Raw genomic sequence first — 57671 nt, 5'->3', positions numbered from 1 at the left:
AAATGGTTCTTCGTTTGCTCCACATCGTGTAAGGGACCACATAAAAAAACAGCCCCAAAAATCCTAGCAGCCCCGCTAACGGAGTCGTGAAGGCAAGAGCGAGAATTCCAAACACAGACATGAGGCTAGCAAGCCACAATACCTGCTTTGGCTTGATTTCCCCTGTAACAGTTGGTCTGCTTTGAGTCCGCTTCATGATCGAATCGATATCACGGTCATATAAATTATTAAAAGCCCCTGCTGCTCCCATTACAAGGCTTGAACCTATAAAGGCCAGCAGAATTTCGGGCAGCTTCTCCAGAAGGCCGAAGTCATACGTATATAAGGCCAGTGTTAATCCTGCAAACATCGGGATTAGATTGGATTTAATAATCCCTGTTTTGACTGTCAGTGCGAGGATCTTTGATAAAGGCCGTCCCTGCGTCTTCAGGGTTGCTTCCTCTTTCATGATCAATTCTTCCCCTTTTAATTATTCTCTCTTTCTCTATACACCAATACTCATTATACACCTATTATAACAGGAGTTGATGCTCAATGATTTCTGAAAAATCCCAATGCTGGTAAACTCTCTGCAAAAAGAAAAGAGAACCTTGCCTGCCGCTTAGTCCTCCCTGTTGATTCTAACATTATTTGCATGGTAATGGGGCTTATAATCGTGACATCTTTGTTTCATTTCAATCAGAAAATTATTCCCCCAGGACCTGACCCAATTTCTTCACGTTTTACCTTATGGATATAGGATTCCTTTTCAAAAGTATGGATGTACCGGTTTAATTTGTAATAGCCGATATCATTAATCGTATAAAAAATGATTACCGGTTTTCCATTTTTATAGAAAAAATGAGGATTTAGGATATCCGGAATTTCCTTCAGTTCATCCCACGGGTGAATAAAATTTAAGTAGTCTTCTATTTGCGGATTCCGCTCGTCTATATCTGAACGCATCTCTTCTCTGTAATCATCCGTATAAGGCAAAATCCGATCCTGTCCCCATGAACAGCCATGCCATATCGCCCCAAATTCATAAAGCTCATGCAAAGCAATCGCTGCCTGCAGATAAGATAAAGGTGACCTGTCCCCATCAATCGCACCCATAAAGTCATCCAATGCGAACTGAGGCTTAGGCGGACTGAGGAAAAAGTCATCCAACCGGCCGCAAAGATCAGGATCAGGAAGCTCCGCTGCAGCTGGAATCGCCCACACCACCCCATTTCCGTTTCTGCCGCTGAAATATTGATAGCCTCTTAGCTTGTATTCTTTCATGATCTTTAATTGAGAGAATCCATGGATGATATCTTCAGGGTTCTCGGCTGAAATGCTCCAGTCTGCCGGTGGTTCATTTCGGTCTGCATCATCAGCAGAATTCACGATGATATTTGGCTTTGCAGCTGAGGCTGTGAAAATGGTCAGGTTTTTCATGTATGATTTCTCCCTTTGAGTTATGTCATCATCTTTCTACATTGATTGTACGACGCAGCCCTGTTAAATTTTCATATAGGTAGATCAAAAAAATGAAAACACCTGTCCTCTTTGTCCAATGCATGAGGTCAGGTGCCTGATTTGGAACAATTGTTGTAGATGAAGATAGTACGAAGTGTTCTTCTGGAGGATTACTGATTGTTCAGCTTATAGATCTGCCGGGAGTGCTCTGAAATCTTCTGATCATAATAAGCAAGATCATGCTTAGATGCCGCAGATTCTCTTAGCTCGGCAATTTGTTCAATAGCCTGATCTGCTTTCACATCAATAACAGACAATTTTTCATTCATTTCATTTATTTTAACATTAGAGTTAGCAACACTATAAATCAATTGCTGGATAAGATCCTCATGCCGTTTTAAGTCCGCTGTCAGCCTCTTGTCCATAGAGTTGACTTTATGGTCCAGCGTGTTCAGTCTTTTATCCATCGAGCTGACCTTTTGGTCCAAAGCGTCCAGCCTTTTATCCATCGAGCTGACTTTTTGGTCCAAAGCGTCCAGCCTTTTATCCATGGAACCCACTTTATGATCTAATGATTCAAGCTTGTTCAGGATTAAATTCAGTACTTTTTCCACCATTCTCACCTCCTTCTCTAATCATTATATCAGGAACTATGTCGAATTAGACAACATCTAAGAGAACTTAGCATGGATATTATTAGCTTTTCAATCTACCGTATTAGAAAGTGCCTATCCCCATTACTGCTATGCTGGACACGCACTCCTAAGCTGACAAAAGACGCTCTCTGATGCTACTTTTTCTTCCTTTCAATGATATAGTTGCGCTTCCCTTTTTTAACCGAGTATGTATCGGTGGTTCTTTCCATAACAAAGCTGAAGTTATTTACCTTGCGCTTGGATATTCTTGATGCAAGCTTCTCTGTCCGGTCATATCGCATAGAAACATCTTTTTCAGCAGCGTTCAGTTTAAAACAATGCCCGCCGCTCACATAAACGTTTGAGGTATCATGGCTCTCAGGCATGATGGCATCTACATGATGAAGCGCAAACCACACACACTCATCGTGCCCAGGCGATGTATGAGGAAACCAATACATGTCCATTCCACCCGGAATTCTTACTGGTGCAGCTCTGCAGGGTCCAAGTATAGTTTTCGAACCGCTCGATGCACCATTCAGATCAAAGCCATAATAGTTTATGCTTTCATCTATGATCTCAATCGGCCTCTTCTTTACCATAAACGTATAATTCCCTTCCAAAACCAAACTGCAGCATTCGCCTTCTTCGTTATAATGGGCCCTAATTGATTTCGTTTCCGGTATGATGATATACTCCCGTATTAGTAATGCATTCATTGTAATTAATATCCTCCCTTATATTTCACTATTTAAAAAATGTAAATTAAGGAGTATACTAACTTATGAGCTGGTATACTCCATCTCAACTAGACTCTCAGGCTATCGTCTTCCCGGACTCGCCTGAGGGTTTTTTTATGCTGTTACATCATGCTCACCTCCTTTGCGTCTCCAGCCAATTGGCAATCGCCTCTATATTTTTCTTGCTTTTATCAAGGTAAAAGAATTCTCCTCTTGCATTTCCGTCAAATCTTCTCCACTCCGGATTCGTGCTTCTCCAGTTCACTTCTTTTAGGCTATCCATTCGTTCACTCAGACTTTGTTTTTTGACTGACAGTGATTGATATCCCCAGTCTTTCATAGCGTATAAGGATATGGCCTGAATAAGCGGAAAGCTCGCCAGCATGGTTTCGTGATAGTTTCCGATTCTTTTAGGAGATTCTAAGGAGAAAAGTTTATCAAACCAGGAATTTACGACATCCATATAAGCTTCATCCTCTCCCCCGGCATTCTCCTTCCATTCATCCGATCTGTTTAACAGCTTGCCTGCCAGAAAAGTGGCCACAAGCAAGCGCAGCTGGGAAAGTGAGAGAAATTTTTTATTAGCTGGCCGAATAATGGCTCTTTTTTCGGTTTCCACACCTGCTTCTATCAGCTTGGCATTGGATTGGAGAATCCGGTTCGTCATCCCGTTTAAACGGTCTCTCGAATCATAGGCGATTCGCTTGGACAATGCCACCTGTTTCCCTTTTGTGTTTAAATCAATAAAAAGCTGGTTTTCCTCATCTTTGGAAAGTCCTTCAAGGACCTGAATGGAGATCTCTGTCTTCTCCAGCAGATATTGAAGATGATAAGCATTCCGGATTTCTTCATCCTTCTCACTTTTCATGCTCATGAAAATTTGATCCTCGAGCTGAAGCAGGGCTTTCAGCCGGTGTGATCCATCTACTATTTTTAATCTGCCTGGAGTTTGTCCATCCAGCATCCCCTCTTCTGCTGCGGCAACCAGCGGCGGCAGATATATTTCTCCCCCTGCAGCATTCGAGAAGATATACTTTTTAATCCGCCTGACCTGAAGCTGATTCGTGTCTCTCAGAATAAGCCTTTCTTCTTTATGCATATTGACCAGTTCGGAAACAGGCAGCGCTATAAATGTCTGCCGCTTAGTAAAAATGTCATGTACAATCACGGCTTCAGCCCTCCCTGTTCGATTTTCTTTTTGAATTCCAATGAGGTCTGCTGGATTTTTCTCGTGGCAGAATGGCCTTTAATTTTGGAAGACACCGGGTCAAACAAATGCCGGAACATCGGATCATCGTGCTTCCAGCTGCACTCGAATTTTAAGTGTTTGAGTTCGTGTATAGCTTCTTTGCAGGATAAGTTATGAGTCCTGGTCAGCTGGTTGGCACAATAAGCAAGAGCAATTTGCACACCGGAGTAACCGCTAACAAATTTAAATCTGTTAGCGCTTCTCTTCGGGAAAATCTGCTGCCATACTTGAAAAAATTCGACTGCAATCTCTTCTGCTTCCTTCGGATTGCATCTGTAATATGGGGGACCTTTTTTTACAGTCAAAATACCTTCAAACAAGGCAATGATGCATCTCTTCATGGTGGCTAATGATGTAAGTGCGGAGTTGTGAATGGAAATTCTGGAAAGGCTTTGTTCTATTTCAAAGATTGACTGAAGCTTCGCTGCAACAGTTCTCGTCAGCTCAGTATATGGGTCACGCTGATCATAAAGCATGATCTGCCCGATGTGAGCTTCTCTTCTTTCAGTATTTATGTCTGTGAAAAGCTGTTTCTCCTCAGAGGCTGTCAAATCCAGGAATACCTGCATGGCAACTGGATATTCTTTCAATCTTTCAATATAGGTCTGCAGTTTGATTGCTTCATCCAGCCTGCCTGTTTCTTCCGCTGATTCTTTTCTGGATTTAAGATGGCTTATGGCGGATGAAAAACTCGCGCTTCTGTGCTGTCCATCAATGATGTAAAGCTTGCTTCCGGGAGTCAGTTCCCATCCATCCTCCGTTTGGCGAATCGCGCCTCTGGCCGAAAACACAAATGGGGAAAAGTAAAAATCCCTGCCTTCTTCAAGCGATTGGATGATAAACTCTCTAATCTCCACCCGCCTTTTTGGATCCAGCTTTCTCTGAACTTCCTCATCCACTTCAAAAACAGCTTCCAAAGTCGCATACCGCAGCTGAGTAGCCAGTACTTTTTTACCGAATTGATTGTAAGCTGATCCCATAATTCTGGTTAATACGCCAATATCTGTCATATTTCTCACCCCGAGATTTATTATAGGCATGTTGTCTGATTATTGTAAATTCATTTTTCACCATCACACTCGCTCCGTTCTTTCTAAGGCCTGATTTTAATAAGTCAGCCTGCTTTCATACTATTGACGGAAGCGGAAAGACAAGATAAAATATGCAGCTAAATTTTCGAACCTAGCGTGAGACTTTTATTTGTGATTTATGTCACAAACACCTTCTTGAAACACTCTTTTCAACCTTTCTAAAAAAAAACAGATATAAAAGAAAACAAATTTTCCTCTAATTTCGAACATTTTGTGACAGCATGAATGGATGTTTCCTTCTGCTTAGAAATGCTTTACTTTCATAATCAAAAAAGCATAATCTCCTCATACGGAAATTATGCTTCATTGCATCTTCTTTTAATATCAACATGGGGTGTCATCTTTCCTGTTCTTTTATAAGAGCCAGCACCTTTTCCTTAACAGGCAGTGCCGGTATAGCCCCCTTGCCTGCAGCGGTTAAGGCCCCGCTTGCATTAGCAAACAGCAAAAAGTCTGCATGCTTTTCTCTTAATATACTTAACACATTTTCAGGGTTTGCACTAGCTTCCAGAAGCTTGAATAAAAATCCGCCAATAAATGCATCTCCTGCACCAGTGGTATCCTGGGCATCTACTGTGAATCCAGAAGAGTCCCATTTATCAGCTTGTGTATATAATTCGGCTCCATCAGCGCCCTTTGTATAGACCACAGCCTGAACATCTCCCTTGAAGAGTGAAGCAATCGCTTCATCCTCATCACTGATTCCGGTGATGAATTCCAGTTCTTCATCCGAAACCTTCAAAATATGAGCATGGGGCACAAATTCAAGAATGGCAGCCCGGCAATCCTCTGGATTCTCCCATAACGGCAGTCTGACATTCGGATCAAAACTGACAAGACCGCCCTTTTTCTTCATTACTTCCACAGCTCTCTTATGGGCTATTTTCATTGGGCTATTGACCAGGTCCACCGAGCAGAAGTGCAGGATATCCCCTTCACCAAACCACTCTTCCTGCAGCTCCGATTCTTCAAACAGCAAATCTGCAGAGGGTTTCCGGTAGAAAGAAAAATCCCGCTCACCGTTTTCTTTCAGAGAAACAAACGCAAGTCCTGTGTTCGCTTCGCTGGTGCGGAGAATCTTGTCTGTCTCCACCCCAGCGTTTTGAAGCTGTTCAATCAGAAAATCGCCAAATGCATCATAACCGAGCTTTGTAATCATCGATGCATTGTGTCCAAACTTTGCCACAGCCGCAGCAACATTAGCCGGCGCACCGCCCGGGGCCCGCTCAAAAGCAGTGACATCCTTTAATGCAGCCCCCTTCTCGAGCGGGATAAAATCTATTAATACTTCACCAATCGAGTATAATTTCGTCATGTTCTCACCCTTAACGTGTAATGCCTTGCTTTAACTCATGCTTCGTATAAGTGCAGCTGATTTTTTTGTCGCTGAACAATCTGATTCCGTTAGACCCTTTTCCAGGAAAGACTCTTGCCGTGAACACTGCTTCCCCATCATTGATAAAAATCTCAGCAATACTGTGGTCAACAAATACTTGAACTCTTACAGAAGAATCGATTTTCAGTTCTGAGCTCCTTACAAAACCGTATTCCCCGCCAAATGAGGATGCAAATTTTTCCCGGTTCAGACTCACAGCTTGTGAGCTGCGGTCAAACTCAAGCACTAAACCCTCTTTTTCAGAAGCAAAAAGCTCAATCCCAAATACATCAGCATCTAGTGTATCAAAATTAAATTCGAGCTCGTGCTGCCCGATTCCTTCATCAATTATCAGGCTTCCCGACTCAATGGTCACGCTGCTCGTTTCCGACTTTACGCGAAGCTGCTTCAGCATATCTGCCGGTCTTTGAGCAAGCTTCCCATCGACAAGACACAGCTCACGCGGAATTGACAGGCAATGCGCCCAGTCTTCCTTATCACTCGGATAATCGATTTCACCCATTCCGGCCCATGAAAATAACAGGCGCTCATTATGTTTGCCGGCAAAAGTTTGCGGAGCGTAAAAATCAAATCCTTTTTCAAGCTCCTGGAAATGCTCAGGCTCAAATGAAAGAGCTTCTATATCCAAATGGCCCACTGCATACATGACATTATACAGATTATGGTAATCATACCCTTCAGGCTTTAACCCTTGAGGTGAGAAAATCAGCACATCTTTGCCGTCGAGCTCGAAATAATCCGGACACTCCAGCATATACACCGAATCAGGAAAAACAATCTGCAGATTCAGCTCCCCTTTAAATGACCAATCAATGGCATTTTCAGATTCATAGACAATGATGGCACCAGTCAGGTTTTCACACTGTGCACCAAGCAGCATATAGTAGCGACCGTTCTTTTCAAACACCTTTGGATCGCGGACATGCCCGGTATAGCCCTGCGGAACCCCTTCAATAATCGGGTTGTTTTCATATTTTTGAATCTTCCCTTCCTGATCCATGATTGCCAGGCACTGATTCGCCGATCTTTCCTCTGCACTGTATTTGATATTGCCTGTGTAATACAAATAGAGCATTCCGTCCACCTCAAGGGAAGCTCCGGAATAGGCACCATGGGACTCATAATCCTCCACCGGAACCAGTGCAGCCGGGAGACGCTCCCAGTTCACAAGGTCCGCTGATTTTACATGGGCCCAATGCTTCATGCCGTGCATAGCACCGAACGGGTACCACTGATAAAACACGTGGAATTCACCGTTGTAATAGGCAAGCCCATTAGGGTCATTAATTAAACCGTACTGCGGGTGGATATGGTAGGCCGGCTTCCATACGGATTCTGCGGATTTTTCCCGGAGCCTCTCCAGTTCATTCTCTTTTGCGTCATATAACGATCTATACTTCTCTTCTGTATATCTCTCCATACTAAGTCCTCTCCTGTAAAAATAGAGAAGAGAGGAATTTCTCCCTCCAATTCTATTAATCTAAGTTTGGTTTTTTCACTTTAAAGTACACAACCGTCAAAATCGCTCCTACCGCCAGTGCAAGCACATTGGCGATAATATAGTTGATATGTCCGTTTCCTTGTGCCGCCACAATCGCGAAACCAGGCAGTGCAGTCGCACCAAAGCCTAATGCCTTGATTCCTGTCATATATACATACGCTCCTCCGATGGCACCGCCAATACAGCCCATAACGAGCGGAAATCTATATTTCACGTTAACCCCAAACAGTGCAGGCTCAGAGATTCCGAACAATGTCGAACCAAACGCTGAAATGCCAATCTGTTTGGCTTTATCATTTTTCCATAGAGCCAAAGTATACCCAAGCACTGCTCCACCCTGTCCCATTAAAGCAACCGACATCAGCGGCATAATAAAGTTCGATCCTGTGTCAGCAATCAGCTGTGCTTCAACTGCTCCAATGACGTGATGAAGGCCGGTAATAACAATCACCTGCTGGATTCCGGCAAACAGCATGAACCCGACAATGCCTAAGTTATCGACACTCCACATCAGACCCGCGGTAATGCCATCGGATAAGAGACGGCCAAATGGGCCAATAGCCGAGAATAATAGAAAACCAGAAACGACAATCGTTAGAAAAGGCGCAAGGAAAAGCTTGATAATATCCGGCACTTTTCTGCTGAAAAATTGGTCAAGCTTAGCCACAACAAGTCCCATTAACAATGCAATGATAATCCCGCCCTGGAAGGCAACAAGTGAAATCTTTAAGCCGAATAAACTGATGACTTCCGGCTCGACCGTTCCGTTTCCAACTAAATAAGCGTTTGCAAGATCGGGGTGAAGCATAATCGCACCAAGCACTAACCCTAGAACCGGGTTGCCGCCAAAACGCTTTGTTGCTGAATACACAACAAGCAATGGCAGAATCGTAAAGATACCGGTTGACATGATACTGATAAAGCGATTAAAGCCAGCAATGGCCGGATACATTTCAACCACCGGCTGTTCACCGAAAATCCCTTCCTGACTGAGAAGTCCTGTAACCCCCATCAAAAGTGCAGCAGCCAATAAGCCTGGAATAATTTCAACAAACACATCGGATAAAGCCTTAATCCCTTTTTGGAAAGCATTCTGTTTCTGGGCAGATTGCTCTTTTACGTCACCAAGTGACATTCCTGAGATGCCTGCTTCTTCTGTGAAGACAGCATACACATCATTAACTGTACCTGCCCCAAAGATAATCTGCAGCTGATCTCCAGCTACGAACGAACCTTTCACAAAATCGAGCTCTCCAATCGCCTTCGTGTCTGCCAGTGAATTATCTTTCAGAACCAGCCGCAGCCTTGTGGCACAGTGGGCTGCACCTTGAAGGTTTTCCTTCCCTCCAATTAACTTTAGTAATTCTTGGACTGTAGGCAGGTATTTGGATTTTATGTTTGCCATTTGTCTATTTCCTCCCCTTTATTCAGAAACGGAACCGGTTCCATTTCTGGATAAAAAAATAGTCATGTTTGTTTATTGTCTCTTTGGAACCGGTTCCTTTTCAGTTCAAAAAACAACCCGCCTCTTAACCCTTATATGGATTCGTCGCGCGGGAACCGGTTCCATTAATTTGATTATAGTACAGTTTTCAGTTTTCAACAACCTATTTTTGAAAACGTTATCAGCTTTTTACACTTTTCACGCTCTCACCTTCAATAAAATCAAAACCGGAGACTTGCAAGTTCGGGACCTCTTCGCCATAAGTCAATTTAATAATCGTTTCGGCAGCCATGACACCTGTCTCTTCATTTTTAAAGCGAATGGTCGTTAGGGCAGGATGAATGACTCCTGAGATATTGTATCCGCCAAACCCAGCGATTGAAAAATCCTTCGGCACTTTTTTCCCCAGTTTCGTGATAGTCTTCATCGCCCCAAACGCAATTGTGTCAGTAGCACAAATAATGGCTGTCAGCGAACTCTCCTCGAGCACTTCCTGTGTAACTCTGGCTGCATCCTGCAAATCAAACTGGGACACAAAGGTTTTAACATCAGAGACTCCAGCAGACTTTAAACCCTCCATTATTCCCTGCTTCCGGCGCTGCCCTACGGCTATATCACTTTCCGCCACTCCGATATATGCCACAGCGCGATGCCCTTTTTGTGCAACATACTGGCCCATTTTAAACCCTGCCTGATAATCGTCATTAATAATGCAGGTGACATGACCGACCTCCTGGGCGACGATTAAAACTGGAATTTGTATGGAGTTAATCGTCTCGATGTGCTTTTCCGTTACCCCTGTCGCAATCAGAATAATGCCATCCACTTTTTGGCGTGACAAGCTGATCAGGCTTTCGATTTCACGGTCAACATGCTTGCTTGTGCTAATGATCAAGGTGGTGTAATCCCGCTTTCTCAGCTCTTCATCAATGGCCATAAGCACCGTCGATGTAACATAAGAATCAAGCGTTGGGGCAATTACTCCAATAAAGTTTGTTTTCTTTGCCTTCAGGCTTTGCGCAAACGAATTAGGTTCATACTTCGTTTCCTCAACCACCTTTCTGATTTTGGCTTTTGTCTGTTCGCTTACATGGCCGCCATTCAAATACCTGGAAACCGTACTCTTGGCAACTCCGGCAAGCTTTGCTATATCTTTGATCGTTGTATTCATGGAATGTTCACCTTTTGGATTTAGAATTGCTTATATTATATATGAATAGTTGAAGTAATTATAGAGAGGTGCGTGTGGGAACTATCGTACAGCTGGTAAGATTAGATTTATTCTACGATATTTCAGCTTTCATTACAGTCTTACCGGGATCACTGTTACGACTAACTATCTCACCTGCCGCTGTACCTTACCAAAATCTTTTTTACTTGCAAGATGGCTGGTTTTCAAACGGAAAATTATGCTGTAGTGGATGGTTATTTTATAATTCTATGCCTTGCTTAACTATCCTGTCCTGTTGAAGAAGTGAAAATTAACTAAAACTTTATCAAAAAGTCAAGAAAAAGGACAAGATATTGACATTGCAATATTGCTGCACCTAGTAGATTTCTGAAGGATCCTTATACCCGTCTGGCTAATGCAGTGGACGCTCTACCGGGATTCCACGTAAATCTCAGTAGTTTTTTCTAACTAGATCCTGGATGTAATCTGCCCTGCTTTTTAAAAGGCTAGAAAATTGACGTTAGTCTTTTCTAGCCTTTTTATTTATTAACTTATTCTTAATACCATTTTCCCATAAATTTTTTCCAAATACAATTTCGGCTTCAGCTATTTCTTCTAATGGATATATTAATAGTCTTTTTCCCAATTACCTTCACTCTTCATTCTGCTCTGATCTCAGAGGATTTCATTTTGAATAACTTTAATTGAAGGGAAAAAGACATCATTATCGTCAAGAATTCTTCAATTTGCAGATTTCCGGTAAGTGGCTAAATTCTGTAAATCTTTATACAGAAACATTCTCGGCATATACAGGTTCCCGCCTTAACACTTGACCAGCGGTTACCCCTAAGTACTTCCCTTTTTCTGCAGCCAGCTGTCCGTTAACAATTACATAGTTAATACCTGAGGGCTCTTGTAACGGATCCTCGTAAGTAGCATTGTCACGAATGGTTAGTGGATCAAAAATAACAATATCAGCCGCAAATCCTTCTTTTAATAACCCTCTTTTCTTTAGACGTAACAATTGAGCAGGAGCACCGGTCATTTTACGTATTGCCTGTTCAAGCGTAAGGGCATTATTGTCTCTTACAAAGTGCCCCAATACTCTCGGATACGTACCATATAAGCGAGGATGAGGTTTTCCTCCAAAAATGCCATCAGATCCTACAATTTGTAATGGATGCTGTATTCCACCAGTAATTACTTCTTCATCACCCCAGTGTACAAGCATAGTAATTCCCGCACTTTCTTCAAGAAGAAGTTTGAATGCTGCATCGGCAGGTTCAACATTTAAGAGATTGGCAATTTCCACCATATCCTTTCCTTCAGCCCACCGATTTTTATCCGTTGAGACGGATGTAAGCGTGATATTCTCCCAGCCGCAATTCAATACCCAATTTTCATAATCGGAATTATGTTTTAAGTCCTCTTTTATACGGGCTTGTACGCTAGAATCCTTTAGCTTTTCCAACAATTCTGCTGTACCGCCAGAATGCATCCAAGGTGGTAATATAGCATGAAAAACAGTAGACCCTGCTGTATATGGATATTGATCAAATGTTACTTCTATCCCTTCTGACCTCGCTTCATCCATTCTTACTAGAGCCTGTTCATACTTTGATCGATTAATTTTCCCAGCAACCTTAAAGTGGGAAACATGCAGCCGTACCCCCGATTGTCTTGCTACATCAATAACTTCATCTAGCGCCTCTAGTGATTTGTTGCTTTCATTGCGAATATGAACCACAAAGCAACCATCGTACTTCGCTGCACCTTTGCAAATTTCAATTAATTCGTCTTTGCAGGAAAATACATTAGGAGGATAAACCAGGCCTGAAGACAACCCCACAGCTCCCTGTTTCATGCCTTCCTCGACAAGATCCCTCATTTTCTCCATTTCTTCTTTAGTAGCTTGCCGGCCATCAAATCCCATTACCAATGTACGTACAGCTCCATGAGGAACTAGATAAGCTGCATTGCCGGAAATTTTAGATTGATCCAAAAATTCAAGGTACTCTTCAATCGTATTCCATGGCCAATCTCCAATATCGCCGTTTAGCCCCTTTAATTGCTTTTGCCAAAGGGGTTTTGTTTGTTCAGATACAGGCGCTACAGATATCCCGTCCTGCCCAAATAATTCTGTTGTTACCCCTTGCAAAACCTTAATTTTATGAATCTCTGGTTTGGTACATAGAAGGTCCGAGTGTACATGTGTATCGATAAACCCTGGAGTGACAGCCATTTTTTCTGCATCGATAACTCGATTTGCACTTTCATTCTTCAAATCGCCAATTTTACGGATAATACCATCTTTAATCCCAATATCAGATTTTGTCCAAGGATTTTCTGTTCCGTCATAAATACGTCCATTTTTAATGATTAAATCAAACATAATTTTCCTCCTAAAATAATAGATTGATTTTTCTTATATGGATGGAATAAATGCTTACCCTATAGAAGTTTTCTTAATGTGAGGGTTTTCAACTTTTTTGTTTCCCCACATTTTGATGATAATTTGTTCAGATGGCCGAGGAGTTAAACAGCTGACAGCGATCATCAAAATTACGGATAGAGCTGTTGCAGTTACAATGGTTTGCATTCCAAAGGGATTCGGAAAAAGCTCACCAAGAATGATATAGCTGATTAACCCTGTATACATTGAGACAATAGCTCCCCATGCATTAGCTCTTTTCCAATAAAGACCGAATACAATGGGTGCAAAAAAGGTAGCTTCCAGTCCACCTATCGCATAAATTACTAAAAATTGCAGATAGTCTGGTGGTGTTAGAGCAAACAATACCACTCCTAGTCCAATAATCAGGGTAGAGAAATAAGATAACTTAGCTACTTTTCTTTCACTTGCTTTAGGATTGATGTAATTTAAATATATATCTTTTACAACAGAAGCACTCGTCACAAGTAGCATTGAGTTGACCGTTGACATAATAGCAGCTAGCGGAGCCGAAAGTACGAGTCCAGCAACCCATCCCGGCATTATATCTAATATTAATGTCGGCAATGCCATATCTGGTGCTGATAAATCCGGATATAAAACCCTTACAAACGGACCAAGAGTTGCAAAAAATATGGAAAACAACGCCATAATCATTCCACTATAGATTATGGACTTATGCATTGAATCAGTATTTTTGAAGGTCATTCCCCTAACTGAAGCATGTGGTAAACCAATGGCTGCGATGCCAAAAAGCATAAAGTAGGAAAAAAGCATTAATGGTGTTGCTCCTGACGGTCCTGGTAATTCTACCATTTCCGGGTGTTCAGCAACTAGCTTTCCTATTAGGCCACTAAATCCGTCCGTTTTAATTAAAAAGAAAATCCAAAGCAGCACTCCACCAAAAATCATAATGATGCCCTGAATAGCATCTGTTAATGCAACTGCTCTAAAACCACCGTATACAGTATACAGAACAACAGCTAGCCCAAAAATAAGTAATCCAGTTTTATAGGGTAAACCCGTTATTGATTCTAAAATGCGGGCTCCTCCTACAAATTGAGCTACCATATAGGCACTGATAAAAAGGATAACCCCGATAGAACTTCCCAGCACTACCGCTTTACTTTCATATCTTTCCTTGAAAAAATCCGTTAAAGTGACAGCATTAATTTTCCTTGCCACTATCGCAAACTTTTTCCCAAGAATCCCTAATATATATACACCCATTCCAACTTGTGTAAGGAGAATAAGCACCCAGCTAAATCCTGATGTATATGCCACCCCTGGAGAACCGATAAAAGTGCCGGCGCTTGCTGCCGAAGCTAAAATAGTGAAGGTCAATACAAATGGTCCAAGAGATCGGCCTCCAATAAAATAATCCTCCTGAAAGTTTGCATTTTTAACCTTCATTTTCTTGTGAAGAACAATCCCGATTGCAAACGTAGCAATTAAAGTAAGAAATATCGGTATAAGAACATCCCATTTCATTGAGTGAGCACCTACCTTTCATCCTCAGCTTCAATCGACATATCCTTATAAAAGAACTTAATCATGAAATAAGGAAGGATACAAAAAATCGCTGTGCCCATAATCCCTCCCCAAAAGAACCAAGCAGGAAAACCAAGAATATAAGTCATTGAATCTGCGGTTTTGTTAAGCCCAAGCCATAACGATACACCCCCGACAAGAAGAATGTTTATTACAAATAAGCCTACCGTAGCCCACATTTCTCTCGTACATTGGGAATACCTGCTGTCCTCAATAAAATCATCTTGATCACTCACTAAACAATACCTCCTTTTGATGTTTTTACTTCATTTCAATATAAAAATTGACGTTACAACTTCATTTATCAGTATAAATACTCAATATATCATTAGTCAACATAATAATCTTAATCTTTTGATTATTATTAATAAATTGATTGTTAAGAAATATTTCCATGAATCTCATTTTTTCAACTGTAAAGTAGGCAATAAAAAACTTTTGTTGCTGATTTTTGCTTGACGATTTCCACCAATCCAAGGGTATAAACTTTAATCACAGTGTTCTTTTGCCCTCCTCATTAGCACTCATCACAATCGGAGTGTTACGAAAGACATTCTTATCAATAAAACCTTCAAATACAGATATGTTCTCGCTAATTTAACAGCTATTTGCTCCATTAAAATAATGTAAAATAAAAAGAAAAAATTGAAAGTATGATAAAATTTATAAAAATTCAGAAATATATTTCGCACAAAAAATCAGGAGGATAAAAAAGATGAAAGACATTGAAAGAATAGAAATAAAAGCATGGAAAGACAAATATCCTTTACTGAATAAGCTCATATCGACAGAAGAGGTTTTTTGGATCAATCCTAATCTGGAAACGTTTCAAACTGGAATTAAAAAATCTCCCCTTACTCTAGAAGATGTAAAAGATGCAGAGGAAAGGCTGCAACGTTTTGCACCATTTATCTCTAAAGCTTTTCCTGAAACAAAAGAATCCAATGGTATCATAGAATCTCCTTTAGTGAGAATACCTTCAATGAAAAAATCCTTAGAGCAGAATTATCAGCAGCCTATTCCAGGAGAATTATTATTAAAATGCGATAGTCACCTTCCTATATCCGGATCTATTAAAGCAAGAGGCGGGATTTATGAAATTCTCAAGCATGCAGAAAAATTAGCGTTTCAACATCAATTGTTAACCATTCAAGATGATTATTCGATTTTAGATAGTGAAAAATTTCGAACATTTTTTTCACAATACTCAGTCGCAGTAGGCTCGACTGGAAACTTAGGACTTAGTATTGGCATCATAAGTGTAAAATTAGGTTTTAATGTTTCTGTTCATATGTCAGCTGATGCAAAACAGTGGAAAAAAGAATTGCTCAGAAGCAAAAATGTCAAAGTTATTGAATATGAAGCTGACTACAGTAAAGCGGTAGAAGAAGGCCGATCCCAGGCATATAGTGACCCAGCATGTTATTTTGTGGATGATGAAAATTCTCAAGACCTATTTTTAGGTTATGCAGTGGCTGCATCTCGATTGAAGCAGCAATTGGAAGAGTCAGGGATCATAATAGATAAAAATCACCCTTTATTTGTTTACCTTCCATGCGGAGTAGGCGGCGGTCCTGGAGGCGTAGCCTTTGGTTTAAAATTATTGTTTCAAGACAATGTTCACTGTTTTTTTGCAGAACCCACCCACTCGCCATGTATGCTGCTCGGCTTAATGACTGGCCTTCATGATAAAATTTCTGTACAAGATATTGGCATTGATAATCTTACAGACGCTGATGGGCTTGCTGTAGGGAGGCCATCGGGATTTGTTGGTAAAACTATAGAGCCGTTTCTAGGTGGAACTTATACTGTCAGCGATGAACTGCTTTATAAGTTATTAAAGGAACTAGTTGATACAGAGGGCATCCAGTTAGAACCTTCTGCACTAGCAGGACTGATTGGACCAAGTAAATTATGCAGTGAAGGTAAAGATTATTTACACATGCACGGTTTAACGGAAGCAATGAATAAGGGTACACATATTGTGTGGGCGACAGGCGGAAGCATGGTTCCTGAAAAAATGATGGCACAATATTATCAAAAAGGGCTGGAATTAGCATCGGGAAATAGAAGCAGATAACTTGACAATAATATAGGAAAACACCCCTTAGTCTGAAATCAAGCTAAGGGGTTAACTAATTAGTTTTAAAATAAATAGGTCCTGCTTTACTGTTAATGCATCATCATCCTTTTAAAATAGGCATCACTTTATCAATTGCTTTTTGCAGTTTTTCACTATTTTCACTATACATCTGCTTAGCTTCTTTTACTTCGGTTCCAAGAGCAAACAGCTCTAAGTCTGCTTGGCATTTTTTCAGGGTCGAAAGAATTAGGGCTCGATCCTGAGGTGATGGGACTTGTAATTGATCGTCAAACAGGTCTACTGTTAACTCTCCATAGGAGTTAACTTGTCCCAGAAACACATTTTCGACCGTTACACCAAACTTATCTAATTCAGTGTATAACCAGGCCCGGCTTCGTCCGATCGTGGCAAGCGGTTCATCCATTATAACACCATCCATAATGACAGTCTGAGGCTCTTTGATTGGAGCAATCGCCAAGTTTAGATCCTTTGGTGTTAATGGCTGATTTTCTTTCTTTAGCATGACGGACAAATCTCCAGTCGGCTCTAATACGGCGAATTCTACATCCGCCACTTGATAAACATCCTTCCTGCGAAGCAGCTCCAGTAACTCATCTGTCGTGTATCTTTCCTTTTTCATGTTATCTTCCATGATTTTTCCGTCTTTTATAAAGATAGTTCCTGTACCTTCTACAAAATCACGAAACTTTTTACTTTTTAAGGAAAGTACACCAGAGATAAAGGGTATCGCTGCAAAGATAATAACTCCGATGATCCCGTGAAAAATGCTCCGTTCAAGCCCCATAGCAACCTCAGCACCTATACTCCCAATAGAAATACCAGTGACATATTCAAAGAAAGATAACTCTGATATTTGTTTCTTTCCTAACCATTTCGTAATAAAGAATAAAATTACAACAAATAAAATTGACCGTACGGCAATATCTAACCATGCAGGCACTGATTAACACCCCCAGCAAAAATAATATCTCTTAAAAACCTTTATACTGAAATTCTTCCCGTTCCATTTCACCTATTCGCTTTTTTAAATCCGTTACTACCTCATGGACACTCATCATGGTTTCATGGAGTGTACGCTTTGATTCAAAGTCTTGAGTCCTAAGTGCTAAGCTGGATAAATCGGCTTCTGCACCTTTAAGGCTGGCAAGAGTCTGTTTTACATTTGATGCAATCGTCATTTAACATCCTCCTTATCCTTTTGGCTTAAAAATAAGGGCTCCCAGCATTCCAAAAATAATGGCAGCTGAAATACCTGAACTCGTTACTTCAAACATTCCCGTGAGTACACCAACTATCCCGTGTTTTTCTGCTTCCTGCATAGCCCCATGCACAAGGGAATTGCCAAAGCTTGTAATAGGTACGGTAGCGCCTGCACCAGCAAAATCAATCAAGGGTTCATATAATCCAAATCCATCTAAAATAGCCCCTGCTACGACAAGAGAACTTAATGTATGTCCGGGTGTCAATTTAAACACATCAAACATAATCTGCCCAATGACACAAATCAAACCGCCTACGGTAAAAGCCCAAAAATAGGTCATATGGATGATTGCCCCCCATATTCAATGGATACTGCATGGGCGATACAAGGGATCGATTCGCTTTGCTGAAAAGAAAGTGGAGATAATAAGGCACCTGTGGCCACGACTAACATTCTTTTAAATTCTCCTTTCTTCATGCGATTTAATAAATGCCCATAAACGACGGTTGCTGAACAACCTGGACCACTTGCACCTGCCAGGACTGGCTGACCCTCCCGATAAATCATAAGACCGCAATCCTGGTATCGCTCTTCACTGATGGAAATTCCATGCTTTTTAAATAAATCAAGGGAAACTTCACGCCCTATTTGGCCAAGATCCCCGGTGACGATTAAATCATAATAAGATGGATCAATGTTTCTTTCCGTTAAATGCGCCTCAATGGTATCTACCGCAGCAGGAGCCATGGCCCCTCCCATATTAAATGGATCTGTTAAGCCCATATCAATTACACGGCCAATTGTTGCAGATGTAACACTTGGTCCTTCACCAGAATCACTTAAAAGGGCCGCGCCAGCACCTGTGACTGTCCATTGGGCAGTAGGAGGCTTTTGTCCGCCATATTCAGTTGGATAACGAAATTGCTTTTCAACTGCTGTATCATGACTGGAGGCTCCAGTCAGTATATATTTAGCTCCATTGGTATTAACGATATAAGCAGCTAATGCAAGCCCCTCCATTGAAGTAGAACAGGCACCAAACAAACCAAAATACGGTGCTCCAATTGTCCGGCTAGCGAAACTGGTTGGCGTTATTTGATTAATTAAATCACCGGCAAAGATAAATTGTACTTGATCCTTTTGGATTCCGCCTTTTTCCATCGCTTTCTGACAAGCTTCTTCAAAAAGGACTTTATGTGCTTTTTCATAGGAATCTTGTCCAAGCCATAAATCAGCATGAAGAGTATCAAAGTCATCCGGTATAGCTCCATTGGCTTCAAAGGGTCCCCCAATAGTTCCAGTCGAAATAATGACGGGCTTTTGTTCGAATATCCATGTACGATGGCCTGCAAGCATTATAAACCCCCCCATCTGATTAAAATTGTCTTAATTAAGGCAATGACAAAGGCAGAAAAAACACCGAATAAAATAACCGAACCCGCCAATTTAAATATATTACCGCCTACGCCCAAGACAAATCCTTCGGTTCGATGTTCCACGGCAGGTGATATGACTGCATTGCCAAAACCAGTTACGGGTACCGCTGTCCCAGCCCCCCCAAATTGGGCAATTCGGTCATATACACCAAAACCAGTAAAAAGCATTGTAATAAAAATTAACGTTCCAACCGTCGGGTTGCCGGCCGTTTGCTCTGTAAAATCAAAATAATAAATGTAAAAATCCTGAATAAACTGGCCAATAAGACAGATGAGACCGCCTATTAGAAAGGCTTTTATACAATTTTTCACAACCGGCCTTTTGATTTCGCGCTGTTTTTGCAGTTCCTGGTATTCCTGCTGGACTGGTGAAAGCTGTTTCTTTTGATTATTTGACATGGCTTCATCCCCCACTTTACGTCTGTTCCTTAATAAGATTTTTAAGTTTTTTCAAATCCTTTTTTAGGTTTTTCTTATTAGTTTTGTTTTTTTGCAGTCTTTCTTCAATTTTTTGGAGTTCCCATAACATTTTTTTATCGGACGAAACGACAACCATGTGATTCGGATACATTTTTTCCAAGTCGGATGTTACGGTCTTCTCGATACTTTTTAAGCGAAAACGGTCGAAATTTTCTACCTTTATCGCCGCTAGAAGCTCCTTATCCGTATTCACAGCCCTAACATCCGTAATTTCGTCCTTAGTTATAATCTTTTCTTTAGCGTGGTTAGCGATAGATTGATCGAATGGCTTCCCTGTATGTACTTGCGAAACACTAGACTTTTTATTGTTATTATCCAATTGATTTTCATTACATCCAGAGCTTAGTCCGATAATGATTAGCAATAATATAAGAATTTTAAAATTAGCTATGTTGACTTTCATGAAAATCACCTCATTTTATCCATTCAAAATCGGGAAAAAGGTTGGCCGATATCCAACCAACCTTTTGTATCGTGTTAATGATTATTGTTTGTATTGAGGTTCTTCTTGTTCAATTTGCTGAACACGCGGTGAAATACTGTCCACTACGGCTTGAGTTTGTTTAGCGGCATCTTGATACAGCTGCTTCGCTTGTTCATTATCTGTACTAAGAGCAAATGTTTCAAAGCTCGCCTGAGTACTTTTTAGTCCTGCCAGAGCTGTTTTAACGTCATTGATGACTGTCATGAATGGCACCTCCTTTGTTTTTTTAGGACCTTTTTAGAATGCTTTAAAAAACGATTTTTATGCTTAAAATTTTCCGGATAAAACCTGCTTTGGCTAACCAAGCGAGAATTTATGTCAATTCTTTATTAGGGGTACTTTACGGAGAATCGATACGTTTTGTAAGAGATCCACTTTTCACCCTTATGCATTCTTGATGAGATACTATGTCATAGCGAATTTTGTAGTTTTCGATTTTTCAAAGAACAAAAAACAGGATACATCAAAAACCCAGGGAAATTTTAAAGGGAAAATTGTCCGGCATTCGATCCCTGCTTCCACCATCTGAAGAATTTTTTGTCGCGGAAATTTTTTACTCCCCCAAGCATCTCTAAAATATGGAGGAATTGGTCAGGCAGACTTTTACTCATGAGTTATGAGATTCTAAACGAGGAAAGTGTGCGGTTAAAGAAATTAACAAAGACTTATTCCAAAAAGTAACATACCTATGAAGGGTGTGTATAATTATAAAAATAATTAAATATTTATGCATTTTTGTATTTAAATTATATTTTGAATCCGTTATAATAATATTGGTCGAACTATTCAAACAGTTGACCCCCTATATTTTGAGCTTAGAGTATTCTAAGCTCACTTTTTTTACAGATAAAAATAAAAAAGAGCTGAACTCAAATTTAATGAGTCAGCCTCAAGAAACAAGATTAAACTTCAATTTATAGTAAAAAGGATTTGTTTCGGCGAATAACCATTCCACAGGTGCGTTTCAAAAAATGGTTATCTTTTACCGTTATTTCTCCGTTCACTAGAACGTGACGAACTCCAACGGGCAGTCTGGAGGGTTTTACGTCCATAATCCCTGGGGCAACTAGAAGCCCCTCAGCGTCAATTACGTTACTCCATCAGATTCTATAAGATGGCCTATTTCTTCAATTTTACCATTTTTTATACCTATATCTAATGAGGTCCATGGGTTCCCCGTTCCATCAATACATCAAATATATAATTACCCTCTCAATTACATTTTTGTAAATGGAGAAAATTCATCACTTGTCTGATCGTATTCTTCCAACCGCTTTTGGACTTTAGTTTCCTGTGAAGCGGCTATACTTGTAACAAGTAAATTAAGTAAAGCAAAGGTGGGGGTAATCCCTTTTAAAGGAATAGGAGAAGGTGCAACAACCTTGAACAAAATATCGGAAAGCAGTCCTAAAGGGGACAGCTCATCATCTGTTATTGCAAGTACCTTTGCTCCTTTTTTCTTTGCTGCTTTAACAAACGAATTGGTTTCTTTAGTATATCGAGGAAAAGAGATGGCAACCACTAATGTTCTCTCATCGATTAATGATAAGAAATAATTAGCATCCTCTATTTCTCCCCGATATAAAAGTGTATTTCCAACTACAATATTCAGGCTGAATGTCAGCCAATTTGCAGGACCATATGATGAACGGAAGCCGATAACTATCCGCATTTCTGAGTTTATCAATAAATCCACAGCTTTTTTATACTGGCTGTAATCTAATTGCTCTAAAGTTGATCGAACATAAGCGCTATCCTGCTCAATAACGTGTTGAATTAAGTTAATATCTTTTAGAGACTTGGATGTAGATCGAAAATCTTCTATAGGATCTGTCTTATGTAATGAATCTTCTATTAGGGAAGATTGAATTTCTTTTTGCAGTTCGCTATATCCTGAATATCCAAGTGCATATGATAATCTAATTACGGTTGTATCGCTTGTTTGACTAGCGATACCTACCTCTTTTGCTGTTTGAAATGCAACTTCCTTAGGGAAGTCAACGATATATTTTGCTACTAATTTCTGTCTTTTTGTTAGTTTATTAAATAGTTTTCTTATTCTCTCATTATAATTATCCATAAAGTGAACCCTTCCTGATGAGTTAATCTTGGTAAGTTACATCTGAATTGCCTTAGTCACCTTTGAGAAAAAAGAACGTTACACGCTGTAACGCCCTCAGACAATATATTAAAAAATATAAAGGTACCTTCTTATCATATATGGTTTTATTATCAAAATAAAGAAATTTTATAATCTTACATCTTTTCTAAGAGTAAAGCATTTACACGGTTACTTCGGTTCGAAAATAACCATAAGCTGCTCTGGATAATTCAGCAATTTTTCTTGCACCCTCAGCTTCTGATTTGTTGCCAATTGAAAATGCGGAAATGATAAACCTTCCTTTGTTATCTGGCAGCTCCACGATTCCTGCGTCATTTACAACACTTGCAACGGTGCCTGTTTTATGAGCGACAACTGTAGTCGCAGGTAATAAGTAAGGTATCCTATTTCGGAATTGCTGCTTTTCAAGAATTTCAAACATATCATCACAAGCTTTTTCCGAAATTAATTGTTTATTTGCAATCTTTTCTAATAACAACGCCATATCAAATGCAGTTGTTACATTATTATCTATACTTTCTTGGAACACAATCGAATTATAATCAATTTCACCATTTTTAAATCGACGGTTTATTTCATGATAAAGTTCAAGTGAAAATCCTTGTGGCGGAAGTCCAACACATGAACAAAGAAGTTCCCAGCAGCTAAAACGAATGTAAGTATTGTTTAGCCCGACTTCTTTCATATATTGATTTACATTTTCTTTACCTATAATACGCAATATCTTATCTGTTCCAACATTATCACTTACAATGATCATCATTGTTGCTAAATTTTTTATGGTAACATCGATTCCTGGAATTAACTCTTTAAATATACCGGATCCATTTACTAAGTCTGCTTCTTCAAGCCGGATACGCTCTTGCAAATTGACCTTCCCTAAATGAACATCACGGTATAAAGCGGCCAAAATGGGAATCTTAAAGACACTGGCAGCCTGGAAAAAACGGTTCTCATTGATTGCAGCAGTCTCTCCGGTTTCCAAATGTTTAACATATACACCAAAAGTACCACTGGCATCCCGTAAAACTTCTTCTAGACGATCCTGTAAACTCATAGCAAACACCCCTCCATCTTTTGTATATACGGTTTCATTTATTTAACAACTTGTTTTGTTGAAACTTTAGGGAATTGTCTAAAGTGATAAGAAATACCCCATGGTTCATTGTTATCATCTACTAAAATTTCAGCTATTTCTGTAGAGTCGTTAACATACGCAATAAAAGCATTTTCTTTTACAAACATGATAGGTATCTCAGCTTTTTGTGAAATAAGAACCGGCTTTCCATCTTTTATTACAATCGATACTTTCATTCCTTCATTTGACTCATATTCTCCTTGGTACTGTTCCAGCCGCTCTTCACCAATCTCGTATTCTTCAAAGGAAATGTGAGATGCCTCTACTTCCCTTCCTGCATAGGCATTAAATGCAAGCTGCATAACACGTGCAGCAGGAACACCTGCCAAATTTGTCAGGACCACACCTGAAACTCCTTTTTCAGGTAAAATACTTAATTGTGCAGAAATTGCCTTTAACCCTCCACCATGTTCAACCAGAGTAGTACCAAAATAGTCAGGGGTAATCATTAACCCATAGCCATAAAACCTTCCTGGCTGTGTTTGAATATGAGGTTTAACCATTTCTTTTACACTTTCCTCAGATAAGATTCGCTTACCGTTTACTACACCAGCATTACGGAAAATTTCGGCGTACCTTAACATGTCCCCAGCAGTCGATTTTAGAAAGCCTGCAGCTCGCATAGATGGAGCGTCCCACCAAATCGGAGCAGGAATAATACGCTTCGTTCCTTCACTACTGTCCTCTGCATAACAAGTGGTGATATTTTCATAGTCACCATATTCCTCGATCATGAAGCAGCTGTATTTCATACCACAAGGAGAAAGGATATGATCATATACATATTGTTCGTAGCTTTTCCCGCTAACACGTTCGATGATGGTTCCTAATAAAGCATATGCATCATTTGAATAACTAAACTGTGTACCAGGGTCCCCTAATAATTCAAAATCCTGGTCTGCAATAAACTGCATAAGTTGTTCATATGTGTCGATTGGTTCGTAATTTTCCTGCTCGATCTTTAAACCTGGATAATTTTGTGCAGATGGGTCAATATCCATCGATCGTTTCATTGCATAAACTAGAGAGGACATTGGAGGTAAACCAGATGAGTGTGTCATGAAGTGGTGAATGGTGATTTGTTTTAGCGCCTCTTCATTATTAACGTTGAATTCCGGCAGGTATTTGATTACCGGATCATGAACATTTAATTTTCCTGCTTCCTGCAGCTGCATAATAGCCACACAAGAATATGATTTTGTGATGGACCCAATCCCGAAAACAGTATCTTCTGTTACAGGCAATGCATCCTCCACGTTACGGAACCCAAATCCTTTATGGTAAACGATTTCTCCTTCTTGGGCTATTGCTACTGAGGTACCAGGAATCATGTGTTTTTCCGTTAACTTTTGCACAGTCTCTTCAAATGCTTTAAAATTTTCTGCTTTTTTCATTTCTTTTCCTCCTATATTGTTTTTATAAAGGACTTGCAGTCCGTTTTCAGTATTTATTGAGCTGAGGTTTGAAGATTTTTTATAGGCAGATGTGCATTGACAAAATCGAGCATTGCATTCAGCCTAGCTATTCTTAATTCAGGTTTTCCATATTGAAGGAGGCCATGGCTGGAATGGGGGATACGAACAAATTCAACCTCACCTCCATGACGCTTAATATGGGAATAAAACTGCTCGGCCTGCTCAATGGGACATCGCAAATCACTTTCATTATGCAGCAGCAAAAGCGGTGTCTTTACATGATCTGCATAAGCAAGTGGCGAAAACCTCCAAAGTGTTTCAGGGTCTGTTTTTCCCAGAAACTCCTGTTCAACGAAATAGGGGGATATATCGCTTGTACCATACATAGAAATCCAATTGGAAATACATCCTTCAGATACGGCTGCAAAAAATCGATCTGTACGAGTGATAAGCCAATTCACCATAAATCCGCCGTAGCTAATACCATTAACAGCTACCCGATTCTCGTCAAGAAAGTGATAGTTTTGTAAGGCATAATCTAAACCATTCAAGATGTCCTTCATATCTTTGCCGCCATAATCCCCATGTACTGCATTGGTAAATTCTTCACTAAATCCTGAGCTGCCTCGTGGATTTGTATAGATAACGGCGTACCCCTGCGCAGCAAATAGCTGCAATTGGTGGAAATAGGAGAAACCATATGCAGAATGCGGACCTCCATGAATGTCAAGTATAACTGGATATTTCTTCTTAGGATCAAAAATAGCCGGCTTTAGTAAAAATCCCTGTATATGCCAATTGTCTTCAGATCTATACGTAAAGACCTCCGGTTCTACCACTTTTAGTTCGGATAACAACAAGTCGTTGCAGTCATCCAGACGAATCTCAGTTTCAGGAAAGAGTGGCATGCGGATTTGAGAAAAAGCTTCCTTTGGCTGCCGATACTTACAATCGACTGTACTAGCTTCATCAATCCTAATTACTGCTGCTTTTCCAGGGTGATTAACTGTCGAATAGGCTATAGTAATCGTTTCAACTCCGTCGTAGGAATAATGAAATATCGTCCGGTCCCCACCTATAATGATTTCTGCTCGATCATCGTTTTCATCAATCGGGAATCTTACAATTTCATTCCGTCCTTCCCGTGTTCCGAGACCATATACATAGCTGCTATTATTTGACCACTGAGGGCGCAATGAATATCTAAGGTATCGCATATCTGTAAAAGTCATATCAGCGAGTGTATCAGGGTATTGTTTGCTTAGACACCTTGGTTTCCCACCAGCTGCAGGCATAACAAACAATTGTTTTTGGTCTGCATGGATTCCAAAAAAAGCTATCCATTTTCCATCTGGTGAGTAAGATGGCAAGCTTGCTTTCTTATTACTATAGAGCAATTCCACTTCCCCTCCGGAAGCCGGCACACGATAAATCTGTCCTCCAAAAAGAAAGTTTTCATCCTCACTGCTTGTGCTGAAAGCAATATACTTACAGTCAGGGGAAACAACAGGCTCATGGACGTCAGTTGTTCCTCGTGTTAACTGTGTAAACGAACAGGTTTCTATATTAATTGCCACAAGCTGACGCTTTTGCGGTTTGTGGAAACCAATCCCATCAGATTTATAATAAAGATTAGTGTAATGTTTAGGTCCATTTCCCCATGACATGTTTCCTTTCTCTATATCGCTTTCGGCTTCACTCATCGTTTTTTGGTCATGAAAAGTTTCAAGTTTTGAATTTCCTGCTACGGGAACCAACCCGTAAATCGTACTGCCGTCAGGCGACCATACAATCGAACTGATTCCCCGCAGAAATCTCGTCAGACACCGGGCCTCTCCGCCGTCAAGAGATAGTAGCCATACCTGCCGTCCATAAGCACGGTTTGAGATAAATGCAATTGTTTTTCCATCTGGTGACCAGACTGGATTGGTATTACTTGTGCCGGAGGACGTCAAAATTTTTCTCGATTTACCGTGCACATCGCTTAAATACAGGTGTGTTTCATAAATATTTTCTTTCACACATGTGACGGTTCTTTCATATACAACCTGTTTTCCATCAGGCGATATAGTGGGATTACTTGGCCATTCAAATTTATAAATATCTTCAGGTACTGTAGTTCGGAAACTCATTTCAACTCTCCCTTATCTTATTTAATGGGTTGAAAGGTTCTCATTTTCAAGAATATAAAAATGGACATGGGTGTTACTATTTTTCAGCACTCCAGTTACTGTATAACCTTCAGATAAAGCATTACGTACCGCATTTCTCAGCTTATATCTCCAAGCCTTCGCAGCCTCATCATTTTCTTGTTTTAAACTTTGGAAGTTCACTGGGACAGGTATCAGGTATCCTTTTTCACCCTTTACTGGTTCTTCATCAAGGGGATATGGTACATTTCTAAGATTGCGCCATGCAAGAAGGTGACGATAATTTATAACTGATATATCATTTTGAATTACACCTGCCAATGTGTTCTTCACCCTGTTGGAACAAATATCCCACTCTGCTAAAAAACGATCAGAAGGGAGACCTATGTTCAGTTTATCAGTCATTTCTCCGTAATAAGAAGGATAGTAGGTTTTTGCATATGCCCCTAACTTATTTAGGTTAAAATATGCATTTCTAGCTTCTAAAGGATCAAAGGTCCATACAATTTTAGAATAGCCGTAATCAACGGCCCAATTCCTTTGCTTCAGTTTTAGCTGTAATCCAATGCCATAGTTTTGATACTTGCTGCAGACGCCAGTCATATGAGAAATCAAATACGCCTCTCCATTTTTATAACCCGAAAAACCGTATGAAAAGCCGAGTAACTCCCCTTTATTAAAAGCTCCGATTAAGATTCCGCCATGGTGAGCAGCAGCAATAAGCTGCGGAAGGGGTGTGACAGCGTCTTTCCCCCAAATCTCTTCTTGAAAACTAACTACGTCTTGTATTTCCTTTAAACCTTCGATATTTTTATATACAATTGGTTCTGTTAAAACCACTGGTATATCACCCCCTCCCCCACCTATAATTTTCAATAGCCGCTATATTAAATTATTAATAAAAGGTCACAGTGTCCCGTTTATAGACCTGTTCATTAACTGTAAGTTTATCTATAAGTTCCTGATTAATGTCAAAACCAATGCCAGGTTGTTCTGGAACAGTGATAATGCCTGGTTTTGATAGAGTCACTTCCGGTAAAATGATATCTTCATCGAAATAACGGCTGGAAGCGGATGTATCACCTGGAATACTAAAGTTACTTAATGAAGCAATAGCAATGTTATGAGCCCTGCCTATTCCTGCTTCAAGCATACCGCCGCACCATACAGGAATATTATTCTCCTCACAGAGATCGTGCATTTTAATTGCTTCCGTTAGTCCTCCGACACGCCCAACCTTTATATTGATAATTTTACATGCATTAATTTCGATTGCCTTTCTTGCGTCTTCTGCAGAATGAATGCTTTCATCTAAACAGATAGGTGTTTTCATTTCTGCCTGCAGTTTGGCATGGTCGATAATGTCATCATGAGCTAATGGCTGCTCAACCATCATTAAATTAAACTGATCCAGCTCCTTTAATAGCTGTTTATCATTTAGGCTATAAGCAGAATTAGCATCAGCCATCAGCGGAATTTGATCTCCGAATTTTTTGCGAATAGCCTCCACTGGTTCAAGGTCCCAGCCTGGCTTAATTTTCACCTTTATCTTTTTATATCCATTCTCTAAAAAACCTTCCACCCTGTTTAAAAGAGTCTCTATACTGTCTTCTATTCCAATGCTGACACCCACTTCAATCTCTGAACGCTTACCTCCCAATACAGCAGAAAGCGGCTGTCCTTTTAGCTTGCTATACAAATCCCATACAGCCATTTCAAGAGCAGCTTTTGCCATATTATTTCTGCGTATATATGAAAACATCTCTGACACATCTTTTGGCTCTTGAATTCCTTTATCCAACAGTTGAGGGATTAGGTATTTTTCAAGCATGTGCCATACAGTACCTGTAGTCTCTTCGTTATATATTGGATAGGGCATAGCGACACTTTCAGCAAAACCCACTTTATCGCCGCTATATGCCTTAACAATAATAATATCTTTTTCAGTAACTTTACCGAAACTAGTTTCAAACGGAGATTTTAATGGTAATTTTATTCGTTGTAATGCAATCTGATTTATATCCATTCAGTATCTTCCTTTTTATTAAAAATTGTTTTCTTTACCCATTATTTGAGGATCATACAGGTGACATGCTACAAAATGGCCTGGATTAACCTCAATGTTACGAGGTTTTTTTGATTTACATGTTTCCATACATGCGAAACAACGCGGGTGGAATGAACAGCCCTGGGGAGGACTTGCTGGATTTGGAACATCACCAGTTAAGATAATCCGGTCTTTCTTTTCAACTTCAGGATTCGGAACGGGAACAGATGACATAAGCGATTTAGTATAAGGATGCAGCGGTTCTGAAAACAATTGGTTCTTATCTGCAAACTCTACCATTCTCCCTAGATACATTACTCCTATTCTGTCACTTATGTGTTTAACAACACTCAAATCATGGGCAATAAAAATATATGTTAAGCCCAACTGTTTCTGAAGACTCTGAAACAGATTAAGTATTTGTGCTTGTACTGATACATCCAAAGCAGAAACTGGCTCATCAGCTATTATTAGTGACGGATTCACAGCGATTGCGCGGGCAATTCCAATCCTTTGTCTTTGTCCACCGCTAAATTCATGAGGATAGCGATCGGCATGATAAGCGTTTAACCCTACCATTTCCAATATCTCTATCGCTTTTTCGCTTCGTTCTTTCTTGTTCTTTCCTATATTATGTGTTGACAATGCTTCCTCTAAAATGGAAGAGATTCGGAGACGGGGATTTAAAGAAGCGAAAGGATCTTGGAAAACAATTTGCATTTGTTTTCGCAGCTTTCTCATCTCATTCTTTTTCAAGCTTAGTGTATCTCTGCCTTCAAATTTAATTTTGCCGCTAGTTGGTTCAATTAATCTTAGGATGCTTCTTCCAGTTGTGGATTTGCCGCATCCGCTTTCCCCAACAATTCCTAATGTTTCTCCTTTAAACAAGTTGAATGTTACACCATCAACTGCTTTAACATAGTCCTTTTTTTTAGAAATAAAGCCCTTGCTTATAGGAAAATATGTTTTTAGGTCATGTACCTCAAGCAGTATTTCACTCATGCTAATGCCTCCTCTTTAATATATAGCCAACATCTGACTGCCTGCTCATTATTCGCTTTTATTAAAGGCGGGTTTTCTATAGAACATTTAGCATGAGCATGAGTGCATCTGGAATAAAACGGACACCCTTTCGTTACCTCTCCTAAATTAGGTACATTGCCTTCAATTGGCTGAAGGGTATCATGATCCTCTTCCAGACTGGGAATCGAGTTTAATAGACCAATTGTATAAGGGTGTTTTGGATTTTTGTATATCGTTTTTACATCAGCTTCTTCAACGATTTGTCCATAATACATAACCATAACCCGATCGGCCATTTCTGCCACTACACCTAAATCATGAGTTATTAATAATATGGCTGTATCATAATTAGTTTTGAGGTCATTCATTAAATCCAAAATTTGCGCCTGAATGGTCACATCTAATGCAGTTGTCGGCTCATCCGCAATTAATAGGCTAGGATTACAAGCCATAGCCATTGCAATCATCACCCGCTGTCTCATCCCTCCAGAAAGTTGGTGGGGGAATTCGTTTACAATTTTTTCCGGACGTGGAATCCCTACCTTTTTTAACATATCAACAGTCTGCTGATGTAGTTCTTCCCCTGTGAGATCTGTATGAAGCTTTAGAACTTCACTAATCTGTCTTCCAATTCTATGGACAGGATTTAAGGAGGTCATCGGCTCCTGGAAAATCATAGAAATATCTTTCCCGCGAATTGAACGCATTTTTCTTTCTGACAATTGATTCAAATCTGTGTCTTTAAATATGATTTTCCCATCAATTTTCCCAACACTATTCGAAATTAGTCTCATGATGGAAAGGGAAGTAACACTTTTACCGCACCCTGATTCGCCCACCAAAGCAAGAGTTTCACCTTTATTAATTGTAAAATTCACCTTACTAACTGCATTCACATAATCTTTTTTCCCTGTTTTAAACTTAATAGAAAGGCTGTCCACTTTTAAAAGTGCTTCTTTTTCTGCAAACTCTGTCACCATCCCATTCACTCCCAAGCAGTTATTTTTGTCGTGGATCCAGAGCATCACGCAGTCCGTCACCTAATAAATTAAATCCAAGTACGACTAACATAATGGCCAGACCAGGGAAAAGTGACATCCACCACGCTTGCCCTAAAAAACCTTTTCCTACGTACGCCATAGCCCCCCACTCTGGAGTTGGCGGCTGAGCTCCGAGCCCTAAGAAGCTTAAGGCTGCTGCAACAAGAATACTAGTCCCAAATTGTAAACTGGATAGAACAATAACTGGTGATAATATATTAGGAAAAACATGCTTTACAATGATTTTAAAATCCGATACTCCCAGTGCCTTTACTGCCTCAATATATTCTTTCTCCCTTATGGACAAGACAGTTCCCCGGACCACCCTTACATAGGAAGGAATAACAGAGATTGCAACCGCAATCATGGCATTAGTTAAACCGACCCCAAGCACTGCTATAATGGCAATAGCAAGAAGAAGGGAAGGAAACGCCAATAAGATATCCATAACATGCATAATATAAATATCAATTCGTCGGTAATAGCCCGAAATGATGCCTAAAATAACCCCGATTGTTCCTGCAATTAGTACTGCAACAAGCCCCATCATTAAGGAGACCCGGCCTCCATATAACATTCTTGAAAAGATATCTCTCCCGAATTCATCTGTTCCTAATAAATTTTCTCCCCCTGGAGGCAGGAACCGCTGTTCGAATTTCATTACATCTACTGGGTGTGGGGCAATGAGCGGGGCAAGCAAAGATACCGAAACGAAAAACAATAAAATGGACGCGCCGATAACTGCACTCTTGTTCGTGATGATCCTTTTCCCAACTAAAGACCAGTACGATTTGGATTTTACTTCTTCCTTTCTATTATTCTGAGGAGGAGTTAAATTAGTTTCGGAATTTGTAAGTTTAGGTGCTGTACTATTCAAAAAGCCTGCACCCCTTTCTAATATTTAATACGTGGATCCACCATACTATAAACAAGATCCACTATTAGGTTAGTTATGATAAAAAGAAATGCCATAAATAGAACCAGCCCTTGTACGGTTGGCAAATCCCTCTTCGAAATGGCTTCTATTGAAAAACTGCCTAATCCCGGGAGTGAAAATACGGTTTCAATGACCACGGCACCTGCTAATAAAAAACCAAACTGCAGACCAATTAAAGTAATAACCGGTATCATGGCATTTTGGAGAGCATGCTGAAAAATCATATTTATCAGGGCAAGCCCTTTAGCTTGAGCTGTTCTCATAAAATCCTGTTTAATGACTTCAAGCATACTTGACCTTGTCATTCTGGCTATATTTCCGGCTGATCCTAAACCCAGCGTAATGGAAGGCAGAATTAATGAATGAAAGCCTTCGTATCCTGAAATAGGAAAAAGGTTAAGCTGATAGGAAAAAATCCAAATCAAGAATAGGGCAATCCAAAATCCTGGTGCAGAGATTCCTATTAAAGAAATGACCATGGCTAATTGGTCAAAAATTGTATTTTGTTTAACAGCAGCTAAAATCCCCATTAAGATTCCAAATAAAGATCCAATAATCAAACTATAGACCGCTAATTGAAATGTTATGGGAAATCGGGCATAAATTTCTTCTCCAACTGTCAGTCCTGTTATATACGAGGTTCCCAGGTCCCCCTGCAGCACATTCCTTATATAATCGAAATATTGAATATATAGCGGCTGATCCAGTCCTAGAGTACTTCTCAGTTCAGTTATTGATTCTTCTGAGGCAAAATCCCCCAGAATATAGGTTACTGGATCACCAGGGATAAGATGCATCATCAAAAAGACTAAAAAAGACACCCCAATAAGAGTAACAATCATTGATAGGATACGTTTCACAATATATTTAGACATATTTCAGATCCCTCCTTTTATTAATAGGATTGTTAGGGATGACTGAACATCCCTAACTTTCTCTGTGGTTTTATTTCGGAGTGATATCATTAAATATAATGTTTTGTGAATATGGATTTTGTTTGAATCCATCAATATCACGGTAAGCCGTTATACTCTCACGAACAAATAGTGGAACCCACGGAGATTCTTCCACAATAAATTGCTGTGCTTCTTCATAGATTTTCATGCGCTCTTCAGGATTCATCGTTTGTCGGCCTTTAGTAAGCATCTCTTGTAATTGGTCAGATTCGTAATGCAATCTGGTTGAATTTCCTTTGGTCATAAGCATGTATAAGATATCTGGATCAGACCATCCGTACATGTTAAGGATGGCATCATGCAGGCCTTTTGGTGTATTTGCAGCAATGGACGCTGCTTCTTGAACTGAAATTTTTACATCAATTCCGATTTCCTTTAACTGGCCTTGAATAATTTGGACAACTCTTTGCATAACAGGTTCATCCGATAACCATAATTCAAAGGAGAAAGGCTTTCCGTCCTTATCTACAATTCCATCTCCATCTGTATCCTTCCACCCGGCTTCTGCCAGCAGCGACTTAGCCTTATCAATATTCTGGCTATATTTTTGTTTTGCTTCTGCTTCAACTTTTTCACTATAACCAGGTATTGTATGAGGAAGCGGACCAAAGAGCGGCTTGGCATATCCTTCCAAAGCAAACTCAACAATTGGCTCCCTATCAATCCCAAGTGCAATTGCTTGTCTGACACGTTTGTCCTGGAATATTGGTTTCTTATTATTGAAGCCTAAGTATGTTATGCCTTGTTCGTACATGCTATTAAGCTCTACACCTTCTGTTTCTTTAAGATCTTGAATATAGTTTGGCGGTACCTTTGTCATTATTTGTGTGGTACCTTTCTTAAATTCAAGCACCCTAGTATCATCATCAGTAATAAAGCGGAACTCAAATTTGTCATAAGCCGGTTCACCCTTGTTGTCCACAAAAGAAGGGCCCCAGCTATAATCGCCATTTTTCATGTAAGTAATGGAGGATCCTCGTTTATGTTCTCCAAATTTAAATAATCCCGCCGCAGCCGGCTGTTCTCCAAAGTCATCTCCATACTCATCAAGTGCTTTAGGATCCATCGGTGCTAAATAGGCAGTAGTTAATCCACTGGCAAAAGGGGCAAAAGGCTCAGTGAAATAAATCTTTAATGTTTGTTCGTCCACAGCGTCAATTTTGTCCAGTGGCCCTGCTATGAATTTAACTGCAGAATGCTGCAGAAATCTTTCAAATGTTTTCTTAACTGCTTCAGCAGTAACCGGTTCTCCGGAATGGAATTTGGCCGTTTTATTTAATACGATTGTCCAAACTTTCCCGTCATCTGAAACCTCATACTTTTCAGCAAGTCCAGGAACCAAATTTCCATCTAAATCCCTTTTGAGTAAAGTGTCATATATATGGGCATTGGTATCATCAACCCATGTTGTTTTATGAACATCAATGCTGTCAGGCTCACGAACAGAGGATATTACCAGCGTGTCCCGTGGTGCAGAACCCGTTGTGTCAGATCCAGCGGTTTTTTCGGAAGCTGGATTACAGCCTGTTAAAATGACTGCGAAACTTATCAAAGTGATGGATAACATTTTTAATACTTTCTTTTTCACTTTCTTTCCCCCATTTTTCACATGAATTTTTCTTTTTGAAACAGCGTTATTTCCTTATAAAATGGATATACTTTTTTTCTGAGTCTTGTATGATTAAAGGATTTTAGATTAAAGCTGCTTAATCCTGGAGAGTCAACTGAAATGATTTCCTTTGCAAGCGGTTCAAAACCTGCCCTGAAATGCTGGCTTGATTTTAAGGCCACGATTTTATAGGATTTTATATCAATCCCATGCAGCAAAAAGATTTGTTCATCCAGTGTCTGTGACCTTTTAGAACAAATTATAATATCGATCCCATCAACTATGACTCTCGCAGACTTGCCATAATTGATGCTTGCACCTCTTCCCATCGGCGAAGATTGGATAAACTGCCCATCAGTGAGAGTTTTTACGTATGCTTTAACATGTATAGGCTCCCCATGCATATCGTCCGTTTTTCCGCCGAGCAGTACTTCGATTACCGTCCCCACTCCACTTTCATGTGCAATATCCACTACTTCTGGATCATATATAAAGCCGAAACAAGCATTTTCAAGCTTTGCTTTTAACATAGCTGAGAGCAAGTGAGTTCCATCACCTGGTGTACCGCCCCCAGGATTATCGGAGGTTTCGTTAATTATGATTGGCTTGCCTTCCATCCTCAACGCTTTATTTATACCTTCCTCAGGAGTATCGATATCTGGAAAAAAGTCCTCTCTAGTATTCCAAATTTCTATTGCAATTTCTTCTGCTGTTTGATCTGCCAGCTCCTGGTCATTATTAGTAATAGCTACAACCGTTACACCGACTTCAGGAATATTGGTGTAAGGAAATCCATGAAAGAATGTACAATCAATAATTTTTTCGTTTTTTTCGCGTGTCCAGCATAATTCATTAATGTGCTTCGCAGGAGGTAAATTCGTGGTGGAAGTGGGAATCATAAGTGGCAGTTTTTTGAGGCTCATCTTTGGATGTATTTCTTCTAAAAGAATTTGCTTCGTAATATCAATGGCTTCTTTTCCTCTTTCATAACAATCGACATGAGGGTAGAAATTAACACCTAATAGGACATCAGCTTCTTTAACCATCTGGTCAGTTATATTGCCATGAAGATCCAGTGTGACAACAACAGGGATTTTATATCCGATAATTTCTCTAACAGCAGATAATATACCACCTTCAAGATCATCAGCATCCTCCGCAACTCCAGCACCATGAAGTGCCAGACAAACAGCCTCAAATTCACCCGCTGCTTTAATAGAATCCGTTAATTCATAAATCAGCCTCTCGTAGGTTTCCTTCGTTATTAACCCTGAGGGCATGGCAAAAGCTGAAAAACTCGGAATAATTTCCACCCCAATTTCTTCAGCCCGATCAATCATACCACCTAAGTAATTTCTTACTTTTCGATGTTTCTGTATGATTGTATCTCCGTGTATCCATTCCCATTGCTTAAACGATTCAACTGTTGTTTTCACATTGGAAAATGTGTTGGTCTCGTGTGCAATTCCACCTATCAAGATTCTCATTGTTATCCCGCCTTTTTTGAAGTAGATACTTTAATTTGTTTCAAAAATGAAGTAAACGTTTTATTGTTTGTAATTATATTACTAATTTGTTACCTTTTCAATACATAAATTTATATTTTTATAAATTTTCAGAATTAATTTTACAGCCCTAGGTTTTTCTAGCATTTCGGTTTAGCGATGAATAGAAAAAATTCGGCACTGAATCCAAGGGAAACAGTCCCGAATTTTATCTGGCACATATCAATCAAAACAAGGAGGGCGCACAAATAATCGAGTGGGTAGGAAAAAAAGCAGCATACGCATACTTATTGCATACTGCAGAAAGCTAAATTATATTTTATGAAGACTGTTTTCTGAGGGATTAGTGCTTTTGATTATTTGGCAAACAACATCTTAACAGGCCAGTTCTCAACAAAAAGAGGGTTAGTGGGTAACAGCTATCATAATGAATTGATGGATACATAGCAGATATTTTTTCCTCCTCGTGCATAAACATCAGTATCTTACAAAAGAAAAGCATTACCTCAAAGGAAGTAATGCTGGTAGGAATTCTTAATATTATTAGTCAGCTCATTTAAAATAATTTTTTTCTTTGCCTGAGGTAAATGGCAGCTTAAAATTAGCAAATCAACTAGGTCAGGTTGTTCCTCAGCAATTTCCTGCAAGTAATCCCTGCCAAACTCTTTCATAACAGGTAGCAAACTGTTCATTTTTAATGGAAATCCACATCAATTTTCTTTTTATTTGTTTGAGTTTGTTTAGGCATGATAACTTCTAGTACACCATTCTTATAAGAAGCCTTTATACCTTCCTCAGAAACAGGAGTTGGTAGTGTAATAGCTCTCTGAAAGCTACCTGTGTATCTTTCTCTCCTATGCAAATTCTCTTCTTTAATCTCATTAGTTCTGTTAATTGAGCCACTAATTCTCAATACATTATTTTCAATATCAATGTTTACATCTTCTTTATTCTGTAAGCCTGGAATGTCACAAGTTGCTACTACCTCTTTATCTGTTTCATGAACATCCACTCTTATATTCCCCAATTGATTCATTTCATTGTCTAAATGAAAAGGGAAATCATTGAATAATCTGTCAAAATCTCTCCTAATGTTAGTTAATTGTCTAAATGGATCATAAGGTATCAATGCCATTTGTATCATCTCCTTAGTTATTTATTTTTAACAAATATATTTTTTACATTTACGATGTAATTATTCATTTAAGGGATAAGGTTTGATTGAGTCGGAATCATAGAAAAACATTTTTACTCCTTCCATGATCTCAAAATAGTCTTTGCCCAATTGTTTACCCTTTCCATACATGGGGGCTTCTTTTGAAACCGCAGTAAAAATCATATATCCGTTTGGCTTTAACTGATTATAGCTAGCTTCATGGTTAAACCTATTTTTAATGTTTTTTAACGGATTGGTGCTTTTGATTAGTTGGCAACTCTTAACAGGCCAGTTCTCAACAAAAAGAGGGTTCGTGAGTAACAGCTATCATAATGAATTGATGGATACATAGCAGATATTTTTTCTTCCTCGAGCATAAACATCAGTATCGAGCAGCAGGAAAGAGGGATAGCCATGTCCTTTATCGGATTTGAACTGATAGCCAAGAGAGCATGGACGATTTTGCCTGGCAACACTTTTTCGATGTCCATTTTATGGAACAAAAAAAAGATCCCTTCCTCCATCGGAAGAGATATCTATCATGAATCTGGACTGATCCTCCCTGATAAAAGAATTGCAGCTACCGGGAGGATCCACTATCTGTCTGATCATACAATAAATCACTATGAACCCTTACAAACAACACCTTGTAAGCTTATTTGCCGGCCTGACTTTCCCCTGGATGATCTTAAAATTGAACTTCTTGCGCCGATGAAAGGGATTATGGAACCCATTCATCAAACGGCCGTACTTTTCTTATGGAACGAGGAAAACAATCTTATAAGAAAAACAGAGCTTCACCTGGATCCCCAATCATTTGAAAGGATCCCACCAAATCAATATTTGATCAATCTTTCTTTTTTACTGGGAAAAATTTAGATCTTATACCAAGCAAAAATTGTTTCTTTACCTTAGCTCTGAGCATTAAACTAATATCGGCGTTAAGAAATAAACAATCAAAAAGGCTGTCAAAATACGCATGATGATACCTAATACAGCAGCTCCCATTGCTTCCTTTTCACTTAGATCAGAATTAGCTGCCCATATAACCGGAATTTGACCAAAGACAGTAGACAAAGGCAAGCCGGATGAAGCTAATACGAATGATCCGATGACCAAACGCGGATCCAAAGAACCCGCTACTTCCGATAACTGGGCCATCGCCAGCGCCGGGCTAGCCAATATGGAGAGAATTCCGGTCTCCGGATGAATATTTAGAGCTAACAAAACGGCTGATAAGCCGGATTCAAATTTTGACCATATGCCGATATAATCGAGAACGCCAATAGCAGCAAACACGACGGCGGCAGCCGGTATAATGAGAAGGAATAAAAGCTCTGCTCCCTCCCTGGCTCCATTAAACAAAGTGGGCAAAAAGCCAGTCTTCGGCGTAAATTGAGGCAGCTTTGCAATTTGGACAGCTTTCGTATCCCGGTAAATGGTTTTAGAAAGCAGGAACGGGACAACAATGACAGGCATGAAAACAGCCAGCACGACCACGACAAAGGCATTGGCGCCTACAGCCGTTAATGCAACCATGCCTAACATAAAGGTAGCAAAAGACTGCTGGGATTGTACCATGGTGGCTACCGCTATTTTCTGCTCTGCTTTTGTTGCTCCTGAACGGATTAAGATTGGTCCGGCAATTTTTCCGGCAGCATTAATGTCACCAAGAATATTATATATACTTGGAATGATAACAGCTGAATTCACTTTCATCAGCTTTGTAACAGGAATGAATATCCGGATTAACGCATCCGTAAACCCCAGCCGTTCCAGTACCCGGCCTATAATGACACTAACAATTATGGATACCCCTACCGTGCCGGTTAAGAATATCTCTACGATAACCGGGAAAACCTGATCGACAATGGAAGTAAATAACCCGGCTAATGTACCTGGCGTGATTAACAATACCAGCAGTGAGAGGATGACTAAACCGAGACCGACTGCTTCAATTCGTGTCCATTTTCTCGTTAAAGGAATCGGGACACTATTCTCTTCTATTTCTATATTTTCTTGTACTAAAGATTTAACCTCGCTCATCTACCTGCACTCCTTTTTTTATACTGTTTGGACAACCTTTTTTTTCAATAGATAACCCTCAGCCATTTCTTCTGCATATTTCTTTAACTGAGTAGATCCCATTTCATTTAGGGATATGCTTGTCACGCGTTCCCGAAAAACAACAACTTCAACATCAGGCAGCAGTCTGTCCAAGGCGTAAGCTAAAGGTAAACCATTTTCAAGTATTTCTAACACATGGCAGTTTCCAATAATAAAATTAAGGCCTAACTCCTTAGCTGTTTCAATAAGCGGATGTCCATCATAAACCCGGCTAATGCTAGCGAGAACTGTGTCAGCTTCCGGGTGTTCCTGGATGGCTTGACGCAAATGTTCAGGAGAAAATCCCGTATGCGGGAAAATGTGCACAATATTGTTCACGGGGCTTGTCTCTTCTCCATGAACAATTCTCCCGCGTGTCACTATACTTGTTTCTGACAGAGATGAACTATTGCGTATTTCCTTTTCAGTATGTAACAATTCCTCTTCATCTCTCAGACCCATGAAATTGTCCAGCCGTGTTAAAATATCCCCCAGCGTTTTCACCTCAGGGAGTACCTTCCCTGCATATAAAATATTTCCGTGTACTCCTCCATAAGAAACCTCTGTACGGTATACCTGATGGCCGTGCAAAAAAGGAATGCCAGGATGTAATCCATGGAAGGCTTCATGCAATTCAAATGCAGCTACATTATACAAATCCAGATAATTTTTCAAGATAACTCCGCCCGAATTTGCCGCTTCGGCTATCGGATGATGAGCAACAATGGCATCGACACCAGTAGCGCCGGCAAGTTCGATACTTCCTTCTGTCATTGTCATGGCAACTGCTACTTTTTTTACTTCTTTATTCATATCGCCATAAACAAGACCAGGCGTTTCAATGATCTCTTTCCCGGGAATGTTGGAAGACTTCATGATGACAAAGGGATGCTCACCTCTCGTAATGTCATTTAGAGATTTAATCACTCTTCCTCCTGTCAGTTCATCCAGCGCAATCAATACATCTTCTATTGTTTTCATAATGTTGCTGCCTCCTCTATTTTTTTATAAAAAAAACCGTCAGCACAAAACAAACAGACGCTAGTCTGAAAGCTTGTACTGACGGTTTTTATGCACTCTTAAGAGTTCATTGGACCAGTCACGATTATTTAGTTACCTGGAAATATAGGCACTTGTATCCTGATCCAGGGTAATGATCGTTCCTGAGAGTTCAGTTACGGGATCATAGTCCTTTAAAATAGAAAGTACCTTCATCCCATATTTTTCTTCCAGGACATTCCTTAAATGTTCCTTATAACTATCTATGATGGCAATGTCAGTCATTCGGGTTACAAAGCGATTAATCTCGTCCAAATGTTTAAGAGATGGAATTCTCTTATGATTGGCGAAAATTAATATCTTATCCCCCAAAAACTCGACTCTTTGACTTTTGACACCAATGTTAAACAAAAGAAGGTTGATATTGTTATAATCCTTGATCAGTTCCTGTTTAAATGGGCCAGCAGTCCAACTCATTCACTCACACCATCTTTTTGAAATTTCAGAATCCTTTGTTAAATAGAATTTAACATAGTTAATAGTATCTGTAAAGTGTTTATATTAAAAATATATTTTGCTAGATAAAATTAACCTTCAGACACTAGTCACCTGGACACTGCTTATTTCGCCTGCTTATCAAGGCTCTTATTGTTATGCTTCATAAGCAGCTTCTCCCCTGATTACAACCATCTTTATACTTTCTAAATTACTCAGGCACTCAAGCGGATTTCCCTTAATCAAAATCAGATTCGCCCTGTATCCTTCTTTTATTTGCCCAACGTCACGTCCTAAGATTTCCCCTGCATTAACTGTAGCTGTTTTTAGCACCTTTTTCGCATCAGAAACAATCTCATTCATGGTATACAATTCATCCAGCAGCGCCCGGTGAGGAGTGCATGGTGAACCCGCATCTGAACCTGCCCCAATTAAAATATTCCTGTTAAAATAGGTTTCAAATGCATTCCGGTGAATGCTGACTATTTCCTTTGCTTTATTTCTTGCATAAGAAGGAATTCCTTCCTGTGTTGCAATTTGCTTATAGACGAACAAGGTTGGAATCCAGGCGGTATTCCGTTCTTCCATTAAGGCAGCCAGTTCATCATCCAGAAACTGACCATGCTCAATTGTATCCACACCAGCAAGTATCGAATTAAGTATTCCATCACGTCCAATCGCATGGGACGCCACTTTGAGTCCAAAACGGTGTGCCTCTTTACAGATGACTTCCTGCTCTTCCAGACTTAGCTCCGCATTGCCGACCTGTTCCCCTTCTATTCTTCCATAGACCCCGCCAGTTGCACTTACTTTAATTACTTCAGCACCCTTAAAAATTTGTTCGCGTACTCCTTTTAATGCCTCATCCTTCCCATCGACAAATCTTGCCCAGAACGGATCATGCCCGCCTGTCATGGTTAAGGTTTTTCCGCTGGCAATGACATCAGGACCTGGAATAAGCCCCCTTTTAATCCCTTTTGCCACATGCAGCGCAATATCATCAATGGAGCCAATATCCCTCACAGTCGTTATTCCGTGCTGAAGATAGGTTTGACAATTGGCAACTGCTCGTATCAGCATCTGCTCATAGCCCTCTGCCTCGGAGGTGTGAACTGGATTTAATGAGCCGTCCCACATCATATGAATATGTAAATCTATTAAGCCTGGAGCGAGAAAGCCTCCATTTCCATCGATAACCTTTACGCCGGCTGGCAGTTTGGATTCAGGGATAATTCCCTTGATCAAACCATCTTTTATCCAAAGTGCTAACCCCTTTTTACAATCTAATTCTTCTCCATACAATAGCTGCACATTCGTTATCACAAACTCCATCACAAGTTCCTCCTATCAGTTTAAAAGGAAGAAGTGTGATACTTCTCCCTTTCCAGTTTGATATTTAAGTTAATAAAGCAGTGACTCCATATCACGTGGATATTCTGTAATTAATCGGCATCCATCAGATGTGATAAGAACAGTATCAGAGTGTCTGAAACCGCCAACCTCAGGTATATAAATGCCAGGTTCAATCGAGAATGCCATTCCTTCCTCTACCACATCATGATGGTCATAACGCAAAAATGGCTGCTCATGTGCTGATACACCTATTCCGTGTCCAGTACGGTGAATCGCATATTTTTCAAGTCCCGCCTTTTCAAACACTTCACGGGAAACTCCATCTACCTCTGAAAATTTCACACCAGGCTTAATTAAATCAATCGCACGCTGCTGTGCTTCTATAGCAGCTTGAAACGCCTTTTCCTGCTCAATTGTTGGTTTTCCGACAATTACGGTTCTCTCTAATTCAGCACGATACCCATTTAGCCCAACCTGCCTGCTGTGAATAATGACATCTCCCGCTTCGATTTTTCTAGTGTTGGAGAATACGTGCGGCATGATGCTTCTCTTTAACCCGGAAGGCGACATAACCACAATATCAATCACCGAATCCGGATATTGAGCGGCAGTTGCTTCAAACAGTGCTGCATTTCCCGCTGCATCTATTTCCATTTCTGTTATTCCCGCTTGAATTTGCGCTAATGACTTGCTTACTGCCAGGTTCACTAATTGTCCGGCCTGCTCGAGCATGTGGATTTCTTCTTCATCCTTGATAAATCGCATTTGATAAATGAACTGCCCGATGTCAACCACCTGATAGCCTGATTGCTGAAGATAGAGTAGAACCTCACCAGGAATGAAGGCTAAATCCACACCAATTTTTGATGAGTCAGGATTTTGTTTTACCAATGCACGTATATGCTCCATATGCGATGTCTCATCCCTGCCGGCCCCAGGATGTTCATAATAGACGAGTACATCATCTGCGTGTGAATGTTCCAGTGCATGGGTTTCTTCAAGACCAGGAACAATCATGGCTGTCTTTTCCTGTAAATGAAAGATGATGGGCCGTGAATAAATTAAAGCTTTAAAATTCGTTAAATAAAACTGATGGTCAGGATTAAAGACAAATACGGCAGATATTGCTTGTTCTTTCATATACTCTTTTAATCGATTGATTCGTTTCTTTGAATTCACGCTTTCCAACTCCTTATAAAGTCTTATTAGCTTGTATGATCAGTAGTGAGGTCTGTTGTAACGTTTTTATTTCTCGTTGCCAAACTGACAATGATGAGTGTTAAAACTGACAATGGAAGGGCAAACAGGACACTATTCCAATCTAAAGGCCGGTCAAGACCGATTTCCCAGATCATAGTTGCCGAACCACCCACAATCATGGCGCTGATCACGCCTGCTTTTGTCGCATTCTTCCATAATACGGTTGCAAGAATGGCAGGAGTTAAGGACGCTCCATACATCGTATAGGAGTACATTTGGATGGCCAGGACGCTTGGGAAGAATTGTCCTAACACATAAGCAAGGACTCCTAATACCACGACAATCATACGGTTGTACCATAGAAGTTTACTTTCTGACAGCTTGCTTTTACTTGAGCGCTGGATTAAGTCACTGACAATATTTCCTGATGCTGATAAAAGATAAGAGGTTGCTGTTGTGATTATAAAGGCAACGGCTGAACAGAGAATAAGCAATCCGACTACTAAAGGTACACCATCAATCGCGAGCGATAGTATAGCTGTATCAGGCTTGATTTCTGGAAAAAGCACAATGGAGGTAGTTGCTAAGATGATGGTTAAACTAATGACAAACACGCTGCCAACAAAAAAGCCGATAGTGGATTTCCGGGCTACGTCAGGATCTTTCGCAGCGGAAAATCGCTGATACATGTTCTGATCACCCAGCACAAGTAAAAACAATGGCAGGAAGAAGCCGAGAAGCTGAGGAAATGATAAGCCGCCATTCCAGGTCTTATTTATTTCAGGCAAAGATAGAGATAAACCTTCAAATCCCCCAACAGCATTCAATGCAAAGGGAACCCCGATTAGAAAGCCAATAATAATGAGAATGGCACTTAGTGCATCAGTATAAGCAACTGAAAATAGCCCGCCGCTTACCGTTAAGAAGATAACCAATGCACACATAATGATGGCTCCTATTTCCAGTGGAATGCCTGTGGTTAATTGCAGCACATAGGCTCCGCCTGTAAACTGGTAGGCTGTGATTCCGACAAAGGCAAAGATGATAATAACGGATGATATATAAAGAGCTGCTTTTCCAAAGCGCCGTTCCAAAAGATCTGGTACTGTATAGATTTCAATCTGGCGGATTTTAGAAGCGATAAAATACAAAATGATGGCTCCAACAATTCCGCCTGACAGATTGAAAATAGCGGCAAACGGTCCGTATTGGTAAATAAAGCTTGCTCCGCCGACTACAGTTCCAGAACCAACAAACGTTGCCAGGAGAGTTCCCATTACGACGAACAGCGGCAGGCTTCGTCCTGCAACCATAAAGTCGTCGCTATTTTTCACCGACTTCTTTGCAAAATAAACACCAATCAACGCCATGAAAACCAGATAAATAACAACTGCAACTAAATAAATGTTCAATAAGCTCACTCCCTTTTACTATTTTTATATAAGGCTGTGTGGAAGCTTAAGGCAGATTTAATCTTGGAACAGTGATTAATATTCTTTAGGAGGCATGTATACAAGGGAGACTCCATAATCGCAGAGCCCCGTTACAGCTAGTTTGAACAGTGCAGGTTAGCTGACCAAAACACCATTTTTCATCACAAGCTTGTCTCCCCGCAAACTATTTAAATCATTTAGTGGATTGCTGTCTGCAATCAGCAAATCTGCAAACTTTCCTGGAGAAATACTCCCGCGCTGATCTTCAATCCCGAGACATTCAGCTGCAACACTCGTTGATGCTTTAATGACTTCCATTTCCGACATTCCCGCTTCATGCATAATCGCTAATTCATCATAATAATAGCGGGGCGGGGTTAATGGAGAGCCACAATCAGTTCCTGTTGCAATCTTCACTCCGATTTGAACAGCCTCCTGCAGCATCGAGAAATGAGGGCCCACTACTTGCTTCGCTTTTTCAAGAGCATATGCTGGAATGTCCGGGCTGCTTATAAGCTGTCTCATGACGGCCATTGTCGGCACCAAAAAGGTTCCCTGATTTTTCATGATTTCAAGAGCCTGGCAATCTGCATATATTCCATGCTCGATTGTGTCAATCCCGACCTCTAAACAATTCATGATCCCTTCAATTCCATCTGCATGTGCAGATACCTTCTTATTTTTCTTTAGAGCCTCTTCTTTTGCAGCACTCAGTTCTTCTATTGTAAACTGAACGGAACCGGGCTCTTCCCCTTTGGTATAAATACCGCCCGTTGCCATCACCTTCACCAGGTCTGCCCCTTCCTTGAGCACCCTTCTAGTATTCTTGCGAACTTCATCCGGCCCATCCGATTCGTAGCCTAAATAATAGACATGTCCGCCTGTCATACAAATGGGCGCACCAGCAGCAATAATGGTAGGTCCTGAAAGCAAGCCGGAATCAATGACATTTCTTACATGTAATACGGTTCGATCCGGTGACCCCAAATCTCTGACTGTAGTGACGCCTAGTTTCAGTGTATCCAATGCATGCTTGTAGGCTTCCAAAGCGATTCTGTCATTCTCTTCATTTTTTATGAGGGATTGCGGGTCTGCACTGCCATTCCAAACGAGATGCACATGGCAGTCAATCAGTCCGGGAAGTATATATTTTCCTGTACAATTAATGACTTCAAATCCTTCTGTATCACCTGGCTCGCCTTCTTTGACCTCAGTTATTCTTCCGTTTTCAACCTTGATGTACGAATTCTCTACCACCTCATCATTAAGTCCGTCAATAATGCTGCCACCTTTTAAGATCCAATTCGTGTCTGTTGGCATGTTGAAGCCCTCCTATTGTGTGATTATTCAAAATCATAACAATAGAAAGATTATTTATCATTGTATACTACAAACAAAAAAGAGACAGTAATTTGTCCCTTTTAAACAATTCTATTGGAAGTGATCTGCTTTTTGTTTAGATCTGTATACGGAAAAGGCCATCATGAGCATCGAATAATGGGATGGATTTTGAATATCCACCTGCATTAATTCGGTTATTTTCTGCAATCGGTATTTTACCGTGTTAGGATGCACAAATAATTCACTGCTCGACTTTTGAAGATTAAAAAAGTGTTTCAAGTATGTATATAGCGTTTCGGTTAAGGAAGCATTCTTTTCCAGATCATAGGCTATCAATGGACCCAGCAATTCTTCATCGAAGTTTTGGAACAAATGATGGGATTGTAAATTGTAGGCGATTTTTTCAATCCCCATCTCATCCCAAAACACCAATTGTGCATCATGAATGTGACCATGCAGCAGGCCTATAGATGATTGGTCATACATAGCTTTAATTTTACTGCAATGGTTCACTTCCTCTATCGCACTAACGCCAATTCGGATTCCAGGGTAGTCTGACAGAATGGCCGCTACCCTCTCTCTGTCTAATATCGAATCGATCACCCCGACAATTTTTCTGTTAAAAATCCATAATCGCGAATTTGTTTCATTTTCTATTAAACTCTCTGAAAGCATTTGAAGCTTTGACTGAAGTGTTTCTGGAGAGGTGGACTGCACCTGGAAAATGCACCTTACTTTCTTAAGGTCCATATAAAAGTCAGATGGATTTTTATCATTGGCCTCACCTTGGAAAATACTTTCGAGCATTTCTATATCTTTGCTCTTTTGATAGTGAAGCAATGTATTTTTATTATAGGCAGCTAAGCTTAAGGCACGTATTCCATTTTTAATGACCTCGTCTGAAAACTTATCCGCTGTACCATTTTGACAAATGATCAGATAGCCAAGAAAGTTCATCTTTGAAAACAGCGGCGCTACCTTAAAATTCTGATCAGAAAGAGCATCCATTTTCACAGCTATATTCGTCTCACGATTGGTGAAGCGCACTTTTAACACGTTCTCTTTATGCTGGTTTATGATTAAATTAATCAGGTGCTTAATCTCATCTCTCGTTTGCTCTTTCGTTTTCCAATACGCAATCAAATCAAAATACGGATCTAACACGCACACAACATTATTTATATATTCTCCTATTACTTTTACAATTGAATTCAAATCCTTTTCCAGGAGAACAATTTCCATCAGTTTTTCATTTAATCTATGTATTTTCGAAGCCTGTTCATTTTCCTTCTTATTTACCAGCTGATTATATTTCTCGTGGATGATATAGTATGGAACCTCTTGGGGGATTTCAAAAAGCGGGAAAGAATGGGTGTTGGAGTAGTCAACAACTTCTCTCGGAATTGTTTTCAATGCTGCTGTATGAAAACCAATAGCACTTATTCCGATCTCCTGCATCCATTCTAAATGGCTAATGATTTGATTCACATCTTTAAATGCGTGAAATGTGGTCATAACAAAGCCTTTTTCTTTCATGCGGGATGTTTTCTCGGTAAGCTCCATGCTTGTTAGGTAGGTGATTTCTTTCTTTATATTTTGTTTGCCGCCTACCAAATAAATATTATCTAATTCTAATACATCTGCAAATTCTTTTAATGTAATCATAGTATCCCCCCTTTGGTTGTGCACAGCATTATTAAACAAAATCACTATTCATTTTTGTTTACCATCTTGGCAATTACTACCTCATAGCAAATTTTGAACTCGGTTATGAATATATGAATTTGTTTCTATTATAAAAGGAACTTCAATTAATTTAAAATCCCAAGAGTCTGATTATTAATATGATACTGTATTAATAGTGAACTGAGCATCCACAATAAGACATGAGTTAATGTGCAAAATAATAAAACGGTTCTCTTGCTTCAAACCGAAAGCAAAAGAACCGTACCTATTTCTCTATCATTTACAATAAATGGTTCTAAGTCTATATTTTCAAAGTGACTTCTTTGTCAAAAATTTAATAGCTGGAAAGCACTTAATCTTGGGTTGTTATGTTAGTTTTATCTGTGTCATTAATCCCTCTTTGTGAATACAATCTCAGATATTAAGATTTCCAACATTTTAACCCCGCCCACCTTATCAAGATTTTCATTATTTCGTTCACAAATAGATAAATGGGTACAGTTAGGACAGCCTTCTTTACATTCACATGCTTTTAGGATAGCTAATGCCTTATTTAATATATGAACTAACCTGGATTCTATAGCTTCCATAATTCCTGCACCTCCACCATCAGCTTCATAAAAAACAATGGTGGGCCGATAGTCAAATTCCTTTAAATTACTTGAAGAAATTAAAGAAAAATCACTATGCGAACACTTGACGATTGTAGGTATTGCTGAAGCAATAGCATGCTCCAATACATGCAATGCCGACTCATTTATTTTTTCAGATGTGAATTGAATCCACAACCCATCTGTTGTGTATTTTACAGGATACATATTAGTGTCTTCGATTAAATCTGATGTACCTCCACCAAATAGGTTTACTTTTTTGTAGCCCCATAATCTCCTTGTAATCACGAGTTTTCCTTTTCCTATTTCCATTAAATCATGAACAGGCTTAGTGGAGACTTCTCCTGAGACGTTTATCGAATCATTAACTTGCCCCCTTGTAGTATAATCAGCTTTAAAAGGCACAGCCCAAACTTCATTTTTATTGGATAAGATTCGCGTAACCCTATAGATTTTTTGGTTGTAAAGAAACACCGAACCGTAATGATAATCCCTTAGTAATGACCTATCATCCACTCCCTCAAACAGAGCTTCTTTTGTGGATTGATTTATGACGGTGTAGACTCTACCCCCTTTTAGTAGGTTATTATATATAACATTCTTATCTGTTAGCTCCCACATACCTCTATTTATTTCTTTCATCTTTTCAACAAAGCCATCAGCTTTCTTAGCAGCAGAAACTTTAAAGTAATTATGTGGGGAAGTCAATTTTCCATTAACTTCAAATGCAGCATATTGCATATGTTCAGAAACAATAAGAGGATTTGAAACATCAATCGTCACATGTTCAGATTCTCGTTCCATAAATTCCACAGGGTTGGCTGCATAATATTGCTCCAAAGGGTCCTCTTGAAAAATTTGTATTATTAATCCAGGACCTTTCCTTCCTACTCGACCAGCTTGCTGCAAAAAGCTAGCTTTGCTCCCGGCGTACCCGATCATTATACATAAACTTAAATCTCCAATATCTATGCCCATTTCTAAGGCTGAAGTTGACACCAGACCCACCAATTCTCCTTTCTTAAGTTTGTCCATAACTTCTTGCTTTTTGAAACCGTTTAATTGAGCATGGAATGGTGAAAAAAGTTCCAAAGGTATTTCTTTATTCTGCATTACCTCCGCAAGTCTAGATCTTACTGCACTATTTAATTCAAAGCTAGCATTCGTTGCCGCTTTTCTATTTCCATAAAAGAGAATAGACTTGGGAAGCATACGGTATGATGCTGCGATTGACTTTAAGATTTCTATAGCCTCTGAGATAGGCGCTCTTCTAGTCCTTTGCTCTGATTTTTGGCCAAGAAATCCCGGATTCCATAATAATATTTCCTTTTCATAAGCAGGGCTCCCATCATCGTCAATTAAGGAAAAGCCATTTCTACCCTTTAATCCTGTAATTTCCTCTGCATGCTCCTTGGGATTCCCTATAGAAGCAGAACATGCGATAAATTGAAGGTCAATATTTCCAAGAGCTTTGCATAAGTGCCTGAGGCGCCTCAAGAGCATTGCCACCTTTGAACCAAGAATGCCGTTATAAGCATGCAATTCATCTATTACAACATATTTAAGGTTTTTAAAAAAACGAATATACCTGCTTTTGTGTTTAAAATGTACTGCACCTTGAAGAATAAAGTGCAGGAAGTGTGCATTAGTCAACCAATATCTTGCATAATCATAAGTTAATTCCTTTACAGAATCAGACTTTCCTCCTTCGAGTACCCCAGCACTTACTTTTTTCCCTCCCAATGAAATAGTTCTGTATCCAAAAGAATCTTGACTTTCAGTTTCGTTATCATTAAATCTATCTAACGTCAGAAGCTGATCACGAGTAAGCGCTTTAAGCGGTGACAAATAAAGAACAGTTGCATTCTCATCATTTAGAAATGTTTCTAGTGCTGGTATTGTGTACACCATAGACTTTCCTGATGCAGTACCTGTTGTAATGACTACATTTTCACCATTTCGTATACGATTAATCGCTTCAGCCTGATGAGAGTATAGTTTTTCAATACCTATTTTTTTTAATTTGTTTGCTAAGGAAGAATGCAAGTCTTTCTCAAGTTCCCCATACCGAGCTGACTTCGAATTAATATGGTATCTCTCAACAGAAGAACCTATCTTATTGCTTAGGGAGGTTAGAGTTCCTACTACCTCGTCTAGTGATTGATCTTTAAATGACCAGGTCTCCATTCTGTTATCTGCGAGTAAAGCTAATTCATCAAATGTTAAAAATTCTTCATTTAAACTCTTATGGCAGTTGTCACAGTATACCCCGTCTGGAGTATTATCTATATTATCATTATCTTTAATCCACGATTCAACATGAAGACCATTAGAAGGCTGCTTAATCAGCCTTCTATAAGGGATACCTTTGAACTTTCTACTAATCTGATAAAAATATAACTGCTTTTGTTTTGCTGTATGGCAATTTATACATACTAAAGGCAATTAAGTTCAGCCCCCTTTATACTATTCTTGATAGAATGGCTAAGCAGCAGAAGGATAGCCTTTGCACCTATCTTTGAAAGATGGTCATTGTCCTTACCCGGGTATTGAATGCATGAAGGGCATCCGCCAGAGCATGGGCAATTGTTCAAGAGGTGAATTGCACTTTTCGAAATCCTTTCTATATGTTCACCTATCGCCTTGGTTGTACCCATTCCTCCTGATTGATTACCATAAAAACCAATAACAGGCTTATTAGCAAACCCAGAAACACATAGCCCTGAAAAACCGGAGATATCATTTGCATCACAAATGATGGTATCCGGTATAACTGACAGTAAAACATGCTCAGCAGCGCGTATAGACCCATCCAGTTTTTCCTCAGTGTAATCCAATCCTAAAGCGTCTTTTACTTCTTGTATTAACTCATCAGATAACACTACCCACATGCCTTCTGCATCAAAATCAGCTACCAATGGAGGATTGAGATTCTCGACATCAGGAACACGGGAACCAAAATATGATTTATTGAATCCAAATATTGACCTTTTTATATTTAAAATGCCAGTAGATTTTATAACCTTTTGGCTTTCCTGAACAGATATTTCCTCTGAAACATTTATAAAATCTTTAAAAATAGATTGAGTATAGTATTCTATCTCTCCCCGTATCGGTGTCACAAGAATTTCTAATTTCTTGCGATTAATACTATCAACCCGATAGCCCTTTTCATTAGCATTCCAGTAGATGGCACCCTCATGAAAATCTCTGAATGCAGTCCACTCATCAATACTTTCTAGTAATACATCCCGCGATTTTGTGACCACGACCTTGTAGCTTTGCAAAGATCCTGACCTTAAACTACACCTTGGCAATTCTTCCTCATTAGGTGGTTCTATATTTTCAAGTAATTGTTTAGAAACTTCATCATTTACCAAGAAAATTCTCAAATCCTCTATTGACAGTGGTCTACCAAGTTCTTCCTGCAGATAAGCAAGATGCAGTTTTAATAGTTCTGCGTTTTTTGGATCAATTCTTACCACTTCTGGCGGCTTTTCCAAGAAGGTATTTGGATTTTGCATATAATACTGCTGAAGCGGCTCATCTTCAAAAATCATGACTGCCACCCCTTCACCTTTTCTCCCGACTCGGCCTATTTGTTGCGAAAACGCAGCCTTACTCCCAGGATAACCGCTTAAAATCGCAAAACTTAAGTCTCCGATATCAATTCCAACTTCTAGAGCATTAGTGGCTATTACTAAATGGACATCACTTTTCTTAATTGCATTAATTACCTGCTTTCTCTCATCAACACCTAGCATGCCATTATAAAAAGCAGACAACTGGACCCCTGCTACATTTTCCTTTTTTAGTTTTAGCTTTTTTCTTAATACATCTTTCATGGATCGCGCTGTAACTTTCCCTTGCAATCTGGACCCCTGGAACATAATTGTCCGAATGATTTTTTCTTCATGCACAAGAACATTTTCAGCAATGGAAATAGCATCCGATACAGGTGCTTTACGCACTCCTGTATCCAGTGTGACTCCTGGATTCCAAAATACGACATGACGTTTCCTCTTTGATGATCCATCGTTGTCCACTAAGGTAAATTCACTTTTTCCAGTCAATTCCTCAGCTAATAATTTCGGATTCTCAATCGTGGCTGAACATAAGATAAATTGGATATCGTGATTACCCAGTTCCTCACAAACCTTCCTTAACCTGCGGATGACCAATGAAACATGACTACCAAAAGCCCCTCTGTATAGATGCATTTCATCTATGACAATATACTTCAAATTTTTTAGAAGGTTACAGACGTGTTTGGAAGTTTGATGGTTTCCTTGAACCTGTCTCAAAATAGAATGATGAATCATATCTGGGTTTGTAAACAGAATTCTGCCATCCTTCAACAACCTTTTTCTTGAACCTGGCTGTGTATCTCCATCAAGACGCCCATAAGGAAGGTTTGTAGAACCTAATCGGATAGTTCTTTCGAACCACTCATCCTGCTCGTAAGAATCTTCTTCAACCTTTTCCCCTGTCCAACGATATAGCTGTTCAACCTGATCATCAGCTAAAGCTTTTGTTGGGAAAATATATAATGCTCTTGCATTTTCATTCTTTAAAAGCCCATGTAAAATAGGTAAATTAAATGACAGTGTTTTTCCTGAAGCAGTCTGTGTAACAAGCACAACATCCTTGTTTTTTCTAGCTGCATTATATGTATCAGCCTGATGGGTAAAAAGGGATTCTATATTCATCTGTTTGAGGGCATGGCTTAAACTTTCTGGCAATTCATCGTAAATCTCCCCAAAAACAGGATCACTCTCTGGAATGCTATGGACGAATATTTCAGCACGCTCCTTTTGGCTCACCTGCTTCAATTTTTCAATAACTTCAATGGAATCAAACTCACTTGAGTTTAGCCCTGGAATTCTTTTATCCAATAAAACTTCAACTTCTGCAGGATCGATTGGTATCTCATTATGACATTTAGGACAATAGACGGCATCGTCTTTATTCTTCATCCATTCGTTTGCTTCATCAATACCCCTCCATGAACCCGCTTCCAAAGCAGCTCCCACTTTATACTCACAAAGCCTATATTCACCTGCAGATAATACCTTTCGACTCAACTGATAACCTTTTAGCAATGAACCGCAAGAACATTGTAAAAATGGCATAAATATCTTCCTCCGTAATTAAATATTGACTTTTCAAATAAAATTAAAATTTTCTATTTATAGTATACCAGAAATAGGCAATCGAAAATTTGATTAGGTTATTAAAAAAATTAATGTCAATATACTTGAAATGTTAATGCCAAAGGGAGGCTTTTAAGAAACAGTCAAAATTAACTCAATTCATAGAAAATGTAATATTAACTATAAAAAGAAAAATCCTTGATGATACCATCAAGGATTTTCCACGACTTCCCGATTATATTAATGATTAAAAAAGCTTAATTGAAGTGGTGTTTCTTTCAAAGACTCTAATTCATTCTGCTCAATTTGCAAAATTCTATTGCCCATTCGTTCTATCAAACCAACAACAAGAGCATTTCCCATACAAAAATATCTCATTCTTTCTGTCATACCTTCTGTCCAATTGTCAGGAAAGCCATTAAGTCGTTCACATTCCAAAGGTGTCAATATGCGAAGTCGTCTTGTCTCAGGATCTTCAATAACATGACTGCTTCTATTAACAGTACCTTCACTTGTCAGCATTGTCCGACCCGGTTTATCAAGTGGTTCTGGAAATGACATGCCACCTTCAGAAAATATATATTTATGACCAGATGCAGCGGTCCGTTCTATTTTCTTGGCACCTTTTAAATATTTAAACTTTTCGATTGCATTTTCATTAAGATAGTATTTTTCATCAACATTGCATTGAAGAATTTCCCCTAAGGTTTTTGCTTCCTCTACCTTCGGAATAACTTCCTCAGTATATACTACTCCATCCCTCATTATTCCTGAATTATGATATTTCTTTGAGAAACTATCAGATATCTCTAATATATCTTGAGGTAATAAAAATGAATGAGGTTTATGCTTATCAGAAGATTGGTCAAGTACCGGAAATGGTTTGGCAAAAAAACCATCCTCATGTAGTATCCGTGAATCATCGACATTGCTTATCTGTTTCATATAATTCGTATCATTACTTACTGCAAAAATAAATATTCTACGTCGTCTTTGAGCTTGTCCATACTCAGCAGCATTTATTACACGCCATTCCACCGAATAATTCAAATCACGTAAACTTGCCAACATAATTGAAAAATCTCGGCCTCTTTGTTTAGATGGTGATTTTAATAATCTATCAACATTTTCAAGGAGAATATATTTAGGTCTAATTTCAGTTACTAAACGCGCAATTTCCCAAAAAAGCACTCCCTTTTTACCTTGTAACCCTTTCTCTCCGGATAGGCTTCGAGCAACAGAATAATCCTGGCAAGGAAATCCCCCTACTATTAGCTCAATACCCATGCCATTGAATGATTTTTCATCTACTTTCGCTATATCTTCATTTGAATGAACACCTTTATCTTTAAATTGTCTCGAATAACAATTAAAAGCATCTTGAGCTTTTTTGGATGGTTCCCATTGATTACCCCATACTACTTCAAATCCGTTTGTTGCCTGGAGACCTAATCGAAACCCGCCTACACCAGCAAATAATTCCATTACCTTTAACATTCTCGAACACCCTTTCGGTACTAAATATACCTTTAACACATTATAATAAAAACTGAGTAAAAGATCAACCATTTGAACTATAAATTAAATTGTTTTTATATTATAAATATATATTAGATTTCACTTCTATATTATAACACCAAACGAAACATTTGTTCTATTTTTACCTGTTATTCTATTAAAAAATGGTTGTCACTAGCTATGAATTAACGGAGAAAGTTCTGGAAAATACTAGGGTGCTAATCAATCATTTAAATTAAAGGAGTGGAATAACAAAACTGTTTAATTATAAAGAGAATTAATACAATCGTTACTCTTCACAATTGTTTAATGTTTAATGTCTAATGAAACACCATATAAAAGTTGCCTAGTTGTTTGAAGAACTATTTGTAAATACTAGGCTGCCAAAACAACCAAATATTGGTATAATATATATTCAACATGTGTTTGCCGTTGGAGGAGTGAATTATTTTGAGTAGTATTTATAATACGATGGAGAAAGTACATAAAAGAGCATTAGAAGCTGTAGGAAAAACACTTGGTGAAATCGATGTGAATGGCACTATAAATGTGAATAACAAATCATATCCAGGTAATGTAATAGAGCAAGTCTGGTTTGACCATCCTGCAGATAATAATACAGAACCAGATTTTCCAGAAGCAGGTGTAGAATTAAAAGTTACCCCTATCGATCAACAAACAAAAAATATCAATAAGCTAAAAGTAACTAAAGTCATTGCTGGGGAAAGGCTCGTTTTAAATAAGATTAATTACCAAAATGAATATGGTAAATCATTTGAACAAAGTTCATTTTGGAAGAAGAATAAGTTGATTGAATTGATTCAATATTATAGGCGTGATGTATCTCATAAGAAAAAAATTTCTAGTGGAGAAAAGATTGAAGATAAGACAAAATACCGAGTATCATATGCTAATCTACTTTCAATGACAGAGTTAAAAAATTTTGAGTTGCCTAAAGATACTGTAATCGAGATACCCCAGAAAGATTTAGAAATAATCAAGCAGGATTGGAAAAAAATTTCTGAATATATAAACTCCGGTAAAGCTGATCAATTATCCGAAGGGCTTACAAATTATTTAGGGGCATGTACGAAGTCCACAACTGGTGCTGATTATACAAAGCAGAAGTATTCAGATGTCCCGGCAAAGCCTAGAGCCTATTCATTTAAAGCAAAATTCGTTAATGAACTAATAAATAATCATATCATTGGACAAGATCATACTGAAGCGGTTAGTAGTATTGTGAAGGACATTAGTGAGCTAAAAAAGAAAACCCTAGAGGAAATTATTGTCTCCCGTTTTACTCCCTATTACGGAATGAAACAAAGTGAATTGATTAAAAAACTCGGTATCGAAGTCCGTAAGAGTCAGTCACAAAAAAATATTAATAATATGATAATCCGTGGAATTCTTAATTTGCCGACCACAACAGATGATGTCACATCAGAAGAAATCGAAAAAGCTGAAATTAGTTTAAAAACTGTTCCTTTAAGAATGTCGCAACCAAAAGAACATTTTAAATTCATGGGTATTCCTTCATTTTTAGAACTAGTTAATGAATCTTGGGAGGAATCTATGGTTTATGATTTCTTAGAAAGAAAAAAATTTCTACTTTTAGTCTTTAATGATTTTAATAAGAAAAAAAATAGTGATTCCTACGAAACAAACCCCGAGAAAATTATTTTTATTGGAGCTAAATTTTGGAATATGCCTATTAATGATATAGAGGGTCCAGTTAAAAGAGTTTGGAAGACTGAGGTAGAGAAATTAAAAAACGGTGTAGAACTAACTTTTACTAAAAATGGGAATAATGAAATCAGAATAAAGAATAATTTCATAAAACCATCTATTGAGGATATTTTACATCTTCGCCCCGATGCTCAAGTTGCTCAATATAAATCACAATACTATAAAGACGTTTTAGTAAAAGGGGTTCCAAAAAAGAAATTAATGAATAATTCCAGGAAATTACCTCGTCCAGCAAAATGGAAAGATCGACCAGATAGTGAAAAAGAAAATTTTACAGACGATTATATGACAAAACAGGCTTGGTGGTTAAGCAAAGAATATATTTATCAACAGATTAAAGATTTGTTGTAGAATAAAACTCACTTCTTAAAAAACTTACAGTAATGGTTAATACCACTCTAAGTATAGCTTTTAATAAATATTTCTCAATACTTGAAAGGTATCTTTGTATAGAAATAAGTAAAATATGATAGAGCAATTGTAAACGCTAGAATAAAGTTGACAGTTTTCGCTTGATTAGATTTTACACTTTTGCTCTATCAGCCTAAAACTTT

48 protein-coding genes and 1 pseudogene (1 of these 49 running past the window's edge) are annotated in these 57671 nt (G+C 39.2%); 3 read left to right on the top strand and 46 right to left on the bottom strand.

Annotated features, from left to right (window positions below; all coding sequences use genetic code 11):
* The 14 genes from cyoE to BK139_RS10880 all read right to left on the bottom strand — a co-directional run.
* Positions 1–448, bottom strand: the start of a protein-coding gene (gene cyoE / locus BK139_RS10940) for a heme o synthase (RefSeq protein ID WP_076258526.1). 470 nt of this gene lie to the left of the window's left edge; 448 of the gene's 918 nt are visible here — the first part of the coding sequence; its start codon is at positions 446–448; its stop codon lies off the left edge, out of view.
* Between the two features lie 230 nt (positions 449–678).
* Positions 679–1419 (bottom strand): hypothetical protein, encoded by a 741-nt coding sequence (locus tag BK139_RS10935; RefSeq protein WP_076258524.1) that lies wholly within the window; start codon positions 1417–1419, stop codon positions 679–681.
* Between the two features lie 191 nt (positions 1420–1610).
* A complete protein-coding gene (locus BK139_RS10930; RefSeq protein WP_076258522.1) occupies positions 1611–2057 on the bottom strand; it encodes a hypothetical protein in 447 nt (148 codons plus the stop codon).
* Between the two features lie 173 nt (positions 2058–2230).
* A complete protein-coding gene (locus BK139_RS10925; protein ID WP_076258520.1) occupies positions 2231–2794 on the bottom strand; it encodes a competence protein ComK in 564 nt (187 codons plus the stop codon).
* 154 nt (positions 2795–2948) lie between these two features.
* Entirely contained in the window at positions 2949–3983 is a 1035-nt protein-coding gene (locus tag BK139_RS10920) for a DNA sulfur modification protein DndB (protein WP_076258517.1), read from the bottom strand.
* Positions 3980–5074, bottom strand: a complete 1095-nt coding sequence (locus BK139_RS10915; protein ID WP_061791262.1) for a DNA sulfur modification protein DndB — start codon at positions 5072–5074, stop codon at positions 3980–3982. The genes BK139_RS10920 and BK139_RS10915 overlap by 4 nt, the downstream gene beginning before the upstream one ends.
* Before the next feature lie 418 nt (positions 5075–5492).
* On the bottom strand, positions 5493–6470 hold the full coding sequence (locus BK139_RS10910) for a carbohydrate kinase family protein (RefSeq protein ID WP_076258513.1): 978 nt from the start codon (positions 6468–6470) through the stop codon (positions 5493–5495).
* A gap of 10 nt (positions 6471–6480) precedes the next feature.
* Positions 6481–7971 (bottom strand): glycoside hydrolase family 32 protein, encoded by a 1491-nt coding sequence (locus BK139_RS10905; protein ID WP_076258511.1) that lies wholly within the window; start codon positions 7969–7971, stop codon positions 6481–6483.
* A gap of 55 nt (positions 7972–8026) precedes the next feature.
* A complete protein-coding gene (locus tag BK139_RS10900) occupies positions 8027–9457 on the bottom strand; it encodes a PTS transporter subunit EIIC (RefSeq protein ID WP_076258509.1) in 1431 nt (476 codons plus the stop codon).
* 220 nt (positions 9458–9677) lie between these two features.
* On the bottom strand, positions 9678–10667 hold the full coding sequence (locus BK139_RS10895; protein ID WP_076258506.1) for a LacI family DNA-binding transcriptional regulator: 990 nt from the start codon (positions 10665–10667) through the stop codon (positions 9678–9680).
* A 520-nt stretch (positions 10668–11187) separates the two neighbouring features.
* Positions 11188–11313 (bottom strand): hypothetical protein, encoded by a 126-nt coding sequence (locus tag BK139_RS24340; protein ID WP_261391754.1) that lies wholly within the window; start codon positions 11311–11313, stop codon positions 11188–11190.
* A 138-nt stretch (positions 11314–11451) separates the two neighbouring features.
* Complete coding sequence (locus tag BK139_RS10890; protein ID WP_076258504.1) at positions 11452–13059, bottom strand: N-acyl-D-amino-acid deacylase family protein; 1608 nt, start codon at positions 13057–13059, stop codon at positions 11452–11454.
* A 54-nt stretch (positions 13060–13113) separates the two neighbouring features.
* Positions 13114–14610: a sodium/pantothenate symporter gene (panF, locus tag BK139_RS10885; RefSeq protein ID WP_019382205.1), complete on the bottom strand. Its 1497-nt coding sequence runs from the start codon at positions 14608–14610 to the stop codon at positions 13114–13116.
* Positions 14611–14621: 11 nt separating this feature from the next.
* Positions 14622–14906 (bottom strand): DUF997 family protein, encoded by a 285-nt coding sequence (locus BK139_RS10880; RefSeq protein WP_019382206.1) that lies wholly within the window; start codon positions 14904–14906, stop codon positions 14622–14624.
* 479 nt (positions 14907–15385) lie between these two features.
* Here BK139_RS10880 and BK139_RS10870 point away from each other — a divergent pair, with 479 nt between their 5' ends.
* On the top strand, positions 15386–16750 hold the full coding sequence (locus BK139_RS10870) for a D-serine ammonia-lyase (protein WP_076258501.1): 1365 nt from the start codon (positions 15386–15388) through the stop codon (positions 16748–16750).
* A 103-nt stretch (positions 16751–16853) separates the two neighbouring features.
* Here BK139_RS10870 and BK139_RS10865 read toward each other — a convergent pair whose 3' ends face one another.
* The 21 genes and pseudogenes from BK139_RS10865 to BK139_RS23705 all read right to left on the bottom strand — a co-directional run.
* Positions 16854–17714, bottom strand: coding sequence for a DUF421 domain-containing protein (locus BK139_RS10865; RefSeq protein WP_076258498.1), 861 nt, complete (start codon positions 17712–17714; stop codon positions 16854–16856).
* Positions 17715–17745: 31 nt separating this feature from the next.
* A complete protein-coding gene (locus BK139_RS10860) occupies positions 17746–17952 on the bottom strand; it encodes a DUF1657 domain-containing protein (RefSeq protein ID WP_061791255.1) in 207 nt (68 codons plus the stop codon).
* Between the two features lie 12 nt (positions 17953–17964).
* A complete protein-coding gene (gene spoVAE / locus BK139_RS10855; RefSeq protein ID WP_019382211.1) occupies positions 17965–18315 on the bottom strand; it encodes a stage V sporulation protein AE in 351 nt (116 codons plus the stop codon).
* Complete coding sequence (gene spoVAD / locus BK139_RS10850) at positions 18312–19331, bottom strand: stage V sporulation protein AD (RefSeq protein WP_019382212.1); 1020 nt, start codon at positions 19329–19331, stop codon at positions 18312–18314. Before spoVAD ends, spoVAE begins: the two co-directional genes overlap by 4 nt.
* Positions 19331–19810: a stage V sporulation protein AC gene (spoVAC, locus tag BK139_RS10845; RefSeq protein ID WP_076258495.1), complete on the bottom strand. Its 480-nt coding sequence runs from the start codon at positions 19808–19810 to the stop codon at positions 19331–19333. The genes spoVAD and spoVAC overlap by 1 nt, the downstream gene beginning before the upstream one ends.
* Positions 19811–19826: 16 nt before the next feature.
* Positions 19827–20294 (bottom strand): YhcN/YlaJ family sporulation lipoprotein, encoded by a 468-nt coding sequence (locus BK139_RS10840; RefSeq protein ID WP_076258493.1) that lies wholly within the window; start codon positions 20292–20294, stop codon positions 19827–19829.
* A gap of 81 nt (positions 20295–20375) precedes the next feature.
* Positions 20376–20579, bottom strand: a complete 204-nt coding sequence (locus BK139_RS10835; protein ID WP_019382215.1) for a DUF1657 domain-containing protein — start codon at positions 20577–20579, stop codon at positions 20376–20378.
* Positions 20580–21591: 1012 nt separating this feature from the next.
* Positions 21592–22455: a MurR/RpiR family transcriptional regulator gene (locus tag BK139_RS10830; RefSeq protein ID WP_019382217.1), complete on the bottom strand. Its 864-nt coding sequence runs from the start codon at positions 22453–22455 to the stop codon at positions 21592–21594.
* A 202-nt stretch (positions 22456–22657) separates the two neighbouring features.
* Positions 22658–23554 carry a serine hydrolase gene (locus BK139_RS10825; protein WP_019382218.1) on the bottom strand — a complete coding sequence of 299 codons (897 nt, stop codon included), beginning with the start codon at positions 23552–23554 and terminating at the stop codon, positions 22658–22660.
* A gap of 38 nt (positions 23555–23592) precedes the next feature.
* The gene (locus BK139_RS10820) at positions 23593–25029 is read right to left on the bottom strand and encodes a serine hydrolase domain-containing protein (protein ID WP_019382219.1); all 1437 of its coding nucleotides are present in this window, start codon (positions 25027–25029) and stop codon (positions 23593–23595) included.
* Positions 25030–25082: 53 nt separating this feature from the next.
* The gene (locus tag BK139_RS10815) at positions 25083–27182 is read right to left on the bottom strand and encodes a S9 family peptidase (RefSeq protein ID WP_076258490.1); all 2100 of its coding nucleotides are present in this window, start codon (positions 27180–27182) and stop codon (positions 25083–25085) included.
* A 21-nt stretch (positions 27183–27203) separates the two neighbouring features.
* Positions 27204–28040 (bottom strand): hypothetical protein, encoded by an 837-nt coding sequence (locus tag BK139_RS10810; RefSeq protein ID WP_076258487.1) that lies wholly within the window; start codon positions 28038–28040, stop codon positions 27204–27206.
* Positions 28041–28095: 55 nt separating this feature from the next.
* Positions 28096–29226 (bottom strand): o-succinylbenzoate synthase, encoded by a 1131-nt coding sequence (gene menC, locus BK139_RS10805; RefSeq protein ID WP_019382222.1) that lies wholly within the window; start codon positions 29224–29226, stop codon positions 28096–28098.
* Positions 29227–29244: 18 nt separating this feature from the next.
* Positions 29245–30249: an ABC transporter ATP-binding protein gene (locus BK139_RS10800; RefSeq protein ID WP_019382223.1), complete on the bottom strand. Its 1005-nt coding sequence runs from the start codon at positions 30247–30249 to the stop codon at positions 29245–29247.
* Positions 30246–31250 (bottom strand): ABC transporter ATP-binding protein, encoded by a 1005-nt coding sequence (locus BK139_RS10795; protein WP_019382224.1) that lies wholly within the window; start codon positions 31248–31250, stop codon positions 30246–30248. Before BK139_RS10795 ends, BK139_RS10800 begins: the two co-directional genes overlap by 4 nt.
* Before the next feature lie 19 nt (positions 31251–31269).
* Complete coding sequence (locus BK139_RS10790) at positions 31270–32187, bottom strand: ABC transporter permease (protein WP_076258484.1); 918 nt, start codon at positions 32185–32187, stop codon at positions 31270–31272.
* Positions 32188–32204: 17 nt separating this feature from the next.
* Positions 32205–33122 carry an ABC transporter permease gene (locus tag BK139_RS10785; RefSeq protein ID WP_076258481.1) on the bottom strand — a complete coding sequence of 306 codons (918 nt, stop codon included), beginning with the start codon at positions 33120–33122 and terminating at the stop codon, positions 32205–32207.
* A 70-nt stretch (positions 33123–33192) separates the two neighbouring features.
* Positions 33193–34791 carry an ABC transporter substrate-binding protein gene (locus BK139_RS10780; RefSeq protein ID WP_083675346.1) on the bottom strand — a complete coding sequence of 533 codons (1599 nt, stop codon included), beginning with the start codon at positions 34789–34791 and terminating at the stop codon, positions 33193–33195.
* A 17-nt stretch (positions 34792–34808) separates the two neighbouring features.
* Complete coding sequence (locus BK139_RS10775; RefSeq protein WP_076258479.1) at positions 34809–36299, bottom strand: M81 family metallopeptidase; 1491 nt, start codon at positions 36297–36299, stop codon at positions 34809–34811.
* 712 nt (positions 36300–37011) lie between these two features.
* Entirely contained in the window at positions 37012–37452 is a 441-nt protein-coding gene (locus BK139_RS10765; protein ID WP_076258476.1) for an Hsp20/alpha crystallin family protein, read from the bottom strand.
* A gap of 81 nt (positions 37453–37533) precedes the next feature.
* Positions 37534–37683, bottom strand: a pseudogene (locus tag BK139_RS23705) (SAM-dependent methyltransferase); the annotation flags it as partial.
* Between the two features lie 204 nt (positions 37684–37887).
* On the opposite strand from BK139_RS23705, the gene BK139_RS10760 reads away from it, so the two are divergent.
* A complete protein-coding gene (locus tag BK139_RS10760; RefSeq protein ID WP_019382232.1) occupies positions 37888–38352 on the top strand; it encodes a hypothetical protein in 465 nt (154 codons plus the stop codon).
* 45 nt (positions 38353–38397) lie between these two features.
* On the opposite strand, the gene BK139_RS10755 is transcribed toward BK139_RS10760, so the two are convergent.
* The 11 genes from BK139_RS10755 to dcm form a co-directional block, all read right to left on the bottom strand.
* On the bottom strand, positions 38398–39519 hold the full coding sequence (locus BK139_RS10755) for a hypothetical protein (protein ID WP_019382233.1): 1122 nt from the start codon (positions 39517–39519) through the stop codon (positions 38398–38400).
* 18 nt (positions 39520–39537) lie between these two features.
* The gene (locus BK139_RS10750; protein WP_019382234.1) at positions 39538–40560 is read right to left on the bottom strand and encodes a Nif3-like dinuclear metal center hexameric protein; all 1023 of its coding nucleotides are present in this window, start codon (positions 40558–40560) and stop codon (positions 39538–39540) included.
* A gap of 132 nt (positions 40561–40692) precedes the next feature.
* Positions 40693–41055, bottom strand: a complete 363-nt coding sequence (locus tag BK139_RS10745; RefSeq protein WP_019382235.1) for a Na-translocating system protein MpsC family protein — start codon at positions 41053–41055, stop codon at positions 40693–40695.
* A 174-nt stretch (positions 41056–41229) separates the two neighbouring features.
* Entirely contained in the window at positions 41230–42405 is a 1176-nt protein-coding gene (locus BK139_RS10740) for a metal-dependent hydrolase family protein (protein WP_076258474.1), read from the bottom strand.
* A 69-nt stretch (positions 42406–42474) separates the two neighbouring features.
* Positions 42475–43605: a M24 family metallopeptidase gene (locus BK139_RS10735; RefSeq protein WP_076258472.1), complete on the bottom strand. Its 1131-nt coding sequence runs from the start codon at positions 43603–43605 to the stop codon at positions 42475–42477.
* Between the two features lie 26 nt (positions 43606–43631).
* Complete coding sequence (locus tag BK139_RS10730; protein WP_286148514.1) at positions 43632–45047, bottom strand: sodium:solute symporter family protein; 1416 nt, start codon at positions 45045–45047, stop codon at positions 43632–43634.
* Between the two features lie 147 nt (positions 45048–45194).
* Positions 45195–46379, bottom strand: a complete 1185-nt coding sequence (locus BK139_RS10725) for a metal-dependent hydrolase family protein (protein ID WP_076258470.1) — start codon at positions 46377–46379, stop codon at positions 45195–45197.
* A gap of 111 nt (positions 46380–46490) precedes the next feature.
* The gene (locus tag BK139_RS10720) at positions 46491–48065 is read right to left on the bottom strand and encodes a PucR family transcriptional regulator (protein WP_076258467.1); all 1575 of its coding nucleotides are present in this window, start codon (positions 48063–48065) and stop codon (positions 46491–46493) included.
* A gap of 410 nt (positions 48066–48475) precedes the next feature.
* The gene (locus tag BK139_RS10715; RefSeq protein WP_076258465.1) at positions 48476–51142 is read right to left on the bottom strand and encodes a DEAD/DEAH box helicase; all 2667 of its coding nucleotides are present in this window, start codon (positions 51140–51142) and stop codon (positions 48476–48478) included.
* Positions 51133–53829 carry a DEAD/DEAH box helicase gene (locus tag BK139_RS10710; RefSeq protein WP_076258462.1) on the bottom strand — a complete coding sequence of 899 codons (2697 nt, stop codon included), beginning with the start codon at positions 53827–53829 and terminating at the stop codon, positions 51133–51135. The genes BK139_RS10715 and BK139_RS10710 overlap by 10 nt, the downstream gene beginning before the upstream one ends.
* Before the next feature lie 261 nt (positions 53830–54090).
* Entirely contained in the window at positions 54091–55347 is a 1257-nt protein-coding gene (gene dcm / locus BK139_RS10705) for a DNA (cytosine-5-)-methyltransferase (protein WP_076258459.1), read from the bottom strand.
* A 471-nt stretch (positions 55348–55818) separates the two neighbouring features.
* On the opposite strand from dcm, the gene BK139_RS10700 reads away from it, so the two are divergent.
* Positions 55819–57468, top strand: coding sequence for a Sau3AI family type II restriction endonuclease (locus tag BK139_RS10700; protein ID WP_139325617.1), 1650 nt, complete (start codon positions 55819–55821; stop codon positions 57466–57468).
* The last annotated feature ends 203 nt before the right edge of the window (positions 57469–57671 follow it).

The organism is Paenibacillus sp. FSL R5-0490, from assembly GCF_001956215.1.
Classification (GTDB): Bacteria; Bacillota; Bacilli; order Bacillales; family Cytobacillaceae; genus Cytobacillus.
The sequence above is the reverse complement of the archived record's forward strand: the minus strand, read 5'-3'. Positions and strand labels throughout refer to the sequence as shown.

Bases quoted from the DNA above. Each gene is read 5' to 3' on its own strand.
- BK139_RS10935 (WP_076258524.1), bottom strand. From the start codon at position 1,419: ATGAAAAACCTGACCATTTTCACAGCCTCAGCTGCAAAGCCAAATATC.
- BK139_RS10930 (WP_076258522.1), bottom strand. From the start codon at position 2,057: ATGGTGGAAAAAGTACTGAATTTAATCCTGAACAAGCTTGAATCATTA.
- BK139_RS10925 (WP_076258520.1), bottom strand. From the start codon at position 2,794: ATGAATGCATTACTAATACGGGAGTATATCATCATACCGGAAACGAAA.
- BK139_RS10915 (WP_061791262.1), bottom strand. From the start codon at position 5,074: ATGACAGATATTGGCGTATTAACCAGAATTATGGGATCAGCTTACAAT.
- BK139_RS10910 (WP_076258513.1), bottom strand. From the start codon at position 6,470: ATGACGAAATTATACTCGATTGGTGAAGTATTAATAGATTTTATCCCG.
- BK139_RS10905 (WP_076258511.1), bottom strand. From the start codon at position 7,971: ATGGAGAGATATACAGAAGAGAAGTATAGATCGTTATATGACGCAAAA.
- BK139_RS10900 (WP_076258509.1), bottom strand. From the start codon at position 9,457: ATGGCAAACATAAAATCCAAATACCTGCCTACAGTCCAAGAATTACTA.
- BK139_RS10895 (WP_076258506.1), bottom strand. From the start codon at position 10,667: ATGAATACAACGATCAAAGATATAGCAAAGCTTGCCGGAGTTGCCAAG.
- BK139_RS10890 (WP_076258504.1), bottom strand. From the start codon at position 13,059: ATGTTTGATTTAATCATTAAAAATGGACGTATTTATGACGGAACAGAA.
- panF (WP_019382205.1), bottom strand. From the start codon at position 14,610: ATGAAATGGGATGTTCTTATACCGATATTTCTTACTTTAATTGCTACG.
- BK139_RS10870 (WP_076258501.1), top strand. From the start codon at position 15,386: ATGAAAGACATTGAAAGAATAGAAATAAAAGCATGGAAAGACAAATAT.
- BK139_RS10860 (WP_061791255.1), bottom strand. From the start codon at position 17,952: ATGACGATTGCATCAAATGTAAAACAGACTCTTGCCAGCCTTAAAGGT.
- spoVAE (WP_019382211.1), bottom strand. From the start codon at position 18,315: ATGACCTATTTTTGGGCTTTTACCGTAGGCGGTTTGATTTGTGTCATT.
- spoVAD (WP_019382212.1), bottom strand. From the start codon at position 19,331: ATGCTTGCAGGCCATCGTACATGGATATTCGAACAAAAGCCCGTCATT.
- spoVAC (WP_076258495.1), bottom strand. From the start codon at position 19,810: ATGTCAAATAATCAAAAGAAACAGCTTTCACCAGTCCAGCAGGAATAC.
- BK139_RS10840 (WP_076258493.1), bottom strand. From the start codon at position 20,294: ATGAAAGTCAACATAGCTAATTTTAAAATTCTTATATTATTGCTAATC.
- BK139_RS10835 (WP_019382215.1), bottom strand. From the start codon at position 20,579: ATGACAGTCATCAATGACGTTAAAACAGCTCTGGCAGGACTAAAAAGT.
- BK139_RS10830 (WP_019382217.1), bottom strand. From the start codon at position 22,455: ATGGATAATTATAATGAGAGAATAAGAAAACTATTTAATAAACTAACA.
- BK139_RS10825 (WP_019382218.1), bottom strand. From the start codon at position 23,554: ATGAGTTTACAGGATCGTCTAGAAGAAGTTTTACGGGATGCCAGTGGT.
- BK139_RS10820 (WP_019382219.1), bottom strand. From the start codon at position 25,029: ATGAAAAAAGCAGAAAATTTTAAAGCATTTGAAGAGACTGTGCAAAAG.
- BK139_RS10815 (WP_076258490.1), bottom strand. From the start codon at position 27,182: ATGAGTTTCCGAACTACAGTACCTGAAGATATTTATAAATTTGAATGG.
- menC (WP_019382222.1), bottom strand. From the start codon at position 29,226: ATGGATATAAATCAGATTGCATTACAACGAATAAAATTACCATTAAAA.
- BK139_RS10800 (WP_019382223.1), bottom strand. From the start codon at position 30,249: ATGAGTGAAATACTGCTTGAGGTACATGACCTAAAAACATATTTTCCT.
- BK139_RS10795 (WP_019382224.1), bottom strand. From the start codon at position 31,250: ATGGTGACAGAGTTTGCAGAAAAAGAAGCACTTTTAAAAGTGGACAGC.
- BK139_RS10785 (WP_076258481.1), bottom strand. From the start codon at position 33,122: ATGTCTAAATATATTGTGAAACGTATCCTATCAATGATTGTTACTCTT.
- BK139_RS10775 (WP_076258479.1), bottom strand. From the start codon at position 36,299: ATGAGAATCTTGATAGGTGGAATTGCACACGAGACCAACACATTTTCC.
- BK139_RS10765 (WP_076258476.1), bottom strand. From the start codon at position 37,452: ATGGCATTGATACCTTATGATCCATTTAGACAATTAACTAACATTAGG.
- BK139_RS10760 (WP_019382232.1), top strand. From the start codon at position 37,888: ATGTCCTTTATCGGATTTGAACTGATAGCCAAGAGAGCATGGACGATT.
- BK139_RS10755 (WP_019382233.1), bottom strand. From the start codon at position 39,519: ATGAGCGAGGTTAAATCTTTAGTACAAGAAAATATAGAAATAGAAGAG.
- BK139_RS10750 (WP_019382234.1), bottom strand. From the start codon at position 40,560: ATGAAAACAATAGAAGATGTATTGATTGCGCTGGATGAACTGACAGGA.
- BK139_RS10745 (WP_019382235.1), bottom strand. From the start codon at position 41,055: ATGAGTTGGACTGCTGGCCCATTTAAACAGGAACTGATCAAGGATTAT.
- BK139_RS10740 (WP_076258474.1), bottom strand. From the start codon at position 42,405: ATGGAGTTTGTGATAACGAATGTGCAGCTATTGTATGGAGAAGAATTA.
- BK139_RS10725 (WP_076258470.1), bottom strand. From the start codon at position 46,379: ATGCCAACAGACACGAATTGGATCTTAAAAGGTGGCAGCATTATTGAC.
- BK139_RS10720 (WP_076258467.1), bottom strand. From the start codon at position 48,065: ATGATTACATTAAAAGAATTTGCAGATGTATTAGAATTAGATAATATT.
- BK139_RS10710 (WP_076258462.1), bottom strand. From the start codon at position 53,829: ATGCCATTTTTACAATGTTCTTGCGGTTCATTGCTAAAAGGTTATCAG.
- dcm (WP_076258459.1), bottom strand. From the start codon at position 55,347: ATGTTAAAGGTAATGGAATTATTTGCTGGTGTAGGCGGGTTTCGATTA.